The following is a 56788-nucleotide window of genomic DNA, read 5'->3' on the forward strand; positions in this document are numbered from 1 at the left end:
ATAACTCACTGTTACCCCCACCACCCCGTTGTTTGTGCGGGCGCCCCCGCCCACCACCCCCCCACCGAACCCGCCACCGTTCGCCCACACCGCGGGGGGCCGGGACGACGTCCCGGCCCCAGGCGTTGACGACCAGGAGCCCCTGGCATGTGGGTCTCGCACGGGGCTGATCACATGCCGTACCGCGTCGAGGACCAGCTGTTTCTTGCCGCCCCAGCGGCACCGCCGCCCGTCTGCAGGCAGGCATCGTCTGGGTCAACGACTGGGCGATGCTCGGCGAGTACCTCAAGATCAAGTGCGTGATCGTCTCGCTGGCTTGAGTCGGCGGTATCGATGGCTGCACATGTTCAGTGGCACATGTGCATGGCTGAACGCTGTGGAGCTGCACAGTTCCCTCCGGGTCGCGCGTTGCCATGCTGGGAGGTGGTTAAAGCTCTCTCGCATCGAAAGGCAGCAGACCTCATGTCTGGCGCTCGGCTCACGGCCTTGAAGCTCACGGCGGTCGACACGAACACCGCGGAGTGGGAGCGGCTTCCGCTTCCCGAGATCGGCGCGGTCCTCGACCGGCTGCCGCTGGTCGCCGATCCCGACACCGGGATGGAGGTGCTGAAGGTGGTGTACAAGGCCGGGTTCACCAACCCCTGGCACACGCACAACTGCGCCCACGGCATCTACGTCCTCGACGGCACCCTCAGCACCCACCAGGGCGACTACCCGGCCGGGAGCTTCGTCTGGTTCCCGGAGGGCGGCGCCATGACACACGGCGCGACCGAGGACGGCGACTGCACGTTCCTGTTCGTCACCAACAAGCCGTTCGACATCCAGTACGTCGAGAACGTCGAGGGTTCCCATGATCTCGCTTGATGTGTTCAGTGACCTGATCTGCCCCTGGTGCTACATCGGCGGGCGCCGGCTGCAGAAGGCCGTCGACATCGTGGGGGAGCGCACCGGGCAGGAGTTCCGCATCCGGCACCACGCGTTCGAGCTGAACCCGACGATGCCGGTGGCCGGGATGGACCGGTGCATCTACCGGAGTGAGAAGTTCGGCAGCTGGGAGCGGTCGCGGCAGATGGACGCCGGCACCGTGATGGCCGGCCGGGACGAGGGGATCGTCTTCGACTACGACGCGATCGCCAGGACGCCGAACACCCGGGCCGGGCATCGGCTGATCGCCCTCGCCGAGCGGGAGTCGGGGCAGGGTGCGGTGATGGCCGACCGCCTGCTGGTGGCGTACTTCTCGGAGGGCCAGGACGTCGGCGACATCGCCGTACTGGCAAGGCTGGGTGCGGAGTCGGGGCTCGGTGACGATGTGGCCGAGCAGCTGGAGGATCCGGCGCTGGAGGCCGCCGTACGGGAAGACGTGCAGCTTGCGGAGTACTTGGGGTTGAGCGGGGTCCCCTTGCTGATCGTGGGTGACAAGGCGATCAACGGGGCGGTCCCGACCGAGGCCCTCGTCGAGATCCTCGAACGCCACGCCACCGAGGTGCCGGACGGAGCCGCGTGCGAGGGCGGGGTGTGCTCGGCGTGAGCGCGGTGTCGGACATCAAGTCGGTGGGTGTGGTGGGCGGTTCGCTGGGCGGGCTGTTCCAGGCGGTCGCGCTCGCCGAGCTCGGTCTCGAGGTCACGGTCTGGGAGCGGTCCGCGGGCCGCCCCGACGACCGCGGCGCGGGCATCGTGCTCCAGCCGAGCGTCGCCTGGTTCCTGAACACCTTCTGCGGCGTCGACCCGGACAGCGTCAGCGTGCCGGTCACCCACCGGCAGTTCTTCGCCCGGGACGGGCGCAGCCACCAGACGCTCATGCGGCAGCAGATGATCTCCTGGGGGGCCATCTACCAGTCCCTCCGGGACCGCCTCGACAGCGCGTGCTACCACGACGGCCACCCGGTCACCGCCCTCAGGCCCCGCCCCGACGGCGTTGACATCCACGTCGGTGACACTGTCCAGCCCGTCGACCTCGCGATCATCGCGGACGGCTCCGCCTCCCGGCACCGCGGACTCGTCGCGCCCGACGGCGCACCGCGCTACGCCGGGTACGTCGCCTACCGGGGCGTGATCGACGAGACCGAACTCCCGGAGGAGCTGAGCGAGGGCTTCCGTGACCGGTTCAGCTTCTACGACGGTGAACGCACCCAGTTCCTGTGTTACTTCATCCCCGGCGACTTCGGCGCGTCCGCGCCAGGCAGCCGCCGTATGAACTGGGTCTGGTACGTACGCGCCGACGCGGCCGAACTCGACCGCATCACCACCGACCGCGACGGCACCACCCACGGACTGTCCCTGCCTCCGGGGCTGATCGCCCCGCAGGTGCACGCCGAACTCCTGGACCGCGCTGCGGAGTTGCTGCCCGAGCCGGTGCGCCGGCTGGTGGAGCTCACCCGGGAGCCGTTCGCGCAGGCGATCCTCGACGGACGGGTCTCCGGGATGCGCCGGGGCAGGCTGCTGCTGACCGGGGACGCGGCGTTCGTCGTACGGCCGCACACGGCGGCCAGCGCGGAGAAGGCGGCCGCCGACGCCATCACCCTTTTCACCGCCCTGCAGCAACTGCCCTCGCTGGAGGCGGCCTTGGCGGCGTGGGAGAAGAACCGACTGGATGAAGGCGACGCCCTTTACCGGCACGGCGTCGGGCTCGGGCTCCGGCTCGGTCTCAACGGGCCGGTGTCCCCGAGTGCCGCGGTCGGTGGTCGGAATGACTGACCATCCCGGGACCACGTGCCGTGCCGATGGTCACGCGTCGGCCTTCGTCGCGTGCACGGTCGTATTCCGAGGAGCCGTGTCCTCGATCGATGCCTGACCGCGTCGGTTCGCCGTGAGGCGTCCCTGGCCGATGAGGACGCCGAGCAGGACCAGTACGGCGCCTGTGGATGGTTTCACCGAGAACGAGGACGCCCAGGGCGACGCCGGCCACCGGGGTGAGGTAGGCGACGGTGGCGGCGGTGGTCGCGCCGCATGCGCGTCACCCGGTCAGTAAGATGAATCAAATCGATTCATGGCATGTAGTGATGGGGCATTTCGATGGACGTGACTCTGCGGCAGCTCGCTGTGTTCGTGGCGATCGCCGACCACGAAGGGTTCGGTGCGGCGGCCGCCGCTCTCGGCATGAGCCAGTCCTCGGTGTCCCACTCGCTCGCCGCGCTGGAGCGCGCCGTCCAGGGCGAGTTGGTGCGCCGCGCGGCGCCGGTGCGGCCGACCCCCTTGGGTGACGTCCTGCTGCCGCATGCCCGCGCGACCCTCTCCGCCGCCCGCGGATTCACCGCTGCCGCATCCGCGCACACCAGTGCCACGGCCGCCGGATCGATCGGGCTCGCCGTGCCGCCGACGGCCGCTCGTGGGCTGTTGCCCGGCTTGCTGCGGTTGTGGCACGAGCAGCTGCCCCAGGTCGAGATCACCCTCTTCGAGGGCCTCGACGAGGAGATCGCGGAGTGGCTGGAGAGCGGCACGGTCGACGCGGCCATCCTCATCGACCCCGACCCGCTGCCCAGTGGCGCCCTGCACCTGGCGACCGACGCCTACGAAGCCGTCGTGCGCAGCGACCATCCGCTGGCGCGGGAGGAGTCCATCGAGCTGGCGGACCTGCTGGAGGATCCGCTGCTGGCCACCACCTCCGGCTGCGAGACCCAGGTCAAGCACCTGCACGCACTGACCGGCCAGCCCTACCGGCCCACCCAGCGCATCCGCGAGCTCACCACGCTGCTGTGCATGGTGGAGGCCGGCCTCGGCGTCGCCATCGTCCCGTCGTTGGCGGCGAGCATGCTGTCGGACACCCTCACCCTGGTCCCGCTCAGGCCGCGCCTGGAGCGCCGGCTCGTCCTGACCGGCCCGACCGGCCGCCCCTGGCACCCGAACGTCACCGCTGTCCGGGACCTGTCCGAGAAGCATGTGTCCGCCCCGGCGTAGGGCCGCCGACGCTCAGGGGCGGCCGAAGGTGGCAACGGAATCGACGCGCAGTTCGAACAGGATGCGGCGCTCGTCGCGTCCCGGTTCGCGCAGCGGGTACGAGCCCTGACCGCCGCTGTACTTGGTCCACATGCGGTCCAGTTGGGCGGTGACGCGCCCGCCGTCGGCCGGATCGTCCTCGGAGATCTCCCGGACGACCGTGGCCTTGATGCTGAGCCAGTGGTAGGCGTTCTGGGGGTTCATCAGCAGGAACGACGCCTGGGGCGCGGCGCGCAACCACGTCACCTTCTTGCGGTGCGAGGCCAGATTGAGCAGGACCTTGTCGTCCTCGTAGTCGAACCACACCGGAGTGAGATTCGGCCGCCCCCTTGCCCCGGTCACGGCGACGACCGCCGTGACCGGACCGTCGAGCAGTTCTCTGTACACGGGATCGAGATCCTTCAGCCCGCGCACCTTGGCGCGATCACCGATCTCGAACTGGCCCTCCTTCGTCCCGTCCGCAACATCCCGGAACTGCGACACCGTGATCGACATCGCACGGCTCCTTCGCCTCGGCGACAGTGGCAATGCCGACGCTAGGGTCTGCCGGCCCGCGCCGAGGATGGACGGACGCACAGTGGTGGCCCGGGTTGCTGTCCTTCCTCACATGCCGCGGTGATGGCGCCCCACGGGAGAATAGTCATCGAATTCTTGCATCAGATGATGGGTCAGATTGATTTGACTCATCTATTGGGGCTGAACAGGCTGAGCACACATCGCAAGGAAGGGCGCACCATGTCCATCAGCCACCGCCAACTCGGCAACTCGGGCCTGACCGTCTCCACCGTCGGCCTCGGCAGCAGCAACCTCGGCAGGCCGAACACCGCCAGCGCCACCCAGGAGGGCAGCACCGCCGTGGTGCGAGCCGCGCTGGAGGCCGGCATCACCTTCTTCGACGTCGCCGACACCTACGGCACGCCCCCCGGACTGAGTGAGCAGCTGCTCGGCGAGGCGCTGAAGGGCCACCGCGACGACGTCGTGATCGCCACCAAGTTCGGCATGGACGCGGAGGGAGCCAACGGCCGTGACTTCGGCGTCCGCGGCTCGCGCCGGTACATCGTCCGGGCGGTCGAGGAGTCGCTGTGCCGGCTGGGCACCGACCGGATCGACCTGTACCAGTTCCACACCCCCGACCCGGTCACCCCGATCGAGGAGACCCTGGCCGCGCTCGACACCCTGGTGCGGCAGGGCAAGGTGCTCTACCTCGGGCACTCCAACTTCGCCGGATGGCAGATCGCCCAGGCCGAGTACCTCGCCCGCGAGCTCGGCACCGCCCGCTTCGTCGCCTCGCAGAACCACTACAACCTGCTCGACCGCCGCGCCGAACTCGAAGTCCTGCCCGCCGCCACCGCGTTCGGCCTCGGGGTCCTGCCCTACTACCCGCTCGCCAGCGGGCTCCTGACCGGCAAGTACTCCTCCGGCAAGGCCCCCGAGGGCGCCCGCCTGACGCACTTCCGCCAGGACGACTTCGAGAACGCCGACCTGCAACAGCTCGCGGCCTTCGGTGACTTCGCCAAGAAGCGGGGCCTCACCGAGGTCCAGGTCGCCTTCTCCTGGCTCGCCTCCCGCCCCGCCGTAGCCTCGGTCATCGCCGGCGCCACCCGCCCCGAGCAGGTCGCCCAGAACGCGGCGGCCGTCGGACACGAGTTCAGCGCGGAGGACCTCGCCGAGCTCGACGAGATCTTCCCCCCGCTGCCGCCCATCGCACTCTTCTGACAAGGAACGGACACTCCATGGGTCTCGGCGAGGCACAGGTCCTCTCTCACATACCGAACGTGAATCCCGTCCCGGCGAGTGAGCGCGAAGCGCTGCTCCGTGACCCGGCGTTCGGTCGGGTCTTCACCGATCACATGGTGACGATCCGGTTCTCCGAGGGGCGGGGCTGGCATGAGGGGTGGCTGGGTCCCCAGGGTGAACTCCCGCTTCACCCCGGGGCGTTGGTCCTCCACTACGCCCAGGAGATCTTCGAGGGCATGAAGGCGTACCGGCTGCCGGACGACGGCGTCGCGCTCTTCCGCCCCGAGGCCAACGCCCGCCGTTTCCGCAACTCGGCGGTCCGTCTCGACATGCCTCCGCTGCCGGAGGACCTGTTTCTGGAATCGGTACGCTCACTGGTCCGCGCCGACCGGGACTGGATACCGCGGGCCGAAGGCGGGGCGCTGTACCTACGCCCGTTCATGATCGCCACAGAGGCGGCGCTCGGACTGAAGTCCTCGTCCGACTACCTGTACGCGGTCGTGGCCAGCCCTTCCGTGGGATATCTGAAGTCCGACGCCTCGGCGATCACCCTGTGGGCGTCCGAGACCTACTCACGCGCCGCGCCAGGCGGCACCGGCGAGGCCAAGTGCGGCGGCAACTATGCCGCCGGCCTCGCCGCTCACGCGGAAGCGGTCCGGGAGGGCTGCCGGCAGGTGGTCTTCCTCGACGCCGCCGAGCGGCGCTGGGTCGAGGAGGTCGGCAGCATGAACGTCTTCTTCGTCTTCGACGACGGCTCCCTGCTGACGCCCCCGCTCACCGGGACCATCCTGCCGGGCATCACCCGCGACTCCCTGATCACGGTGGCCGCGGACCTGGGGCTGACGGTGCGTGAGGAGCCGTACTCCATCGACCAGTGGTACGCGGATGCCCTGAGCGGACGGCTGCGCGAGGTGTTCGGCTGCGGCACGGCCGCCGTCGTGACCCCGATCGGGAGGGTGCGAGGCCGGTCGTTCGACTTCACGGTCGGCGACGGGCAGGCCGGCCCCGTGGCGGAGCGTCTGAAGGCGGCGCTGACCGACCTCCAGAACGGCCGCAGGCCGGACCCGTACGGCTGGCTCGACAAGGTGCGGTGAAGGAGCTCGCAGATGACACACCCCGCAGTCGGTCCCGCGCCCCGGGCCGAGGAGGAGATCGGGTTCATCGGCCTCGGCGTGATGGGACAGCCGATGGCGCTCAACCTCGCCAAGGCCGGCACCCGCCTCGTGGTGTGGAACCGGTCCCCGGAGCGCACCGAACCGCTGCGAGCGCTCGGTGCGACTGTCGCCGGCACCGTGGAAGAGGTGTTCGGCCGCACCCGCACCGTGATCGTCATGCTCGTCGACGAGCAGGCCACGGACGCGGTGCTGGGACGCGGCACGCCCGCCTTTGCGCGGCTGGTGTCCGGGCATGTCGTCGTATCGACGGGGTCGACTGCGCCCGACTACGCGCGCGGCCTCGCGGCGGACATCGCCGCAGCGGGCGGGCGGTTCGTCGAAGCGCCCGTGTCCGGCTCCAAGAAGCCCGCCGAAGCAGGCCAGTTGGTGGTGCTGCTCGGCGGCGACCCGGACACCGTGGCCGAGGTCCGTCCGCTGCTCGCGCCCATGTGCCGGGAGACCGTGATGTGCGGCCCGGCGGGGCACGGCCTGCTGACGAAACTGGCCGTCAACCTGTACCTCAACACCATGCTCGCGGGCCTGGCGGAAGCCGTGCACTTCGCCGACCGGAACGGCCTCGACCTCACCACCTTCAAGGCCGCCGTCGACGCCGGGCCCATGGCCAGCGACGTCACTCGGGTGAAGCTCCCCATGCTCATCGAACGGGACTTCTCGGTGCAGGCCGCCGCGTCCGACGCCTACGCCAGCTGCATCCTCATCGCCGACGCGGCCCGCAGTCGCTCGGACACGATGGCCAGTGCGGCACCGAGCTCGGGATCGAACGGGGGAGGGGCCAGGGGCATGCGCTTCTCCTCGGCGGTGCGACTGCGACTGCGGAATGCGGCTGTGAGAACACCTTCGGCCGGCTGATCGGGTATGTGGAGCCGCCGGGTAGCGGTATTTCCCCGACGAATGACGGGTATCCGGTTCTGTGGATCTCCTTGACCTCCGCAAACGGATTGGAATTTGCCTCTGAGGCAAATCCGTGTGCATCAGGCCCGGTTCGGTGTGAGGGCTCCGTAACTCTGCTTTGTTCCGGATGACTTGGTTTGGTAACCGAAGGTGGCTGAAGTGGTGGTCACAAGCAGCGGCGAGGCGTCAAGACCTCGGCGCCAGGCATGGAGGATGTCATGCCCGAGATGTATTTCGATGTGCGTTGGCCCGACGGTGCGACCCAGCGCTGCTATTCCCCTTCCACGGTAATCGAGGATTACTTCACGGTGGGCGGAGAGTACGATCTGGCCGAGTTCCTGGAACGCAGCCGGACGGCGCTCGGAATTGCCGGTGAGCGCGTGCGGGAGAAGTTCGGTTTCTTCTGTACCGGTGCCTCCGGCCAGCTGGAGCAGATCGAGGAGACGGCACGCGTGCGCGCGTTCCCGCCCGGCAGCAAGGTCACGGTCGAGGCGCTGCTCGACGCCCACGGGAGGGCGCGATGACCCCGGCACCCCGGCTCGCGGGGACCCACTACACGGTGGCCGTCGTCGGTGGCGGCCAGGCAGGGCTGTCGGTCAGCCACAGACTGCGCGAACGCGGTGTCGGCCATGTGGTCGTCGAGGCGAACCGCGTGGGGCACGAATGGCGGGAGCGCCGCTGGGACTCCTTCTGCCTGGTGACCCCCAACTGGCAGTGCAGGCTCCCGGGGCACCCCTACGTCGGCAGCGACCCGAACGGGTTCATGGTCCGCGACGAGATCGTGCGCTACCTGGAGGGGTACGTCGCCGCCTTCCAGCCCCCGCTGGTGGAAGGGGTGTCCGTGACCCGGCTGCGCCGCTCGCCGAACGGTGTCTTCGAAGTCACCACCACGGCGGGGGAGTTCACCGCCGACCAAGTGGTCGTCGCGACCGGCCCCTATCACACGCCGAAGCTTCCCCGGATGGCCGAACGGCTGCCCACCGCCGTCGCGCAGTTCCACTCCTCGGGCTACCGCAACCCGGACCAACTCCCCGACGGCGCCGTCCTCGTGGTGGGCACCGGACAGTCCGGCTGCCAGATCGCCGAGGACCTTCACCTGGCCGGGCGCCAGGTCCACTTGGCGGTCGGCAGCGCACCACGGGTCGCCCGGTTCTACCGGGGCCGGGACTGCGTGGCCTGGCTCGACGACATGGGCCACTACACCAAGAGCATCGACGGGTTCGACGACGCCGACGCGGTGCGCCTGCGGGTCAACCACTACGTCACCGGTCGGGACGGCGGCCGCGACATCGACCTGCGCGCCTTCGCTCGTGACGGGATGCGCCTGTACGGCCGCCTCACGGACGTCGACGGAGCGGCGCTGGAGTTCGCCGACGACCTGAAGGTGAACCTCGACCACGCCGACGTGGTGGCCGAGGGCATCAAGGACGCGATCGACGCGCACATCGAGGCGAACGGCATCGACGCACCCGAGGAGGCCCGGTACGTGCCGGTCTGGGAGCCGGCCGAGCAGCCGCGCACCCTCGACCTGGCCGAGGCGGGCATCACCTCCGTCGTCTGGTCGACAGGCTTCGCCCGTGACCACCGCTGGATCGAGATCCCCGCCTTCGACGGGCGCGGCTATCCCATGCACTGGCGGGGCATCAGCAGCGTCCCCGGCCTGTACTTCCTGGGCCTGCCCTGGCAGCACTCCTGGGGATCGGGCCGGTTCGAGGCGGTCGGCAGGGACGCCGAGTTCCTCGCCGACCACATCGACGCGGGCCGCCGGATGGCCGACGTGTGCGGAGCCCTGACCGGCGCTCCCACCGCCGTCACGTCCGCGCTCCCCATCGGCTGAGGAACGACAACCCATGGTCTACGACGCGCACCGCCACATCGGCGTACTGCCCGCCTTTCCCTTCTACGGCGGCCCGCCCGTCAACCCCGACACGACCGCCCGCGCCACCATCAAGCAGCTGATCGCCGACCTGGACACCGAGGGCACCGAACGCACCCTGGTCATCCCGAACTACGGGGTCCCGGATCCCGCGGTGGCCTTCTCCTTCAACGAGTTGGCGATCGAGGCCGCGCAGACCGACGACCGGATCCGCGCGGGACTCTGGGTCTCGCCCCGCCCGGAGGACGCACAACGCACCGAGCAGGCACTGGCGTTGGCCGGTGAGCGGGGCGTGAAGGCACTCAAGCTGAGCTTCCTGCTCGGCGGCCGCGCCACCGACCCCGCCTGCCGCCCCCAACTGGACCGTATCTTCGCCACGGCGGCCCGGCACGACCTAGTCGTCCATGTCCACACTTCTCCCGGTGCCGCCTCCGACATCGACGAGGTCGGCCACCTCGTCGACTGGTACGCCGACCAAGTGCCCCTCCACCTGGTGCACTTCGGCGGCGGGATGAGCGGCCACATCAAGCTCGCCGGCTCCCGGTTCTTCGACTGGATCGCCGCCGGCAAGCGGGTCTACACCGATCTCTCCTGGGCCATCGGTTTCCTGCCGTACTGGCTGGCCCGGGAGATCGAGCACCGCGGCCTCGGCCACGACCGGGTGCTCTTCGCCAGCGACCAGCCGTGGGGCGACTTCACCGGCGAGTACGCGCGGATGACCGCTGCCGTCGGCGGTCGCGAACTGGGCGGCCTGGTCTTCCGGGACACCTTCGCCGCGCTCTACGACTGACTACCCCTCTTCCCCGTCAACGCCTCGTACAAGGAGACAGCCATGTCCGAAACCGTCCAGCTCAGCGACGTCGAGCAGAAGTCCCTCGACGAGATCCCGCACCCGTCCCTGCCCGAGGGCTCCAGCATCTACGGCTCCACCAAGGTCTTCCCCGACTACCAGGCCGACGACGGCGAGACCTACTTCACCCTCGTGCACGGCATCGCCCACGAGTCCTCGGTGTCCTTCGTCGCCGTACTCCAGGCCACCCGCGCCCTGCGCAAGGGCTTCGAGACCGCCATCTACTTCTACGGCCCCGGCTCCCTCAACTGCCTGGCCACCCGCGGCTTCCCGACCACCGGGAACTCCGCGTTCCCCGGCGAGCACAACATCAACAACCAGCTCAAGACGTTCATCGCGGAGGGCGGCAAGGTCTTCTGCTGCCGCTTCGGCCTCTCCCTGCACGGCGCCCGCGAGGAGGACCTCATCGAGGGCGTCATCCCCACCCACCCGCTCGACGTCCAGGACGCGTTGATCCACTACGCGCGCAAGGGCGCCATCATCAACTCCACCTACCAGCTGTAAGGGGCCTGCCATGAGCGTTGGCACCGAATCGACAGCCGTGGACGTCCGCATCCTGACCCGTGCCGAACTCGCCCTGCGCGGGGTCGCGTTGGACGCCCCCGTACGGCGTCCCGACGGCGCGGGACCCAGCGACGACGGTCACGTCCTCGTGGGCGGTGCCAACGCGGCCCTGCCCACCAACCCCGAGAGCCCCTACCGTGTGCGCGACGGCCGGGTCTGGCTCGGCGAGGAGGACACCGGCCTCACTCTGACCGCCGTTCGGCGTCCGAGGTTCTACGACCTCACGACCGCCGACGGCGTTCCGTACGAGCACATCGCCCGCCTGCACGGCGCCGACGTCCTCGCCACGACCGTCGTCCAGACGTGCATCCGCTACGCCGCGTCCGACCGCTGCCGCTTCTGCACCATCGAGGAGTCCCTGCGCTCCGGCGCCACGGTGGCCGCCAAGACCCCGGCGCAGCTCGCCGAAGTCGCCGAGGCGGCCGTACGACTCGACGGCGTGAAGCAGATGGTGATGACGACCGGCACCACCACCGGCACCGACCGGGGTGCCCGCAATCTGGTCCGCTCCGTGCGGGCCGTCCTGAAAGCCGTCCCCGGACTGCCGATCCAGGTGCAGTGCGAACCGCCCGGCGACCTCGCCTGGATCCGCGCCCTGCACGACGCCGGAGCGACCGCGATCGGCATCCACGTCGAGTCCCTCGACGACGAGGTGCGCCGGCGCTGGATGCCCAGCAAGTCCACCGTGCCGCTCGCCGAGTACGAGGCCGCCTGGGACGAGGCGGTGCGGGTCTTCGGCCCCAACCGGGTCTCCACCTACCTCCTCGTCGGGCTCGGCGAGGATCCCGACGAACTCATCGCCGGGGCGGGCGGGTTGATCGACCGCGGGGTGTATCCCTTCGTCGTGCCCTTCCGGCCGATGGCGGGCACCCTCGCCGCCCGCGACGGGATCGGCGCCCCGAGCGCGGAGCTGCTGCGCCACGTCACCGAGGGCGTCGCCGCCAAGCTGCGCGCCGCCGGGATGCGCGGCGCCGACCAGAAGGCGGGGTGCGCGGCCTGCGGGGCGTGCAGCGTGCTGCCGACGGCGGGCGGGTGAGGGGCGTGCTCCTCGACGGATCCCCGGCACCGACGGCGACCGAGAGGCCGCAGGACATCCTGGCTCTGCTGGGCGACCGCAGCACCCTCGCACGCGGGACCTCCTACCGTGTCGAAGAAGCGGACGGGCAGGGCGAACTGGCCGCCTACCGGCGGCTGCGCCGGGATGTCTTCGTGCACGAGCAGGGACTCTTCCGCGGTCACGACCTGGACGACCGGGACGATGATCCGCGCACGGTGGTGCTGATCGCCAAGGACACCGCCGGCACGGTCCTCGGCGGGGTCCGGCTGGGACCGGTCGCCGACGGCCCGGACCTCGGCTGGTGGGCGGGCGGCCGACTCGTCGTCGCGCCGAGCGCCCGCGGCCCCTGGGGCATCGGTGCCGCACTGGTGCGGGCCGCGTGCGCTCGGGCGGAAGCGGAGGGCGTCCTGCGCTTCGACGCGACCGTCCAAGTGCGCAACGAGCCCTTGTTCCGACGGCTGGGCTGGCGGTCCGTGCGGCCTACGGAGGTCGCCCACACACCGCACATGCTGATGCGGTGGCCCATCGGGCGCATCGCGGCGCAGGCGACCACGAGGAAGTCCGCCCTCGGCCCGCTGCTCGCCGGGCTCCTCGAACCGGCGGTCCGCGATGCCGCACCGGACCCGGTCGGCGGGGCCCGGGGCAGCGCGGCGCGGGCCGCCCTCGGCGGCTCGGGATTCGTCGGCGACGACGGCGCGCCCGTCCCCGGCACCGACGTGATCGCCGCGTGCGACGCGATCGTGCCCTCCATGGTCGAGCGGGATCCCGACTGGGCGGGCTGGTGCTCGGTGCTGGTCAACGTCAACGACCTGGCCGCGATGGGCGCCGCACCGGTCGGACTGCTCGACGCGCTGGGCGCGAAGGACGCCTCGCACGCCGCCCGGGTCCTCGCCGGACTGGTGCGCGCGGCCGGGGCGTACGGCGTTGCGGTGCTGGGCGGGCACACCCAGCTCGGCGTCCCCGCCGCCCTGTCGGTCACCGCGCTGGGCCGCACCCGACACCCGGTGCCGGGTGGTGGTGGCCGGCCCGGACACGCCGTCCGGCTCACGGCCGACCTGGGCGGCGGCTGGCGGCCGGGTTACCGGGGCCACCAGTGGGACTCGACGACCCACCGTCGTACGGACGAACTGCGCGCCATGACGCGCGCGGTGGCCGCCGCCCGGCCCGCCGCCGCCAAGGACGTGTCGATGGCCGGGATCGCCGGCACCCTCGGCATGCTCGCCGAGGCGAGCGGCTGCCGCGCGGTCCTCGACATGGCGGCCGTACCTCGGCCAGGGGCCGCGACGCCGGGGGACTGGCTCACCTGTTTCCCGGGTTACGCGATGCTCACCGCCGACGAACCGGGTGCCCCGCCCCTGCCGGCCGGACCGGCCACGGGTGCCGTGTGCGGCGAACTGACCACAGGAGAAGGCGTCGGGCTGCGCTGGCCCGACGGAGAGATCACCGAAGCGGTCACCTCCACGGTGACCGGGATGGGAGCCGCATGAGCGCCCTGCGCATGGCCGCGGTGGCCGCCGAGTTCGGCCGCGACCTGGAAGAGGACTTCCGCATCGCCGGACGGCTGATCGAACAGGCCCGGGAACAGGACGTGCGGCTGCTGGCGCTGCCGGAGGCGTGCCTGGGCGGATACCTGCTCAGCCTCGACGACGCCGCGGAACTCGACGAGGGCCCGCCCGCCCTCGCCCTCGACGGCTCGGAGATCCGCCGGCTGGCCGCGCTGGCCGGGGAGATGACGGTCGTCGCCGGCTACTGCGAGGCGGACGCGGACGGTCGCCGTTACAACAGCGTCGTCTGCGTGAACGGCGACGGCGTCCTCGGCAACCACCGCAAGGTGCACCAGCCGCTGAGCGAGGACGCCAGCTACGCCTCCGGGGACCGGTTCCACGCCTTCGACACCCCGGTCGGCCGGATCGGCATGATGATCTGCTACGACAAGGCGTTCCCCGAGTCCGCGCGGGCACTGGCGCTGGACGGCGCGCAGATCGGGGTGTGCGTGTCGGCCTGGCCCGGTGCCCGCACCAACGCGGCCGCCGACCTCGAAAAGGACCGCTGGAAGCGCCGCTTCGATCTCTTCGACCGGGCCCGTGCCCTGGAGAACCAGATCGTCTGGCTCTCCGCCAACCAGGCCGGCACCTTCGGGTCGCTACGCTTCGTCGGCAGTGCCAAGGTCGTCGACCCGGGCGGCGAGATCCTCGCCGACACGGGGGTGGCGGCCGGCGTCGCCGTCGCCGAGCTGGACGTCGTACAGGCTCTGGAGACCGCTCGCCGGTCGATGGGGCACCTGCGCGACCGGCGGCCCGAGACCTATGACCTGTCACCGGGAGCAGTCAGCGTATGAGCACGATCCGGATCGCGGCCGCGGCCGCCCACTTCGGCCGCGACCTGGAGTTCGACCTGGCCCGCATCGCCAAGCTGATCGACGACGCGCGGGCCTCCGGCGCCCGCCTGCTGGTCCTGCCGGACGCGGCGCTCGGCGGCTACCTCGCCGACCTGCGCCACCCCGACCCCGAGGCCCTGCCGCCCGCGCTGAAGCCCGACGACCCGCTGATCCTCCAAGTCGCGCGCCTGGCCGCCGAGATGGTGGTCTGCGTCGGCTACTGCGAGGACGGCGGGGACGAGCGCTACAACGCGGCCGTCTGCGTGTCCGGCGACGGCGTCCTCGGCCGCCATCGCAAGGTCCACCTTCCGGCAGGCGAGGTCGCCGCCTATTCTCCCGGCGACCGGTTCGACGCCTTCGACACCCCGGTGGGCCGGATCGGGATGCTCATCGACTACGACAAGACGTTCCCGGAGTCGGCCCGTTCGCTGGCTTTGGACGGCGCCGAGGTGCTGGCCTGTCTGTCCGCCTGGCCCACCTCCATCACCAACCGCGCCCCGCGGATGGCCCAGGACCGCCAGGCCAAGCTCTTCGACCTCTACGACCAGGCCCGCGCCGCCGAGAACCAGGTCGTCCTGGCCTCCTCCAACCAGACCGGCGCGATGGGCGGCATGCGCTTCCTCGGCCAGGCCAAGGTGGTCGGCCCAGGCGGTGACATCCTCGCCCGCACCTGGTCCAAGGCGGGCCTCGCCGTCGCGGAGGTGGACGTCGCCGAGGAGATCGACCGAGCCCGCCGCGTCCTGCGACACCTCGACGAGCGCCGCCCCGACGCCTACCGGGAGAACCTGTCGTGAAGATCGCCCTGCTCAGCTACTCCACCAAGCCGCGCGGCGGGGTCGTCCACACTCTCGCGCTCGCGGAGGCCCTCGCGGCGCTCGGCGAGGACGTCACGGTGTGGACCCTGGGCCGGGGCGGCGATACGGGCTTCTTCCGCCCCGTCTCGCCGGCGGTACGGCTGCGGATCGTGCCGTTCGTCGACGGTCCCGCCGATGAGACGGTCGGCGAACGGGTGCTGCGCTCCATCGCCACCCTCCGCGACGCCTTCGACCCGACGCCGTACGACATCGTCCACGCCCAGGACTGCATCAGCGCCAACGCCGTCGGTCGCTGCGTCCGCACCGTCCACCACATCGACCACTTCACCACGCCCGAACTGGCCGCCTGCCACGAACGGGCCATCGTCGAGCCGTACGCGCACATCTGCGTGTCGACGGCCGTGGCGGAGGAACTCCGGGCGGTCTGGGGCCTGTCGGCGGAAGTGATCGCCAATGGGGTGGCGTACGACCGCTTCGCGACCACCGACCCGACGGCGAGGGCGAGGTGGCGCTCCCGCCTGGGCCGCTACATCCTCACCGTCGGCGGCATCGAACCCCGCAAGGGCTCCCTGGACCTGCTGGAGGCGTACGCCCTGCTGCGCGCCGAACACCCCGGCATACGGCTGGTGATCGCGGGCGGCGAGACCCTCTTCGACTACCGCGACTACCGCACCCGCTGGGAATCCCGGGCAGCCGAACTCGGCGTCGATCCAGTCGTGTTGGGACAGGTCGCGGACGAGGAACTGCCCTCGCTGGTGGCCGCCGCCGACGCCTTCGCCTTTCCTTCCCTCAAAGAGGGTTTCGGCCTCGCTGCCATGGAGGCCCTGGCCGCGGGCGTCCCCCTGGTCGTACGCGACCTGCCCGTCCTGCGCGAGGTCTTCGGTGCCGCAGCCGACTTCGCCGCCACGCCCGGCCGGCTGGCCACCGCACTCGGCCACGTACTCACGGTCGAGGACCCGGCCAGGCGGGCCGCCGGACGGGAGCTGGCCGCCGCTCACACCTGGGCCGAGGCGGCCCGTCGCCATCTGGCCCTGTACCGCTCTCTGGGCTGACCGGAAACGTTCATGCTCCCGGCAGCGGGCGGAGCGTGAGGATCTGCGAGGCGGGTCCGACCGGGCCGATGAAGGCCGTCGAGCCGGGCCCGTGGAGGAGAGCGGACCCGGCTCGACGGCCTTGCCGGAGTGGTCAGCCGTTGGTGAGGACCACCTTGAGGGCGCCGGTCTCGGCGCTGCGGGTGAAGACGTCGTAGCCCTGCATGGTCTCGGCCAGCGGCAGGCGGTGGCTGATGAGCCGGGTGGCGTCGAGGGCGCCGGTGGCGATGGAGTTCATCAGCTGGGGGATGGCCAGGCCCGAGGGGATGCCGGTGGTGATGGTGACCTGCTTGGCCCAGAGCTTCTCCAGGTGGAGGGTGGCCGGGCCCTCGTGGACGCCGATGTTGGCGATACGGCCGCCGGAGCGGACCAGGTCGGCGGCGAGTTCGAAGGCGTCGGGGAAGCCGACGGCCTCGATGGTGACGTCGGCGCCGTAGCCGTCGGTCAGCTTCCCGACCAGGTCGTGGACCTCGTCCTCGCCGACCGCGTGGGTGGCGCCCAGTTCGAGGGCCATCTCGCGGCGGGCGGGGGTGCGTTCGACGACCACGATGTTGCGCGGGGAGAACAGCTTCGCGGTGACGGTCGCGGACAGGCCGACCGGTCCGGCGCCGGCGATGACGACGGTGTCGCCGGGACGCACCTGGCCGTTGAGGACGCCGACCTCGTAGCCGGTGGCGAGGATGTCGGTGAGGAAGAGGACCTGCTCGTCGGTGAGCGCGTCGGGGATCTTGTAGACGGAGTTGCGGGCGAAGGGGATGCGGGCGTACTCGGCCTGGACGCCGTCGATGGTGTTGCCGAGGGCCCAGCCGCCGTTGACGCACTGGCCGTACATGCCGGTGGTGCAGAACCGGCAGTAGCCGCAGGCGCTGACGCAGACGGCGAGGATTCGGTCGCCCGGCTGGACGTTCGTCACCGACGAGCCGACCTCCTCGACGACGCCGGTGGCCTCGTGGCCGAGGACGGTGCCCGGCTTCACCGTCGGGACGCCGCCCTTGATGATGTGCGAGTCGGTGCCGCAGATCGTGGTGTGGGTGACGCGCATGAGGAGGTCGGTGTTCTCGGTCAGCGTCGGCATCGGGTGATCCCGGTACTCGATCTTCCCCGGTCCGTCGTAGACGAGTGCCTTCATGTCCAACTCCTTTGTCGAAGGGCGGTGCGGCGGTACCGGGCGTCAGATGCCGGGCCCGTAGAGGCCGAATCGCAGGTCGGGGTCGCCCGGGGTCCAGGTGCCTGCCACCTGCGAGCGGTGTCCCATCTGTGCGACGCGGTCGATCAGTTGGTTGCCCAGGTGGAGCTGGGCCGGTTCCCAGCGCTTGAGGGCGGTGGGGATGTCGCCGCCGGCCGCACTCAGGTGCTCGTGGAGCGCCCAGGCGTCGTCGGCGGCCTTGGCCGTGCCGGCGGCGGCATGCGGGCGGGCGGCGAAGGCGGCGTCACCGATGATCGCCACCCTGCCCTCGGCCATCGCGGGGATGCGGGTGTCGAACACGACCTGGAGATACGGCTGTCGGGTGCGTACGACCGTCTCGGCCGCGGCCGGGGCCAGCAACTCATCGGCCGTCGCCCGCATTTCGTCCACGAAGCGTTGCTGCACCTGACCGGGGTGGACGGACACCGGGCACTCGAAGCCCCGTAGATCCGTGGTGAGTTCGTCGAGCGCGGGGCCGGCCGGGACGTTGCGGTACCAGACGTAGTTGAGGAGCCGCTGCCCCTGCGCGATGCCCCCGTCCATGCCGGGGATCGGGTACAGGACGATGTGGCTGTCCCGGGCCACGCTGTAGGTGAGTGCCTCGCACAGCAGGTCGCGGGTCTGCTCGCTCACCTCGTTCTCGGGAACGGTGCCGCGCCAGCCGACGTAGCCGGAGTAGGTGCGCCGCAGGTCAGGGAAGAGCCGTTTGCGGGCGGTGGAGGTGATGCCGTCGGCGAAGACCACCAGGTCGGCGGTCTCGGTCCGGCCGGAGACGAACCGCAGGGTCACGCTGTCGGCGTCCTGGTCGAAGCCCGCGCAGAACTCGCCGAGGTGGTATCGGTCCGTGCCGAAGTCGTCGAGCAGGGCGCGGTAGATCGTCGACCAGGACGAGTAGCGCCACTCGGCCGGGTCCTCGTGCAGCACCTCGTTGCCGGCGCCCAGGTAGCGCACCTGGCGCGTCACCGTGCTGAGCTCCTCGATGCGGCGGGCGCTGCGCTCGCCGAACCACTTCATGGTGACGGGCTGGAGCACGATCCCGCCGCCGCGGTTCTCCAGAAGTGTCGGAGTGCGCTCGTGGATGTCGACGGTGAAGCCCAACTCGCGCAGCAGCAGCGCGCTCGTCAGCCCTCCGATGGATCCGCCGACCACTGCGGCGCGCAGGCCCTTGTAGCTGTCCACCGTGGATTCCTCTCGCCCAGGGGGTGGTGGACGCCATCGTGGCTCCGGGCGTGACCGCCGTCGGATGTGCGGATTCACAGCGATTCGTCACTACCATGGGGCGTAGCACAGTCCGGGTTGTCCAAGGAGGCACCGATGCCGTCGTCCCCGACCTCCGCCGCGCCGGATCTCCTGCGCTGGATGAGCGCCATCGACGAACTCGCCATCGCCGTGAACCAGCAACGGGACCTGCCCGGACTGCTCCGCCAGATCGCCCGCACCGCCGGCGAGCTGCTCGGCTACGAGAGCGCGGCCGTGCTGCTGGTCGACGACGACCGCACGGCCCTGCGGATCGAGGGCTCGTGGGGCCTGAGCGAGAGCTATCTGCGGCTGGTCAACGAGGAGTCCCCGCTGCTGCTGGCCCCCTCGGACGCCTTCGTCGGCAGCCCCTCCCGGCGCGCCTTCGTCGACGGTGAACCGGTGATCGTCGAGGACATCTCGCACGACCCCTCCTACGGCCCGTGGGCCAAGGCCGCCGAGGAACACGGCCACCACTCGATGGCCGCCGTCCCGCTGCGCAACCAGGGCGAGACCGTCGGCACCATGAACGTCTACGGCAGTGACCCGCGCCGCCTCGGCCCCGGCGGCCTGGAGCTGCTCCAGGTCCTCGCCAGCCACGCCGGCATCGCCCTGGAGACCGGAGCACAGCTGGAGCGCGACCGCCGCCGGGTACGGGAACTCAGCGCGCTGAACGAGCTGCTTCGGCAGCACGCGGCCATCCACGACCGGTTCGTCGGAGTCGCCCGGCGAGGCAGCGGCGTCACCGACATCGCGACCGAGCTGGCCGAGATCACGGACCGGGCCGTCGCCGTCCAGGACGTCTCCGGCCAGATCCTGGCCGCGGTGCCCCGTGCCGGGGTGTCCGTCCGGCCGCCCGACTGGCTTTCACAGCCCAGGCAGCCCGGGGGCGGCGACACGCTGCTCGATCGTCTCGCGCACGCCTCCCCGGTGCCGGCCTCCGAGTCCTTCCCCGGCCTGCTGGCGGCTCCGGTCCGCGTCGGTGAGGAGATGCTGGGTGTGCTCTGGCTGGCGGGGGAGGGCGACGACGATCTCCACCTCCGTGCCGTCGAGCAGGCCGCCGTGGTCCTCGGCCTGGAGATGCTGCGCCGCCGAGCCGTCACCGACGCCCAGTGGCAGCTCAGGGGCGACCTGGTCGCGGAACTGGCGGGCGGACCCCTTGCCGACCCCGAGGCGGTGATCGCCCGCGCCGACCGGCTCGGCAGCGACCTGCGGCTGCCCCAGCGCGTCCTGGCCGTCCAGAGCGTCCTGGCTGTCCACGGGGATGGGGCCGTCCGGAGCGACCGGGCTGGCGAGGCGGACACCGCCCAGCTCCTGCGCCTGGTCCAGTCCCTCGTCCTCGCCCGGCCCCGGCCCAGACCCCTGCTCGCCCTGCGCGACGGCGCCATCGTGGTCGTCGCCCCGGCGGCCGACCCGCGGGGCGTCGAGGAGTTCGCCCGGCATATCCGCACCGTCGCCGGCCAGGCCATGGAGGGAGACGTGCGTGTCGCCGTCAGTGAGACATCCCCGACGCCCGACCAGCTGCCCGGCGCCTTCCGCCTGGCCCTCGGTCTGCTACGGCTCATCCCGTACGCCCCCGACGAGGACATCCTCACGGTCACCACGGCCGGCATGATCGGCATGCTCCTCGCGGACGTCGACCCGCAGCGGATGGGCGTCCTCGCCGAGCGCTGGATCGGCCCCCTGCGCGACTACGACCGCCGCCGCGCCACCGACCTGGTCACCACCCTGCGCACCTACCTCGACCACGACCTCAACACCCACGCCACCGCCGAGGCGCTCTACATCCACCCCAACACCGTCGGCCTGCGCGTCAAACGCATCGAGAGCCTGCTCGGCGTCTCCCTCACCAGCGTCGGCGATCTGACCACCCTGCGCGCGGCGCTCGCCATCGATGACATCACCCGCACCATCTGACCTGTCCGTACGAACAGCATCGACGGTGAACACTGTCCGGCAGCACAGGACACCCGCGGTCGAGAGCCCCTGAACATGTCCTCACCCAGCAACGACGCGGGGAGGACCCATGCACGACCCACAGCAAGCCGCCGACACAGCGGTGGCCACTCCGGTCTCCGAACCCTCCGAACCTTCCGAACTCTCCGAACCGGAACCCGCACCGAGTGCCGCCGTCCCTTCCGCCGGCGCGACCCTGCTGATCGTGGCAGCGCTGTCGCTGGCGACCTGGTGGCTCCTCATCGACCCCCGATGGGCGGTCCTGGACGTCTACGGCAACCCGGCGAACGCGGTGATCTTCTGGACCCTCTTCGCCATCGTGTGCCTGGCCATCAACCTGGAACTCAAGGGCTTAGACCGCCTGCCCCAGCCGCTGCGCGGGCTCGCCTTCGCCACCGCCACCATCGGTGCCGGCATCGGGATCACCGCCCTGCTCGCTCTGGCCTGGGGCGAGGTCGACCCGAGCTTCGCCCCTGAACGGGCGGGCGGAGTTGGCTACTTCACCGGGGCCGTCTTCGTCCTGTTCGTCTTCGTGACGAACGTGCCGTTCGCGACCGTCTTCGAGCACCGCCCCTGGAAGACGCTGGGCCTCGCCCAACCCTGGTCCGGTCTGTCCGAGATCGCCGTCTCGACGGTCGCGAGCCTCGTGCTGTACGCCGTCTTCGCCCTGCCGGTACTGGCGAGTTGGAGCAACGTGAAGGACGCTCCGCTCAGCGTCGACGCTCGCGGTCGTCACGTTCACCGTGTACTACCGCGTCCTCGCCCCGCACGTCCTCCACGAACCGGCGCTCGCCCCCCCCGGCATCGCCGGCAACGCGCTCGGCTTCATGGACCTGGCCATCGTCTGGCTCCTCCTCTTCGTCGTCGGCGGAGAGTCCTGGCCGTTGGCACGCACTCGCCGCACACCCTGAGAACCCGACCCACCACACATCCTGAAACCTGAGGAAGCGCACCCATGGGCGACACCCACCCCGACCCCCGGATCCGCGTCGTGCACCACGACCAGCTCGACGGCAACACCCCCCAGACCCCCGGCCTCATCCGCGAGGTCGCCTTCGACGGCCGCAACCCCGGAGCGGCCCACCTGTCCGCCTTCCGCAGCACCGTACGGCCCGGCGCGGCCACCGGCGCCCACCACCACGGCGACCAGGAGACCGTGCTCTACGTCATCAGCGGCACCGCCCGCTACCGCTGGGGCGACAGACTGGAGAACGTCGCGGAAGCCGGCCCCGGCGACTTCGTGTTCATCCCGGCCCACGTGGTCCACCAGGAGATCAACGCCTCCCCGGAGTTCGAGACGGTCTGGGCCGTAGTGCGCTCCGGAGTAGACCCGATCGTCGTGAACCTCCCCGAACTCGACGCATACGCCGAGCCCGCAGCCGTGGACTACACCCACCCCTGACCGCCGGCAGGTATCCGTCTATGACGCACCATGTGGAGTGTGTCGCGATCCTCGATTCTCCCCTCACGCTCCCCGGCGCCGCTCATGCTCCCCGGATTCTCCCCAGGGAATGGCCCCGAGCGGGGACGGCCTGGCGTAGCCCTGTTCAAGCCGCTGTGACAGGACATCGAATCGATCAACGAGACCGTCAAGGGACAGCTTGACCTCGATCGGCACCGAGGGCGCGCACCCTGAGGTGTCATGGCCCGCGTCATGCAACGCATCCTCGCGCTGGCCGCCGCGATCTGGCACGACGCCGCCGCCGGACAGACCGCCCTGCGCTCACTGATCGCCTACGATCGCCGACCCATTGGACTGGACCACCCAGGCCGTTGACTACTGGCTCGCGGGCGCGCTCCCCCCGGAAGGGTGCACGACCTTCCCCGGAGTGAGCCGAGTTTTGCAACGGCTGGCCGGCCGGGAGCGGATCACGAGGACGCCTGGTGGATCTCATCGTCCGGCAGGGGCGGACCGACCCAAGTGGCGACAGCCGCAAGCAGAGCGCCGTAGACCCAGGTTTCCTTCGCCCCACCTGTTCCGTGACACGACGATGGCGGTGTACGGCAGAATGACGCCCATCGATGTGCCATGGCGCAGCCGTGACCGCAAGTGCCCTGTTTCACGCGGTCCTTGGGCGTGCGAGGAGAGGAAGACGTGAGCGAGAACCAGAGCGCCACCGCCGCAGTGCAGCGACTCGACACCGGGACGGCGCACAACGCTCGCGTGTGGAACTACTGGCAGGGCGGCAAGGACAACTACGAGGTCGACCAGCAGGTAGGCGATCACGTTGCCGGAATGATCCCCGTCATCCGCGACATCGCGCGCGCCGACCGGGAGTTCCTTGGCCGCGCCGTGCGCTGTCTGGCGGAGGAGCACGGCATCCGTCAGTTCCTCGACATCGGCACCGGCCTGCCGGCCTTGGAGAACACCCACGAGATCGCCCAGCGGATCGCCCCCGAGTCGCGGATCGTGTACGTCGACAATGACCCCATCGTGCTTGCGCACGCCCGTGCCCTGCTGACCAGTGCCCCGGAAGGCGCCACCGACTACATCGACGCCGATGCGCACGACCCGGACACCATTCTGCGCATCGCCGGACGGACACTCGACTTCACCAAGCCCACCGCACTCATGCTGCTCGGCATCCTCAACTTCGTCCTTGACGGTGACGAGGCGCGGGCCATCGCACGTCGGCTCGTGGAGGCGCTGGCCCCCGGCAGCTTCCTCATACTGACCCATCCCACCACGGAACCCGAACTCGGCGGCGACCTCCAGCTCGAGGCGATGGAGTTCTGGAACGCCAACGCCAAACCGCCGGTCACCGCCCGCAGCAGCGAGGAGGTGGCCCAGTACTTCGACGGGCTCACGCTCCTGGAGCCCGGGCTCGTGTCCTGCTCGCTGTGGCGGCCGGAGCCCGGCGAAGAGCCCATGGCGGTACCCCAGCTGGGAGCCGTGGCGCTGAAGCCGTGATCTCTCCTGGCGCCGGTCAACGCCGGCGCCGTTGAGGTGCGAAGGCACCCGGATACGTCTGGCGACGGCGTACGACCTGGAGCCCTGCTGCCGAACGACTCCGGCCCCCGGTGACGAAATGTCGCCGGGGGCCGGATGTTGGTAGCGGGGGCGGGATTTGAACCACGCGACCTCTGGGTTATGAGCCCAGCGAGCTACCGAGCTGCTCCACCCCGCGTCGGTGTCCTTACCGTACGGCATCCGCGCGGCGCCGACAGGGAATTAATTCCGCCCAGTCGAAAACCTCATCAAGTTCGAGGCTGTGTTCGATCATGGACGATGGACGCCAAGCTCAGGGTGAGGAAATGGAGCAGGTGCTTGGAAGGCGCCTGCTCCGTCGAGCGCACGCTGCCCGATCCGTTCGCTGCTGAACGGCAGTGGCGTGCCGACCTCTGGTGGCGGCGCCGTCTGGCCGGCGGACGAGAAGCCGGATGAGGGGCCCGGCCCGAGCTGCGTCGGCGGTTCCGCAAGGACACCGTGTTCATGGTGGGCGGCACCTTGGTGCCCACCATGAACAGCCCTCAGGCGTCGAGGGACTTCGCGGCCTCACGGATCACGTCGAGGACGAAGTCGGGATGCGAGAGCATGGGAACGTGGCTGCTGTCCACGGGGCGGATCCTGGCGCCCATGCGCTCGGCGGCGGACCTCTCCAGGTCGGGGTGCACGGTGCGGTCGTTGTTCGCGACGATGTACCAGCTTGGCTTCGTCCGCCAGGCGGTGCCGGGAACCTGCTGGTTGAACAGGTCGGCCACCGGCACACCGCCCGTCGCCAGGACGAGCTTCTGCTCCGCTTCCGGGAGGTCGCCGCAGAAGTGCGGGAGGCCCGAGGCCTTGAGCCACACGCGGCCGTCAGCGACGTCGATGTGCTCGAAGATGGGTGTGCGGGGGAATTTGTCCTGCTGTTCCTGCGACGTCTCGTCCTCGTCCGGGGCGAGCGCGGCGATGTACACCAGAGCGCCGACGCGGTCGTGGGTGCCCGCTTTGGTGATCAGGGTCCCACCGTAGGAGTGACCCACCAGCACGATCGGGCCGGGGACGTGGTTGAGCGTGAAGTTGACGCACGCGACGTCGCTTTCGAGCGAGTCGAGGCCGTGCTGTGAGGCGAAGACCTCGTGTCCTTCAGCCTGGAGTGTGGGGATGAGCTTGTTGAAGCACGACCCGTCCGCCCAGAGTCCGTGGGCGAAGACGATGCTGGGCTTGCCCGCCATGGCAGGTCCTCCTACACAGAGATCAAATATGGAACATTGCGACATTTTGCACATGTAGTGTCTGTTCCTGCTCGGTGATCAGGTCCGTTTCGGTGAGGCAGCCGGCTCTGCGAGGCCGCCGCGGTACTCGACGTGGTGCAGGCTGCGGCGGGTGAGGCCTTGGTTCCGGATCCTGGGGCCTGACAGGGCACAACCGTCGGGCCCGGTCTCCGGTCCAACGTCACGGCGGCGGGGAACGGACCCCGCCGTACCCCCGCCGTACCCCCGCGACTCCGTCCCTACCGGCTGTGCCGAGACCTCAGGAGCCACGAAGTGCGCAGTACGCGTGCCACCACGAGAACGTCCAGAACCTTCCGCGGCCGAGCGAACCTGCTGTCCGGGCCGGCCGCGGCGACCGTACTACTGACCATCGGCGCCACGATCACCGCGACGGCCGCTCCGGCGCCCGCCGCTCCCGCGGCCGCGCAGGCGGCCCATGACGACTTCAACGGCGACGGCTACCCCGATGCCGTGATCTCCGCCCCCGGCGGCACCGTCAGCGCCCAGAAGGGCGCCGGCTACGTCGCCGTGCTCTACGGGTCCGCGAGCGGCCTGTCCACCTCCCGCCGGGCCACGTTCAGCCTGAGCACTCCCGGCATACCGGGGCTCGCCCAGACCGGCGACGGCTTCGGACGGACCACCACGTCCGGAGACCTGGACGGCGACGGCTACGCCGACCTCGTCGTCGGCATGCCCGGCAGGGACGTCGGGACCACCACCGACGCGGGGGCGGCGGTCGTACTGTGGGGCTCCGCGAACGGACTGAAGGCCTCCGGCGCTCTCCTGCTGCAGGACGGCGCACCGACGGCACGCGGACACTTCGGACTGGGCCTGGCCACCGGCCGCTTCCACGGCTCCCGCACCGAACTCGCCCTCCTGAGCGGCAAGGCCCTGCAGACGTACGACTTCGAGGCAGGCGCCACCGGCGCGCACACCGTCCAGGCCACCCCCATGGACTGGAAGTGGGCCGAGGACTTCACCCCCACCGGCCTCACCGCCGGTGACTACGACAGGAGCGGCTCCGACGACGTGGTGCTGCTCGGCACCTTCACCGTCTACGAAACGGTGAACCCCGTCGAGACGTTCGGTGCGGCCAGCTACCTCCCCGGCGGCCCCGACGGGCTGACGTACGGCCGCGGACTGCGCGGCGGTCCGGTGGGCGCCTCCGGCGACATCAACAACGACGGCTACACCGACGTGGTCTTCGGTTCCCCGGCCGACAGCGACGACCTCAACGAAGTCCTGGTCGACGGCGGCACCGTCGACGTCTTCCTCGGCGGGCCCGGCGGCCTGGGCGGTCCGGACGCCGACCAGCACTTCGACCAGACGACCATCGGCGCCTCCGGCGACGACAAGACCGGCGACCGGTTCGGCGGTGCCGTCACGGTGGCGGACGTGAACGGCGACGGCTACGCCGACGCCGCGATCGGCGCACCGGCGAACGACATCAACAGCCTCACCGACCCGGGCACGGCGTGGGTGGTGCGCGGTACCGCCCGGGGACTCACCCCGCGGGGCCTGGTCAGCTACAGCCAGAGCACGCCGTCCGTTCCCGGGGACAACGAGGACGGCGACCGGTTCGGCGGCGCCCTTCGGCTCATCGACGCCGACAAGGACGGCAAGGCCGAGCTGATCGCCTCCGCGCCCGGCGAGGACACCGACGACGGCGCAGCCTGGGTCTTCCCCGATACGAGCAACGGCCCCGCCGGGAGCGGATCCTGGTCCTTCGACGGCGGTAGCCTGAGCGCCCCCGTACCCGACGCGCGCTTCGGCGAGACCCTGGCCCCGTAGCGGCAGCGGTAGCAGTCGCCCGGTTCGGAACGTACTCGGGCCGACGTCCTTGTGCTGAGGTGGCCTCCCGCGCGTCCCGGTGCCGGGAGACCACCGCCTCTGTCCGGAGGCCGGCGCCGGTCACCGGTGCCCTTCTTATTGCGTGACACATCACGTAAGCTCTGGGTTCGGGGGTGGCCGGAGGGGACGGTCCGGAGCGGTCCGGGGTGCCGGAGATCCGAGTCCGGCCGGCATGCGACACCTTCGCCCACTTGTCATGTATCCGACTGAACGATTCCCGGGAGCGTCCGTCATGACCGAACCCTTCACTCGCCGCAGCATGCTGCTCGCGACGGGAGCCGCGGCCCTGGCGGTCCCGGCCGGGGCCGCGCAGGCCGTCGCGGCGAGCTCCGCCGGTCCTGGCCGGCAGCCGGCCGACCTCGTCGGTGACCTGGGTGTGCCGCCGTCCGACGACATCGTCCCGTTCAGGGTGCACGTCCCGCAGAGTGCCATCGACGATCTCCGCACCCGGCTCGCCGCCACCCGCCTGCCGGACCGGGAGACCGCAGCCGGCTGGGCACAGGGCGCTCCGCTGTCCAGGGTCCGGGACCTGGTGCGGTACTGGCACGACCACTACGACTGGCGGCGGCTGGAGCGTCGGCTGAACGGTCTCCCGCAGTTCCGCACCACCATCGACGGCCTCCCCTTCCACTTCATCCATGTGCGCTCGCGCCACCCCGGGGCCCTCCCCGTCGTGCTCACCCACGGCTGGCCGGGCTCGATCCTGGAGTTCCTCGACGTCATCGGCCCGCTCACCGACCCCGTCGCCTACGGCGGCAGCGCCTCGGACGCCTTCGACGTCGTGATCCCGGCGCTGCCGGGCTTCGGCTTCTCCGGGAAGCCGACGGAGACGGGCTGGGGGCTGCCGAGGATCGCCAGGGCGTGGAACACCCTCATGACGCGGCTGGGATATGCGCGGTACGTCGCGCAGGGCGGGGACTGGGGCGCCGGCGTCACCACCTGGATGGCCGAGCAGCGGCCGGCCGGCCTCGCCGCCGTCCACCTCAACCTTCCGGTGCTGTTCGCCCCGCCGCCCCTGGCGGGCGACCCGACCCCCGCCGAACAGGAAGCGCTGGACCAGCTCAGTGCCTTCTCCACCTACGGCTCCACCTACGGCTCCGCCTACGCGCTCGTGCAGGAGACCCGGCCGCAGACGATCGGGTACGGCCTGGCCGACTCGCCCGCCGGGCAGGCGGCATGGATCTACGAGAAGCTCGGCCAGTGGTCCGACAGCGACCTCGACCCCGACCGGCTGTTCGGCCGTGACCGGATCCTGGACAACATCAGCCTCTACTGGCACACCGACACGGCCGCATCCTCGGCCCGGCTGTACGCCGAGAGCTTCAGCACCGACTTCCGCACTCTCGGGCTGGACGTGCCCGTCGGGGTCAGCGTGTTCCCCAAGGAGACCTACCGGGCGCCCCGGGTATGGGCCGAGCGCACGTACAGCCGGCTGTTCTACTGGAACGACGACATACCCAGGGGTGGCCATTTCGCGGCCTTCGAGCAGCCGGACCTCTTCGTGACCGAACTGCGCGACTGCTTCCGCGCCATCCGGTAGCGGAGGCGTCCGGGGAGGGGCCGGTCAGTCTTCCGCAGGGTGCCAGTCGGCGGGCGGCGGCAGCGTGCCCTGCTCGATGACGTTGGCGTACACGCTCTCCAGGGCCTCGGTGAGCGGCCCCAGGAGGCTGCTCGGCAACCCCTCGAAGAACAGGCGCCGGACGAGGTCGACATGTCCGGGCGCCGCCTCCCGGAGAGCGCGCCGCCCGCTGTCGGTGAGGGCCACCTCGGTGACCCGCCGGTCGGCGGCCGAGGGGCCGCACGTCACCAGTTCCCTGGTGCTCATCCGTCGCACATGGTGGGACAACCGGCTGCGCTCCCAGCCGATGTGGGCCGCGAGCCTGGTGATCGACATCCGCCCTCCGTCGGCCACGCTCAGCGCCGTCACCACGTCGTAGTCGGGCAGCGACATGCCGCTGTCCGCGACGAGCTGGCGGTTCATCTCGTACGACATCCGCAACTGGAGCCGGATATAGGCCAGCCATGCCCGCTGCTGGTCACCGTCGAGCCATCCGCCCTCGGGGAGGGTCTCCCCCTTGCTGTTGCGTGACATGTCACCTAAGCTCTCTGTCGGCCGCTGTCGCGTGCCGTATCGACCCGACACCATCTCGCGGAGGCCGTCATCATGCCGTACGCATCGGTGCTCACCGGTTATGGGGCGCCCGAGGTGCTCACCTGGACTCCTGTCGCCCTGCCCGAGCCGGGACCCGGTCAGATCAGGATCCGGGTGCACGCGGCCGGCGTCGGCCCCACCGACCTCAAGATCCGCCGCGGAGACCTGCGGCAGGCGTTCCCGCTGCCGCCGTCCGCGGTCCTCGGCTTCGAGGCCGCGGGCACGGTCGACGCCCTCGGGCCCGCCGTCACCGGAGTGGCGGCGGGCGACGAGGTCGCGGCCCTGCTGCCCGCCCTCGGCGGATACGGCGAGTACGCCCTCGCCTCCTCCTGGACGGCCAAGCCGGCCAACGTCGGCTGGGCCGACGCCGCGGCACTGCCGGCCTCGGCGGAAGCCGCCCTCGGCGTCCTGCGACAGCTGGGACTGACCGCGGGGGAGACCTTGCTCGTCCTCGGCGGAGCGGGCTCGGTCGGTCTCGTCGCCATTCAGCTGGCGCTGTCCCAAGGGGCCACGGTGATCGGTGCCACCGGTGGGCGCGACGAGGAGTTCGTCCGGGAACTCGGCGCGATCCCCGTCCGCTACGGGCCCGGCCTCGTCGCACGGGTGCGTGACATCGCGGACGTCGGCAAGGTGGACGCCGTCCTCGACGCCGGGGGGAAGGGCGGGCTCGGCGACGCCGTCGCACTCGCCGGCGGGCCCGCGAGGGTGATCACCCTCGCGGACGAACACGCGGCCGACTTCGGCGTCGCCTTTTCCGCGCCGACACCGGACCGGGCCCCGGACGCCCTCGACCGGACCATGCCGCTCCTGGCATCCGGCGAACTCCGGCTCCGCGCCCAACGGTTGCTGCCCCTGTCGGACGCGGCGCACGCACATGCCCTGCTGGAATCCCGGCAGGTGCACGAGAAGATCATTCTCACGGAGTGACAGACGCCGTCGAGTCGGCGATCCGGGGCACGTTCGAGGGCCGCCGCGGTCGCCGGCGGGCACCGGCGAGGCGGCTCACTCGGATTCGGTGGGAGGGCGTGAGTCGGCCCGCGAAGCGAACGAACGGGCCGAGCACCGACTCTGTCTCATGGTGTGGCGGTGCGGGGGACGTTGTAGCCCTCGACCCGCAGACGCGGCCGGGTGAGCGGCGGAGCGGTCGGGTGGGTCGCGGTGATGGTCCGTGACTCTCCGGGGAGCAGCCACAGGTAGTTGTCGCTGTAGAGCGTCGGCAGCACGCGGTCTCCGGAGCGGGCGTCGAGGAGGGAGACCCGGAGCATGGCCGCGACGGCCGGGCCCCGGTTGGTCACCCGGGCGGTCGTCGTGCGGCCGTCGGTGCGGGCGGGGCCGACGGAGATCCGGGTCCGCTCCATCCGGTCCAGGGCCTGCATGGCCTCGGGGGAGCGGTAGCGCCAGTACGTGTTCTCCGAGAGCAGCGTGCCCCGCGCGTCCGTGAGGCGCAGCCGCAGCAGGTGGAAGTCGGGCAGGCCGTCCTGGACGGGCGCGGTGAACGCGGTGCTGGTGGCGGACGGCGCGATGTCGACGCTCGCCCGCCGCTCGGGGGCGACCTGGCGGCCGGTGAGGTCGTACCAGCGGGCGGTCACGGTGGCGCCGCCGACCGGCCGCGGGGTGTGGTTCACGGCGATCACCCGGCCGTCGACGGGATCGGCCTGCACATGGACGGGCTCGGCGGCCTTCCGGGCGCCGTAGTAGGCGCCGTTGACGTCGAAGTCGTAGTCGTAGGTCTGCCAGACCGTGCTGTACCAGGCGGGGTGCGACATCCACAGCATCAGCCCGCTCGCGTCGTGCCAGAGCCGGGCGTTCCAGGCCTCGAACATGGCCCGGATGTTCTCGTAGTTGACGAACTGCGCCTTGCGGCAGAAGTCGTCCAGGTCCGTCGCCGCGCCGAGGCGGGACTCGATGGCGGCCCGGTAGTTCTGCGGTGCCTGATTCCCCTTGGTGCTCCAGTCGTGGAGGTACCAGGCACCGCCGACGGGCCACTCGGGCTCGTCGCCGACCAGGCGGCGCATCGTCTCGGCGGTCGGCACCACCGGCATGCCGATCTCCGTGTGGAAGCCGAAGACCCCGCCGCCGTAGGTCGAGGGAGAGGAGTAACGCCCGGGCTCGACCCAGCCGTACGGGCCGCCGCCGGAGACGATCCCGCCCGCGGAGTTGTTCTGGTACAGGACTCCGGGTGCCTCCTCGCGGACCGCGGCGCGCATGCCGTCGTCCACCGGGCCGGGCGGGTTGCCCTCGTTGGCGCCGCACCACACGACGACGCTCGGGTGGATCCGGTAACGCCGGACGGTGTCCCGGGCGAGGTCGAGGAAGGCCTGGTGGTCCGGCGGGTCCATGGCCCAGGCGTTGGGGAAGTCGTTCCATACGAGCAGCCCGTGCTCGTCGCAACTGGCGTAGAACTCCTCGCGGTTGCTGCTGCCCACCCAGTTGCGGACCATCGTGAAGTTCATGTCGCGGTGCATCCGTACGGCCGTGTCCATGCGCTCGGCCCGCATCCTGCGCAGCAGTTCGTCCCAGCCCCAGTTGCCGCCGCGGCAGAACACCCGGACGCCGTTGACGCTGATCTTCAGCGGCACCGTGGAGTTGTCGACGGACCGCACGTCGGTCCAGTCGGAGCCGTCGTCGGAGACCTGGACGGTGTACGTCCGCGCGTAGGCCGTCTCCCAGGTGATGACGACGCGGTCGAACGACACCGTGCTGCCCAGGTCGACCTGGATCCACTGGCCGTCCTCGTAGGCGGAGGACCAGCGGGTGCCCGGGTCGCCGTCGGTGGCGTTGCCCGGTCCGTTCCACGGGCCGTCGACGGAGGACGCGGTGGCCGCCTTGTGCAGGGCGAGATCGGTGTCCGGCGCCGAACTGTCCAGCACCGCCAGGCTCCACATCGACGCGCCCCAGCCCGTCGCGCGCGTCCCGCACAGGACGCGGAGGTAGCGCGCCTGCCGCCGGGTGAGGTCCACGGTCTGCGCGACCGCGTTGCCGCCCGGCGGGAAGGTGAGCGGTACCTCGTACTCGTAGCCGAACTGGCGTATCCCGAAGCGGGCCGTGCGCCGGTCGCTCTCCTCGCCCGCGACGGAGGCGGTGAGGGTCAGGCGGTGCAGGGTCGGCTCGCCGTAGCCGTTGGGCCACCACAACTCGGGCTTACGGAGACGCAGTTGAGGATGGTCGGCGGGGGTGAAGGTGACGTCTACGGTCTCGCCCGCGGGGACGGTGGCCGTCTGCGACACCCGTACGTCCCCGAAGGCGGCGGTGACGGTGACGCGTGCGGACCCGGTGCCGGCGTTGCGCACCGGGGCCACGACCGTCAGCTCGGCCGTACCCGTGTCGGGCAGGTCGGGCAGGCTGGTGTCCACCCGGGGATCGCCGAGGACCGCCGGACCGGTCGAGCGCAGCCGGACGTGGTTCCAGATGCCGGCCGCCCGGTCCCGGACCGCCGGCATCCAGTCCCAGCCCGAAGCAGCCAGGTACGTCGGCGAGTTGCGGTTCATCATGTTCGCGCCGGCGTCCACGAAGGCCAGCCCGGCCGGGCCCTTGTCGCCGGGGCTGCCCGGGAAGGGCATCGGGGTGATCCGGACGGCGAGGGCCTGCGCCGGGCCGTCGGCGAGCAGCTTCGTCACGTCGAAGGCGGCGCGGGCGAAGGGGAAGGTCACGTCACCCACCCGGCCGCCGTTGAGCCAGACCTCGGCCCGGTGGTTGATCCCGTCGAACTCCAGCCAGACCCGGCGTCCGGCGCCGGTGCGCAGACCCTTGGGGAGGCAGAACTCGCGCCGGTACCACCAGGAGTGCCGCGAAAGCGCCTCCGGTACCCGGAGGTTGTGCAGGCCGGACACGGGGTCGGGGAGCTTGCCCTGGTCCACGAGCGAGGTCAGTACGGTGCCGGGCACCGTGGCCGGCAGCCAACGACTCGTGTCCACCGATGACTTGGACAGCGCGGGACCGTCGCCGTCCGCCCAGTCGTCCAGGGTCAGGTCCCAGCCGGACTCCAGCGGGACCGTGCCGTCCGCCGCGATGCGCAGGGGTTCGGGGTGGCGGGGACGCGTGCCCCAGTCCGTCCAGCCGGTGGCGCCCGGGCGCGGGGCCTCGCACGTGCCGTGCACCTGGAAGCCGTTGAGGCCCAGCGGGTTGGCGTTGGAGCGCTTGGACACCGTCATACGCACCCAGCGCGCGTCCACCGGCTCGGACAGGGTGATCTCCACGACCCCGCCGGTGCCGGAGTCGGTGCGGTGCACCACGGTCCAGGTCTCGCCGTCGCCCGAGGTCTCGATGACGAAGCCGACCGCGCAGCTCGACAGGATCTCCTGTCCCGTCGTGTCGTTGCGCGGGCTGCCGCTCGGCGAGTCGGTGAACGGCGGGTCGTCCACGGTCGCCTCGAAGACGAGCCGCAGCGACTCGACCCGGCACCGGGCCTGCAGGTCGACGCGGATCCACTGCGGGTCGCCGGCGGCGGCGCGCCATCCGGAGCCCCGGACGCCGACCGTGCCGAGACCGTCCACGGCGAACTCCGCGGGTGTTGCCGCGTAGTCCGTGGAGGACACCGAGACCGGCCGGTAGGCGGCGAGTTCGCCAGTGGAAGAGCCCCGCGGCGGCTGTCCGGATCCGGCCGTGGCGGCGGTGGCGAACGGGCCCATGCCGAGCCCGAATCCGGCCAGCAGGGTGGTTCCGGCGGAGAGAACGGCACGGCGGGACGGCGGAGTTGACTGATCCGACATGGACGAGGGCTCCGATCAGGGGAGTTCGAGCCGGGCAACGGAGTGATGACAACGTTGCCATCGCTCATGACAACGTTGCCGAACACTGCCCTCGGGAGGTGGGGCTGTCAAGACTCTGTGCACACCTCCGCTCTGCTTCTATTAAATTAGTAATTATTCTTGACACGGTTTCGGCCGCGGGCCACAGTCTTCGCCGTGACGTCGTAGGCCCGCTCCGGCAGAGCGGCCCGCGTCCCGTTCTCCTGCTTCCCGACCCCTGGGAGACGTACGTGACCTCGCACCCGCCCGCACCGAGACCTCCGCACCACCGGTTCACCCGGCCCGCCCTGGCGGCCGCCGTCGCGGTGGTCCTGGCCGCCACCGTGACCCCCGACGCCGTCGCGCAGACTGCCGTCGACCAAGGCGCACCCGTCGGCTACGACAGCGGCCTCGCACCGACGCCCTACATGGGCTGGAACACCTACTACGGGCTCGGCGCGCCCACCGAGAAGGAGGTGCGCGCCGTCGCCGACAAGCTGGTCAGCAGTGGTCTGCGGGACGCCGGCTACGACATCGTGTGGCTGGACGGCGGCTGGCAGGCCGACAACCCCCGGGACGCCCAGGGCCGGTTGACGGCCAACCCGGACCGTTTCCCGTCCGGTATCCCGGCCCTCGTCTCCTACCTGCACAAGCGCGGACTCCGGGCCGGCATCTACACCGATGGCGGTACCTACGACGGCGGCAAGAGCTGCGGTCTCGGCAGCCGTGGGTACTACGACCAGGACGCACGGCAGTTCGCGAGCTGGAAGATCGACGCGATCAAGGTCGACTTCCTCTGCGGGATCGGCGCGAAGCTCGATCCGGGGCCCGCCTACAAGGAGTTCAGCGACGCGGTCGCCAAATCCGGCCGGAAGATGCTGCTGAACCTCTGCAACCCGCTCACCGACGACTGGGGCCTGCCGCACACCCCCGAGCAGGACGCCCACAACACCTACGTCTACGCCCCGGCGATCGCCGACTCCTGGCGCACCGGCACCGACATCGCCTGGGGCACCCCGAGCCCCGGCGAGTGGCCCAACATCCTGCGCAACATGGACGCCAACGCCTGGCACCCCGAGGCGCAGGGCCCCGGCCACTACAACGACCCCGACTACCTCATCCCCATGCGGAAGACGGCCGACGGGACGTACGAGCTCACCCAGGAGGAGTCCACCACCCAGTTCGTGATGTGGGCCGAGATGGGCTCGCCGCTGATGCTGGGATCCGACCCGCGCACCCTGTCCGACTCGATGCTCGGCACCCTCCGCAACCCGGAGATCATCGCCGTCGACCAGGACCCCCTCGCCGTCCAGGGGGTACGGGTCGCGACCGACTCGGTCGGTGACGTCTACAGCAAGGTCCTCCAGGGTCAGGGCCGGCGCGCGGTCGTGCTGCTCAACCGCTCCGACCAACCCGCCCAGCGCACCGTCCAGTTCGCCGACACCGGCCTCGGCGGCCCGGTGCGGGTCCGTGACCTGCGGGCGCGTGCCGACCGGGGCACGCACACCGGGTCGTACACCGTCGAGGTCCCCGCGCACGGCACCGCGTTCCTCAAGCTCACCGGCGCCGACGCGCTGCCGGGGACGGACCTGGGCGTGACGGCCACGGCGAGCCCCGCCGTCGTCAGCGGCGGCACCACGTTCTTCCGGGGGCCGCACGGCTCGCTCGTCGAGAAGGCCGGCGGGAACACGAAGGACCTCGGCGGTCCCGCGCAGGGCAGGATCCTCGGGCAGCCCGCCGCCTACGCCTCCGCCGGCGGCCGGATCGACGTCTTCGTACGCGGCGCCGACTCGCGTGCCTACCGACGGGTCTACGCCGACGGCCGCTGGGGCCGATGGCAGTCCCTGGGCGGCGAGTTGACCGACGCGCCGTCCGTCGCCTTCACCGATCCCGCGCACTGGACGCTGTTCGCACGCGGCGCCGACGGCACGGTCGTGCAGCGCGGTCCGGCGACCGGCTGGTCCTCGCTCGGCGAACCCGGGGACAAGCAGGTCTACGGCCGTCCGTCCGCCGCCGTCGACACCCAGGGCCGCGTCCATGTCGCCGTACGCACCGCCGCGGACGACGTGTGGACCCGGACCCGGGACACGTCGGGGGAGTGGTCCGACTGGACGTCCCTCGGCGGGACCGTCAGCGGCAGCCCGACGCTGGTCGCCGTCGGCGACACGGTGCTGCTGTACGTGCGGGCCGCCGACTACACCCTCTGGCAGCAGCGGTACGCCGACGGCGCCTGGCAGGGCTGGAGCAAGCGGCAGGAGTTCCCGAGCGCCGCGTTCGACGGAGCGCTCGGCGCGGTCGCCGGCCCGGACGGGGCCGTGGACGCGGTGTTCCGCGGAGTCGACGGCCACGTGTACCGGACCCGATTCAAGTGAACGAGGAAGCAAACATGGCCAACCCCCAGACCAGCAGACGGCGGTTCCTCGCCGGACTCGGTGCCGCCGGGACCGCGGCACTGCTCAGCGGCTGTGTCACCGACACCTCCTCCGGCAAGGGCTCCTCGAAGGGCGCGGTGACGCTCCAGTCCAACCTGTCCGCCCCGCAGGCCAAGACCGCGATGGAGGACCTGGTCGCGGCGTACGGCAAGAAGGGGTCCGGCACGGCGAGCCTCAACACCATCGCCGCCGAGACCTTCCGCACCCAGCTGCCGACCTACCTCACCTCCGCCAACCCGCCGGACGTGTACACCTGGTACCCCGGCTCGGTCGCGGACGCCTACGCCAAGAAGAACCTGCTGCTCGACCTCGACGAGGTGTGGAGCTCCTCGCCCGACCTGAAGCGCTACACCAAGGCGCTGCACACGCTCTGCACCGCGAGCTCCGGCAAGAAGGTCTTCGTGCCCAACACCTACTACTGGTGGGGCATGTTCTACCGGAAGTCCCACTTCGCCAAGTGGGGCGTGAGCGAGCCCAAGAGCTGGGACGAGTTCCTCGACCTGTGCGACAAGCTCAAGTCCAAGGGCGTCGCCCCGATCGGGCTCGGCGCCGGCGGCAACACCCCCTGGGTGGCCTCGGCCTGGTTCGACTACCTCGACATCCGGATCAACGGCGCCCAGTACCACCGTGAACTCCTCGCCGGGAAGCACCGGTTCGACGACCCCGAGGTGCGCAAGGTCTTCGACCGCTGGCAGGAGGTCCTGCCGTACTTCGACCCGAACGGCACCGCCCTCGCCTTCCAGGACGCCACCACCGCCCTGCTGGGCGGCAAGACCGGCATGATGCTCATCGGCACCTTCTTCGCCGACTCGGCACCCAAGAGCGCCCTGGACGACATCGACTTCTTCCGGTTCCCCGTCATCGACTCCAAGATCCCGCTCGCCGAGGAGGCGCCCGTCGACGGCTACTTCGCCAGCGCCCGCACCGGCCGCCGCGACCAGGTCCTCGACCTGATGAAGTACCTCGCCACCGCCGAGGCCCAGGAGATCTACATCAAGGGCTCCTCCGGCACCGTCCTGCCCTGCAACCCGGACGCCAAGGACGCCGGCACCACGCTGGTCAAGAAGGGCCGCGCGCACGTCGCGGAGGCCGCCGAGATCACCCAGTTCTTCAACCGGGACTCCAGCGACGCCCTCCAGCCCACCGCGGACACCGCCCTGACCAAGTTCCTGGCCAAGCCGAAGCAGATCGGCAGCATCCTGACCGACTGGCAGCGCGATGCCCAGAAGATCTGGAACGCCTGACGTGGCTGTGCTCACCGCTCCCGACCGGACGTCCCCGGCCCGCCTGCCCGTGAGCGGCAGGCGGGCCCGGGGCCCCCGGCGCACCCCGCCGCTGGTCCTCGCCTTCGTGCTGGTCCCGCTGCTGGCCGAGGCCCTGTGGGTGTTCTGGCCCGCGCTGCAGGGCTTCTACCTCGCCCTCACCAAGTGGGACGGCGTCTCCCCGCCTCGGTTCGTCGGCCTGGACAACTTCCGGGAGATGGCCCACGACGACGTCTTCCGCAGCGCGCTCGGCCACACCGTGCTGTGGCTGGTCCTGTTCGGCGGCCTGTCCGCCGTGCTGGGGCTGGCCGCCGCGCTGCTGCTCCAGCAGGAACGCCGCGGCGTCGGCTTCTACCGGGCCGCCCTGTTCCTGCCGGTCGTCTTCTCGCTGGTCGCCACCGCCCTCGTCTGGCAGGCGATCTACCAGCCCGAGGGCGTCCTCAACCGGGTACTGGAAGGCATAGGGCTCGGCAGCCTCCAGCACGCCTGGCTCGCCGACCAGGACACCGCCCTGTACGCGGTGATCGTGCCCGCGCTGTGGCGTCAGATCGGCTACGTCATGGTCCTGTACCTGGCCGGCCTCAAGGGCATCGACCCGGCGCTCCACGAGGCCGCCAAGGTCGACGGCGCGAGCGCCTGGCAGCGGTTCCGGCACGTCACGCTGCCCCAACTGCGCAGCGTCAACGCGGTCGTCCTGTCGGTCATCGTCATCGACTCGCTGCGCTCCTTCGACGTCGTCTGGTCGCTCACCCGCGGCGGCCCCTACCACTCGTCCGAGCTGCTGAGCACCTACATGTACTCGACCGCCTTCCAGTCCCTGCGCCTCGGCTACGGCTCAGCCCTGGCCGTCGTCATCTTCGTCCTCGCCTTCGGGGTCATCGCCTCCTACCTCGTGCGCGCCTTCCGGGAGGCCGACTGATGTCCGCCGACGCCACGGCCGGCTCCACGGCCAACTCCACGGCACTGCGCCGCAGAAGAGCGGCCACCGCCGGATTCCACCTCGGCGCGGGCGCCCTTGCCGTCCTGTGGCTGCTGCCCATCGCCCTGGTCCTGGTGACCAGCCTGCGCTCCTTCGACGACATCGCCGCCCACGGACTGGGCAGTTGGCCGCGCTCCTTCACCCTGGCCAACTTCGGCCAGGCCTGGACCGACGGCGGCCAGCAGCAGGCCCTGATCAACAGCCTGATCGTCACCGTCCCCTGCGTCCTGGTGACGCTGGCCCTCGCCGCGATGGCCGCGTTCGCCCTCAGCCGCTACGAACTCCCCTTCCGCCGCTCCCTGTTGCTGCTCATGCTCGGCGGCAACCTGCTCCCGCCGCAGATCCTGCTCATCCCGGTGTCCAAGCTCAGCGAGGTGATGGGCGTCTACGACACCCTGCCCGCGCTGATCGGCGTGCAGATCGGCTTCGGCGTCGGTTTCTACGTCTTCGTCCTGCACGGGTTCATGCGGTCGATCCCGGTGGAGATCCAGCAGGCGGCGGTCGTCGACGGCGCCGGGCCCTGGCAGATCTTCTGGCGGATCATCCTCCCGCTGACCCGCCCCGCCCTGGCAGCCCTGAGCGCCCTGTCCTTCACCTGGATCTTCAACGACCTGCTCTGGGCGATCACCGTTCTGCGCAGCGACACCAAGATGCCGATCACCGCCGCCCTCATCGGACTCCAGGGCCAGTACGTGTCGGAGTGGAACGTGATCGCCGCCGGGTCGGTCATCGCCGCAGCGCCCACGGTCGCCGTCTTCCTGCGCTTCCAGCGGCACTTCGTGGCGGGCCTCAACCTGGGAGCCGTCAAGTGACGTACCCGCGCTGGACCTTGCGGACGGAGCACACCAGCTACACCGTCCGCCTTTCCCCGGACGGGCCGTGGGCCGAGCTCGACGCCTGGGGCCCGCTCGGCGTCGAGGACGGGCCGTCCGCCCTGGACTGGTCCCACCGCACCCACTTCATCACGCCCGCCGACGCGGCTCCCGCCGAGTATCTGCCGTACGGGCTGCGGCCGTTCACCGGCGCCGAGCTGGTGGTGGGAGGGCCGGGCGGAGACCGGGGCGTGTGGTGGGAGTTCGACGGCGCCGAGGAGACGGACGGAGGACTGCGGCTCGCCTTCACCGACGAGCTGGCCGGCCTGCGCACGGTCCTCTGCTACGAGACCGTCCCCGGCACCGACGTGATCCTCCGCTGGACCGAGTTCACCGCCACGGCCGAACTCCGCCTGGAACGGCTCGACTCGGCGGCCGTGAACATCCCGGTCGCCGGTGCGGCCCGGCTGACCTGTCTCGCCGGGCAGTGGTCGCAGGAGTTCCAGCGCACCCGACTCGACCTCACCAGGGGCACGTTCACCATCGGCAGCCTGCAGGGCGCGCCCGGACACGCGTACGCGCCCTGGCTCGCCGTGCAGGACACGGAGGCCCCGCAGGCCGCGTACGGTGTGGCCCTCGCATGGCCGGGCAACTGGCACATCACGGCGGAGGCCGAGCCCGGCGGGACCGTCCGGGTCCGGGCCGGCCGGGTCCCGCACGAGGGTGCCGTGCGCATGGCCCCCGGGGAGACCCTCGTGACTCCCCGGCTCGCCTGTGCCTTCAGCCCGGACGGACTCGACGGCCTGTCCCGGGTCTGGCACCGCTACGAGCGCCGCCTCTCCGGCGACCGGCTGCACCGCACCCGCAAGGTGCTCTACAACTCCTGGGAGGCCACCGGCTTCGACGTCGACGCGGCCGGGCAGCTGGAGCTGGCCAAGGCGGCCGCGGACATCGGGGCCGAGCTCTTCGTCGTGGACGACGGCTGGTTCACCGGCCGCGCCGACGACACCGGGGGACTGGGCGACTGGTACCCGGACCCGGCGGCGTTCCCGCAGGGCTTCGACCGGTTCGTGGCGGACGTCCGCGCCCTGGGCCTGGACTTCGGCCTGTGGGTGGAGCCCGAGGCGGTCAGCCCCGGCAGCCGGCTGTACGCCGAACACCCCGAGTGGGTCTACCGCGTCGACGGCCGCCCGGCCCGCCTCGTCCGCAACCAGCTCCTGCTCGACCTGGGCCGGACCGACGTCCAGGACTTCGTCATCGGCACCCTCGACCGGCTGCTCGGCGCCTACGGCATCGGCTACCTGAAGTGGGACATGAACCGCCCGCCCACCGAACGCGGCCGCCCCGGCGCCGGTCCCGCCGACCCGGTCGACCTGGACGCCGAGCACGTCGCCGGATACCTGCGGGTCCTCGACCACCTGCGCGCCGCCCACCCCGGCGTCACCGTGGAGGGCTGCGCCGGCGGCGGCGGACGGATCGAGCACGCCACCCTCGCCCGCACCGACGTCGTCTGGCCCAGCGACAACACCGCGCCGATGGACCGGCTGCGCATCCAGCACGGCTTCCTGCACGCCCACGCGCCGCACGTCATGAGCTCCTGGGTCACCGACGCCCCCGGCATCTTCGACCCGCGCCCGCGCAGCCTCGCCTTCCGCTTCGTGAACGCCATGTGCGGCGTCCTCGGGATCGGCGCCGACCTGCGCGCCTGGACCCCGGAGCAACGGGCCGAGGCCGCCCGCTGGATCGCCCGGTACAAGGAGGTACAGGACGTCGTCCACCACGGCGAGGCCCGGCTCCTCGGCACACCGGACGACCCCACCTGCGGCGTCCAGTACGACGCCGGTGACCGGACCGTCGTCGCCGCGCTCTCCACCGGCCGCCTCGACGGGGCACCGCTGCTGCCCGGCCGCCGCGCCCGGCTTCGACTGCGGGGCCTGGACCCGGGCGCGCGCTACCGCGACACGGCGACGGGGACGTCGTACGGCGGAGCCCATCTGCTGCACCACGGCCTGCCGTTCGCGTGGAGCGCCGACCACGACGCCGACCTGGTGGTGCTGAGACGCCTGTAGGACGCATATGTTGCCAGCAGCTCACCCTCTAAGGAGCCCGATGGACCAGTCCGTACCACGGTACGGTGCCCGCTTCACCGGCCGTACCGCCGTGGTGACCGGCGCCGCCTCCGGCATCGGAGCCGCCACCGCCGCACGCCTCGCCGGGGAGGGCGCCGCGGTCGTGCTCGCCGACATCGCGGACGAACGCGGCCAGGCCGTGGTGGACGGGATCGAGAAGGACGGCGGCCGGGCCCGGTACGTGCACGCCGACGTCGCCGCCGAGGACGCCTGGGCGCGGATCGTGACCGCCGCCCATGCCTTCGGACCGGTCGACGTGCTCGTCAGCAACGCCTACACCGTCGACGTCGCACCGGCCCACGAGATGACCCTGCCGTCCTGGCAGCGGCAGCTCGACGTCAACCTCACCGGCGCCTTCCTCGGCGTCAGGGCCGTCCTGCCCGACCTGCGCGCGCGGCGCGGCGCCGTGGTGCTCACCTCGTCGGTGCACGCCCACGCCGGCATCCCCGGCCACCCCGCCTACGCCGCGGCCAAGGGCGGCCTGCTGTCCCTGTGCGGGCAGCTCGCCGTCGAGTACGGGCCCGAGGTGCGCGTCAACGCGGTACTCCCCGGGCCCGTCCTGACCGGGGCCTGGAACAGGGTGCCGCCCGAGGAACGGGAACGCAGCATCGCCCAAACGGCCGCCCGCCGCTTCGGCACCCCCGAGGAGGTGGCCGCCGCGATCGCGTTCCTCTGCGCCGACGAGGCCTCCTACATCACCGGGTCCAGTCTCGTCGTGGACGGCGGCTGGAGCGTGGTGAAGGCCTCCGCATGATGCCCTTGGACCGGAACCGGAACGTGGAACAGAAAGGCTGTACGACATGACGCCCTACGCCCGCCGCGGTGTGCACGGCCAGACCGTGGAGGCGCTGGCGCGCCGCATCCTGGGCGGCGAGATCCCGGAAGGGGCCACGCTCGACCTGGTGGCGCTGCAGAGCGAACTCGACGTCAGCCTCACCGCCCTGCGCGAGTCCCTCAAGGTGCTCGCCGCCAAGGGCATGGTCGACGCCCGCCAGAAGCGCGGCACGTTCGTACGGGCCCGCGCGGACTGGAACCTGCTCGACGCCGACGTGCTGCGCTGGCAGTTCGAGGGCGGCGGGGCGACCGGCGCGGAGTGGTCGCTGCTGCGCAACCTCGCCGAGGTCCGCGCCATCATCGAACCGGCCGCCGTCCGGCTCGCCGCCGAGCGCCGCACCGAGGCCGACCTCCTGCTGCTGGAGACGGCCGTGGAGGCGATGGGCCGGGAGGAGGCCGACCCCGGCCACGCCGTCGACGCCGACCTCGCCTTCCACCGCGCCCTGCTCGCCGCCACCCACAACGAACTGCTCGAACGCATGGAGATGGTGATCGAGTCGGGGCTCGCCCACCGGGACCGGATCGTGCACAGCTCCCCGCACAGCGAGGACCCCGTCCCCGCCCACCGCGCCGTCCTGGACGCCGTGCGCGACCGCGACCCACAGGCGGCCGAGACCGCCATGCGGGCCCTGCTCGACCAGGCGGGCCGCGACCTGGCCCGGCTCGACGGCCCCGAGGACAGCCCCGAGGCCGGCATTGGGACGGACGGCTCCGGGACCGACGGCTCCGGGACCGACGGCTCCGGGACCGACGACACGAAAGGCAGCGGCGGCCAGTGAAGATCGACCGGATAGAGACCTTCCTCGTCCCGCCGCGCTGGCTGTTCTGCCGCGTCGAGACCGACGACGGAGTGGTCGGCTGGGGCGAGCCCGTCGTCGAGGGGCGCGCCGAGGTCGTCCGCACCGCCGTCGACGTCCTCGCCGAATACCTGCTGGGGCAGGACCCGTTGCGCATCCAGGACCACTGGCAGGTGCTCACCAAGGGCGGCTTCTACCGGGGCGGCCCGGTGCTGTCGAGCGCCGTCGCGGGCCTCGACCAGGCCCTGTGGGACATCGCCGGGAAGACCTACGGCGCGCCCGTGCACGCCCTGCTGGGCGGTCCGGTGCGCGACCGGGTGCGGGTCTACGCCTGGGTCGGCGGCGACGAACCCGCCCAGCTGACCGAGCAGGTAGCGGCCCAGGTGGAGGCGGGCTTCACCGCGGTGAAGATGAACGCCGCCGGCGCCACCTCGCCGCTGGCCACGGCGGCGGAGACGGCGGCCGTCGTCGCCCGGGTGAGCGCCGCCCGGGACGTCCTCGGCCCGGACCGGGACGTCGCCGTCGACTTCCACGGCCGCTTCACCGCCGCGAGCGCCCGCCGCGTCCTCGCCGAACTCGCCCCGCTGCACCCGCTGTTCGTGGAGGAACCGGTCGTCCCCGAGCAGGGCCACCTGCTGCCCGGCCTGGTCTCGTCGAGCCCGGTGCCGCTGGCCACCGGCGAACGCCTGTACTCGCGCGCCGAGTTCCTGCCCGTCCTCGCCGCGGGCATCGCGGTCGCCCAGCCGGACCTCTCCCACGCCGGCGGCATATCCGAGGTCCACCGCATCGCCTCGCTCGCCGAGACCTACGGCGCCCAGCTCGCCCCGCACTGCCCGCTCGGCCCCATCGCCCTCGCGGCCGGCCTCCAAGTCGCCTTCGCCACCCCCAACTTCCTCATCCAGGAACAGAGCCGCGGCATCCACTACAACAAGGACGCCGACCTCCTCTCCTACCTCGTCGACACCGAACCCTTCCGCTTCGTGGACGGGCACGCCCACCGCGGCGACGCCCCCGGGCTCGGCATCACCCTGGACGAGGCGGCCGTCCGCGCCGCCGACCGCGTCGGGCACCGGTGGCGCAACCCGGTGTGGCGGCACGCCGACGGCTCCTTCGCGGAGTGGTGACCGTGCCGCTCGACGTCGTCACCGACCTGGCGCACGGCGGCCGTTGGACCTCGCTGCGCCACGGCGGCCGCGAATGGCTGTGGCGGCGCGACAGCCCCGCACGCCATGACGTGGCACCGGGCGACGCGTTCGTGGACGCGGGAGGACTGGAGGAGTGCGTCCCCACCGTCCGCGGCACCCCCGACCACGGGGACGCCTGGTCCCGGCCCTGGACACGCGACGGGGACGGGGACGGGGACGGGGAGACCGTCCGCTGCGACCGCTTCACCCTGACGCGCAAGCTGCGCGGTACGGCCGACGGTGTGGAGGCCGACTATGTGCTGGCGGCCGACGCCGGCTTCCGTTTCCTCTGGGCCGCCCACGCGCTCCTTGACCTCTCCGAGGAGGCCGTCCTGCGCGCCCACGAGGGCGCGCCCACCCGGGTGTTCCCGGAGGCCGCGCCCCTGCTGAACCGGCCCTGGCCGGACGGCGCCCCCTGGGTGACGGGACCCTGGCCCACGCCCCTGGGACTGCGGCTCGACCGGTTCGGACCGGACGACGGCACGGCGGTCGGAGCCGTCGTGGACGGCGGCCGGTGCTGTGTGCACGACGGGCCGGACCGGCTCGCCTTCGCCGTCGAGGCGGAGGACCAGCCGCTCTCCGTCGCCCTGTGGCGCAACCTCGACGGTTTCCCCGCCGGCCGGCCCTACCGCAGTACGGGCGTCGAGCCGATGCTCGGCCGCGTCTTCGACCTCGCCGACGCGGGCCCGGACGACGCCGCCCGCGTCCCCGCCGCGGGCGAGGTCCGCTGGCGGCTCACCGTGACCGCCGACTGCCGCTGCCCCTGAGACACAAGGCCCCTCAGACACAAGGCCCCTCAGACACAAGGCCCCTGAGACACAAGGAAGGAGCCCGCTCGTGGATCTGCGAGCCGCCCTCGCCGCCCGTCGCCTGCTCGCCATCGTGCGCGGCGGCGACCCGGACGCCGCCCTGCACACCGTGCTGACCCTGGCCGAGGAGGGCATCGAACTGATCGAGGTGTCGCTGAGCGGTACGGACGCGCTCACCGTCCTCACCCGGGCCCGCAAGGAGTTGGGCCCCGACCGTCCGCTGGGCGCCGGCACGGTGCTGACCGCCGCCGACGCGCACGCCGCCCACCGTGCGGGCGCCACGTTCGCCGTCACCCCCGGTCTCGGCGCCGGCGCCGACACCGCCCGGCAGCTCGGCATGCCGGTCCTCGCGGGCGTGCTGACCCCCACCGACGTGATCGCGGCGCAGGCCCGTGGCGCGTCCGCCCTGAAGCTCTTCCCGGCCGCCGAGGCCGGGGGAGCCGCCTACCTGAAGGCGCTGCGCGGACCGTTCCCCGACGCCGCGTTCGTCCCGGTCGGGGGCGTCGACGTGCCGGCCGCCCGGGCCTACCTGGCCGCCGGGGCCACCGCCGTCGGCATCGGCTCCCCCCTCGTCGGGGACGCGGCCGACGGCGGCAGCATCACCGCCCTGCGCGAGCGGGCCCGCGCGTTCCGGGCCGCCGTACCGGAGGAGGGACCGGCATGACGGCTCCCTGGCGCCCGGCCCCGGGACCCGTCGTCTGCCTCGGCGAGACCATGGCCGCCCTGGCCCCCGATCCGCCCCGGCCGCTGGCGGACGCCGAGCAACTGCGGCTGTCCGTCGCGGGAGCGGAGTCCAACGTGGCCATGTACCTCGCGGACCACGGCGTTCCGGCCCGCTGGCTCTCGGCCGTCGGCGACGATCCGCTCGGCGGCCGGGTGCGCGCCGCGGTCGCCGCCGCCGGGGTCGACGTGACGCATGTGCGCACCGACCCGCACCGGCCCACGGGCCTCCTCCTCAAGAACCCGGGCCCCGCCGGAACCCGCGTCCACTACTACCGCACCGGCTCGGCGGCCTCGGCCCTCGGCCCCGGCCTGCTCGACGGCGAACCCCTGCGCTCGGCCGCCGTCCTGCACCTCACCGGCATCACCCCCGCCCTCTCCGCGTCCTGCCGCGCCCTGGTGACCCGGGCCCTCGACACGCCCGCCGCCGAACGGCCGTACGCCGTCAGCTTCGACGTCAACCACCGGGCCGCGCTGTGGCCGGACGGCACCGCGCCGGCGGTGCTGCGCACCCTCGCCGACCGGGCTGACATCGTTTTCGTGGGCCTCGACGAGGCCCAGGAGCTGTGGGGCGCCGACCTGACCGTCACCGGCCTGCGGGACCTGCTGCCCGGGCCGCGGATCCTCGTCGTCAAGGACGGCGCCCGGGCCGCGACCGCCGTGACCGCGAACGGCGCGTGCACGGTGCCCGCGCTGCGGACGGCAGTGGTGGAACCGGTCGGCGCGGGCGACGCGTTCGCGGCGGGCTTCCTGGCCGGGCTGCTGCGCGCGGAGACACTGCCCCGCGCCCTCCGGCTGGGCCATCTCACCGCCGTCTCCGCCCTCAAGGTGACGGGAGATCACGGCCCTCTGCCCGAGCCGCCGGACATCGCCCGGCTCCTCGAACTCACCGACCGGGACTGGCGACGAGAAGGCTCCGAGGCGGTCCGAAGCCGGTCGATCAAGGCGATAGCCGGTTGACAAGGGCGATGGAATAATCGCCGGACTGTCCCTGGACCGTCGCTGGACTCATCGGCGCGACCGGTGAGGCATGGGACGCCTCGCCGATCGCGCCACGTCGGCTGCCCGCCGGGCCGAGGAGAGATGCGGCTGGTCGTGCTGCGAGGACGGGGTCCGGTCGTGGACTCCGTGCGGTGTGCGGTCCTGGCCGGCAGGGCGTTTCTGAAGTGTGGGGTGCCTGACAGACCGTGGGGGGGCATTCATGGGTTCGCATCGCCACTCGTCCGACCCCACCGTTTTCACTACCGACCGCCGCACGCAGCCGTGCGGCGCCGATGGGAGCGTGCGATCACCTTGACCACCGACATCCGGCGGGCGCTGGTCGTCCGCGGCGGTTGGGACGGGCATCAGCCCGTGACGATCAGCGACGGCTTCGTCCCCTTCCTCAAGGAGAACGGGTTCGTCGTCGAGACCTCCGAGGACCTCGCGGTGTACGAGGACACGGAACGCCTGGCCGCCACCGACCTGGTCGTGCAGTGCTGGACCATGGGCACCGTCACCCGGGAGCAGAGCGACAACCTCGCCGCCGCGGTACGCGCCGGCACCGGCCTGGCCGGCTGGCACGGCGGCATCGTCGACAGCTTCCACGACCACGGCTACCACCTGCTGACCGGCGGCACGTTCGTGATGCACCCGCCGGGCTTCCACGACCACACCGTGCACCTGCTGCCCGAGCGGGCCGACCACCCCGTCATCGCGGGCCTGGACGACTTCGCCGTGCACACCGAGCAGTACTGGCTGCTGACCGACCCCCACATCGACGTCCTCGCGACCACCACCTTCCCCGCCGACGAACTCCGGGACCGGCCCGCGGTGATGCCCGCCGTGTGGACCAGGACCTGGGGCGCGGGGCGGGTCTTCGTCTCGACCATCGGGCACAAGCCCGACGACTTCGACGTGCCCGAGGTGCGCACGCTGACCGAAAGGGGGCTGCTGTGGGCGAGCCGCTGAAGCCTTTGGGCATCGGCGTCGTCGGCGCCGGGAAGATCAGCGGCGCCTACCTCTCGACCCTGGAAGGGCTCGCGTCCGTACGGCTCACCGCCGTCACCGACCTCGACCCCGCCCGCGCGCGGAGCGTCGCCGAACGGACCGGGGCGGCCGAGGCGCCGGACGTCGCCGCGCTCGTGGCCCGGGACGGCGTGGACGCCGTACTCAACCTCACCGTTCCCGCCGCCCACGCGGAGGTCGCCCTCACCGCGCTCGCCGCGGGCAAGCACGTGTACGGGGAGAAGCCGCTCGCGGCGAACCGCAAGGAGGCCGACGCCGTACTGGCGGCGGCGCGGGAGGCCGGGCTGCGGGTCGGCTGCGCGCCCGACACCGTCCTCGGCACCGGAACGCAGACCGCGCGCAAGGCGGTCGACGACGGTCTGATCGGCCGGCCGGTCGCGGCCACCGCCTTCATGACCACCGCCGGACACGAGAGGTGGCACCCGGACCCGGAGTTCTACTACCGGCCGGGCGGCGGCCCGCTGCTCGACATGGGCCCCTACTACCTCTCCGCCCTGGTCCACCTGCTGGGCCCGGTGGTCCGGGTGACCGGCGCCTCCTCCCGGCCGCGGGCCGAGCGGACCATCGGCAGCGGCCCGCGCGCGGGGACCGTCTTCCCGGTGGAGGTGGACACCCACGTCACCGGTGTCCTGGAGCACGCCGGCGGAGTGCTGTCCACCCTGCTCATGAGCTTCGACGTGCACGCCGCCCGGCTGCCGCGCATCGAAGTGCACGGCACCGAGGCCTCGTTGTCCGTGCCCGACCCGAACGGCTTCGACGGCGCCGTCGAACTCCACCGCGGCGACGGCTGGCAGACCCTGCCCGTCTCCGCCGGCTACCGGGACACGGGCCGCGGCATCGGCCTCGCCGATCTCGCCGAGGCCCTGGCGCAGGGGCGCCCGCACCGCGCGTCGGCCGAACTCGCCGCCCACGTCCTGGACGTCATGCTCACCCTCATGGACGCGGCGGACCAGGGCCGCGCACTCCCGGTGACCAGCACCTGCGAGCGCCCCGCTCCGCTCCGCTGACCGTGGAGATCTGGTCCACCCCGGACGAACCCGTCCCGGTGGCCGAGGGGCCGGCCGCCCCGACCCGCCCCATCGCCCCGGGCGCCCCGTGGGGCACGCCCTGGGGAACCAGCTGCTTCAAGGTCACCGGCACCGCCCCCGCCCCCGCCGAGTGGGCCGGCCGGGCTGTCGAGGCCGTCCGCATCGGCGGCCTTCAGTCCTCCGCCACCCGGATGATGGTCCTGCCGTGCGTGCGCTTCTCCGGGGTGAACGCGGCAATCGCCTCGGCGAGGGGCCGGACCGCGCCGACGACGGGCCTGAGCCGTCCGTCCCGCAGCCGTGCGGCGAGGTCGGTGAGGCGTGCGCGGTCGGGTTCGACGACGAAGAAGACCGCCCGCCCGTCCGCGGGGTGGACGGTGACGGGATGGGCGATGGTGACCAGCGTGCCGCCGGCGCGGACCAGCGCCGTGGAGCGGTCGAGGATCTCGCCGCCGATCACGTCGAACACCACGTCGACCTCGCCGATGTCCTCCAGCCGTTCGGCCTGGAGGTCCACGAAGGTGTCCACGCCCAGGTCACGGGCGAGGTCGCGGTCGGCCGCCCGGCCGGTGCCGATCACCCGCGCGCCCGCCGCACGGGCCAGCTGCACGGCGATGGAGCCGACGCCGCCCGCGGCACCGTGGATCAGCACGGTCTGCCCGGTGGTCAGGCGCGCGTGGTCGAAGAGGCCCTGCCAGGCGGTGAGCCCCGAGATCGGCAGGGCGGCGGCCGTGACATGGTCGACGTCGGCCGGGAGCGGGGCGAGGTTGCGGGCCTCGACGGCGGTGTACTCGGCGAGCGTGCCGTCGCGGGTCCAGTCGGCGAGCCCGAACACCCGCTGGCCGACGGTCAGTCCGGTGGTGCCGTAGCCCAGCTCGGTGACCACGCCGGACAGCTCGTGGCCGGGCACGCTCGGGGTGCGGTCGCGACCTGCCCGGTCGGTCCAGGTGGCGGGCCAGGTCAGTTCGCCGGGCGTGAATCCGGCGGCGTGCACGCGCACGATCACGTCGTTCTCCGCGGCGTGCGGGTGCGGCAGCTCGGTGAGGGCGAGACCGCCGACTCCGGCGTCGCGGTCCTTGACGGTGATGGCTTGCATGTGAGGTACCTCTGGAAGGGTGGGGGAGTCGCGGCGACGGACCGGCCCCGCCCGGCGGCGGCCGCCCCGTCGTGACCCATCTCAGCGCCCCGCGGCGAGCCCTGCCACCGCGGACGGCGGCGGGCGAGGGGAGCGGCGGGCGCTGCCCTGGTCACGCCTTCGACCGTATGCCGGAACCGGCCCGGGTGTCTGGGCCACCTCCGGTCCTGTGGCATGGGCCACTCGGCCCGCGCCCTGGGCGCCCGCGCGTGCCCGCGGTCCCTCCCCCTCCCCTCACGCCCGCCTGCCCGTAAGCCGCAGACCCGCCCGCGATCGCCACCGTCCACGACTGCGACCTGCTGGAGCGGCGTGTACCCGCAAGGACCGTCCGCGGCCGCGGAGCCGTGCCCTCGACATTCCGCCAACTGAATGCGTCGGAGGAGCGGACGCGGGGTGCCGCCGGCCGGGGCGGGGAGAGCCATGTTGACCAGCACGACGGGGAGCACGGCGAGCGCCGGGCAGCCCACCGTCCGGCGCGGCACCGACCTGCCGCGCCTCGGCGACTTCAACGAGTCCGTGATCCTCGACGCCGTCCGCCGCCACCCCACCGGCCTGAGCCGGGTGGAACTCGCCCAGGCCACCTGGCTGTCCGCGCAGACCGTCTCGAACATCACCCGGACCGGAGCGGCCACCGACAGCCGCAACCTGCTCTTCTTCCACCTCGGCACCGGCTCCGGCACGGGCCTGGTGGTGGAGGACACCGTGCTGAGCGGGGTCTCCGGGAACGCGGGCGAGGCCGGTGGCCTCGGCGCCGAGTACACGGTGACCAACCCGGCCGACGCCCAGCGCGGTCTGGTGCGGCTCGCGATCCGGATCGGCCGGGGCGTGTGCGTGGCGGCCATCCTGCTGGACGTCGACACCATCGTGTTCGGCGGACCGACCTGGAAGCTGCTCGCCGACCGGCTGCTGTCCGTCATCGAACCCATGGTCGCCCGCTCCCCCGTTCGTGAAGTCCACCCGCCCGACGACGGTCGTCTCCACCACCCTCGGCGAGAACGTCGCCGCCGTGGGCGCCGCCTCCCTCGTCCTCGACCAGGCGCTCTCCGCCCAGCCCCGGTCGCTGCTGCTGGGCTGAGCCCCGAGTCGGCCCCCATCCGGTCGACCGCGTGTTCGCTCCGTAGTCGTCGACGAAAAAACACGTGGACTGAGCGACCGTCGTCGCGGGACACTTCCCTTTCCTGACCTGCCGATTCCAGGCCGTCGCGGACCATGCGGCGGCCGACTCGGCATGCCGTACGACGACTACACAGGGTTGAGATGACATCCTCAGTCGATTTACCTGCGACCGGACCCCGGCAGGGCGCGGTCCTGCTCGCGCTGCGCTACTACGGACGGGAGCTGGCCCGGCTCAAGTGGCTCACACTGCCCGGAATGCTGCTGCCGGCGCTCGGCAACATCGGAATCAACTACCTGGCACCGCTGGTGGTGGCCAGGCTCGTCGGCCGGATCGCGGACGGCCACGGCCTGAGCCTCCGCGCCACACTGCCGTACGTACTCGGCTTCGGCGGTGTCCTGCTGCTGGCGGAGGCCCTGTGGCGGATCGGTCTGCACTGTCTGAACCGCCTGGACGCCCTCGGCATCGAGCAGTTGTACGTCATCGGCATGGACGAACTGTTCGCCAAGGACGCCGCGTTCTTCCACGACAACTTCGCCGGGTCGCTCACCAAGCGGGTGCTGAGCTTCGCCAACCGCTTCGAGGAGTTCGCGGACACGCTGACCTTCAACATCGTCGGCAGCTTCGTGCCGCTCGCGTTCGGGTCGGTGGTGCTGTGGCGCTATGAACCGCTCCTGGTCGTCGGGTTGCTGACGATGATCGCGATCACCGGCGTGTGCGTGGTGCCGCTGATCCGGCACCGGCAGCGGCTGGTCGCCCAGCGCGAGGACGCCATCGCCCGGGTGTCCGGGCATGTCGCCGACAGCCTGATGAACATGGACACGGTCCGGGCGTTCGCCGCGGAGGAGCGGGAGGCCGCCGAACACCGGTTGCGGGTGGCCGAGTCACGGCGGCGCCAGCTGCGCTCGTGGGACTACGGCAACCTGCGCATCGACACCTTCGTCGCGCCGATGTCCGTGGCGACCAACGCGCTGGGCCTGCTGCTCGCGGTCGCCCTGGCCGGTGGCGGGCACAGTGTGGAGGCGGTCGTGGTCGCCTTCACGTACTACTCCAACGCGACCCGGATCATGTTCGAGTTCAACCAGATCTACCGGCGCATGGAGAGCTCCATGACGGAGGCGGCCCAGTTCACCGAACTGCTGCTCGAACCGCCGACCGTGGTCGACCCGGAGGCTCCGGAACCGCTCGCGCCGCGGGCCGCCGGCGTCCGCTTCGAGAAGGTCTCCTTCGCCCACGCGGGTGCCAAACCGCTGTTCGAAGGGCTTGAGTTGGACGTGCCCGGCGGGTCGAAGTTCGGGTTCGTCGGCCGGTCGGGCGGCGGCAAGACGACGCTCACCCGGCTGCTGCTGCGGATGACCGACATCGACGCCGGCCGGATCATGATCGGCGGCCAGGACATCAGCCGGTTGCGCCAGGCCGACCTGCGCAGTCAGATCGCCTACGTCCCGCAGGACCCGGCGATGTTCCACCGCACCCTGCGGGACAACATCGCCTTCGCCCGGCCGGACGCCACCGACGCCGAGATCCGGCTGGCGGCGGAGGCCGCGCACGTCACGGAGTTCGCCGACGCGCTGCCGGACGGGTTCGACACGATGGTGGGGGAGCGCGGCGTCAAGCTCTCCGGCGGCCAGCGCCAGCGGGTCGCCCTGGCCCGGGCGATCCTGCGGGACGCCCCGATCCTGCTCCTGGACGAGGCGACCAGCGCGCTGGACTCCGAGAGCGAGATCCTGGTCCAGGAGGCGCTGTGGCGGCTCATGGAGGGCAGGACGGCGCTGGTGGTGGCGCACCGGCTGAGCACGGTCGCCTCCATGGACCGGCTCGTGGTCCTCGACCGCGGCCGGATCGTCGAGCAGGGCACGCACCACGAACTGCTCGCCGCGGAGGGCGCCTACGCCAAGCTGTGGCAGCACCAGTCGGGCGGGTTCCTGGACGAGGGGCCGGCGGCGCGGGCCGAAGTCCATTAGGCGCCCCGCTGGGGGCCGGGGTGCTGTCGTCGGTTGGCTGCGGCGCCGTCGTGGCTGGTCGCGCAGTTCCCCGCGCCCCTTCGGGGGCGCGCTGTCGGACCGTGGCCTACCTTGCTCGGTCGGTTTGGAAGGTGCCGGTCGGACGCGGGCGGGTGGTAGACAGGTGATCATGAGTCACCTGTCTGCCCCCGCCCGCCCGGACGGTCCGCGATGACCGCCGGGATCGACACCCCCGACCGCCGGGGCCGTACCGGTCTGGACCGCGTCGGCCTGGACCTGACCGGCAACCCGCGTGTGAAGGTTCGGGAGGTGAGGCTCCTGTCCAGCAACTGGTACGTCGAGCGGGCCACCACCTTCGACCTCCAGCACGCCGACGGCACCTGGCACACCGAGGAACGCGAGACCCACGACCGCGGCAACGGCGCCACCCTCCTCCTCTACGACGCCGAGCGCGAAACCGTCCTGCTCACCCGCCAGTTCCGGTTCCCGGTGTACGTGAACGGCCACCCCGACGGGATGCTGGTCGAGACCCCGGCGGGCCTCCTGGACGACGAGGCCGAGCACCCGGAGCACGCGGTCCGCCGGGAGGTCGTCGAGGAGACCGGCCACACCGTCGGCGAGGTCGAGCACGTCTTCGACGTCTACATGAGCCCGGGTTCGGTCACGGAGCGGATCTCCTTCTACGCGGCCGCCTACGGCCCCTCGACCCGCACCCACGAGGGCGGTGGCCTGGACGAGGAGGGCGAGGACATCGAGATCCTCGAACTCCCCTTCCGGCGCGCCCTGGAGATGATCCGGACGGGCGAGATCGCCGACGCCAAGACGATCATGCTGCTGCAGTGGGCGGCCCTGGACGGGCCGTTCGCCGGGCGCCCTTGACTTCGTGCGCACTTCAAGCCGAAGACTCACCACCGGGCACCCGGATCCCCGGGTGCCCGGACGGAGGAGACGGCATGAAGTACCGCACCATCGGCACCGACCCGGGCACCCGCCGAGAGGTGAGCGTCCTCGCGCTCGGCGCCATGCTCTTCGGGTCCCGCACCGACGAGCAGACCTCCTTCGCCGTCCTCGACCGCTATGTCGAGGCCGGCGGGAACTTCATCGACACGTCCGACAACTACGCCTTCTGGGAGGACGGGAGCCAGGGCGGCCAGAGCGAGGAACTGCTCGGCCGCTGGCGGCGCAGCCGCGGGATCGGCGACGAGGTCGTCATCGCCACCAAGCTGGGCGCCCGCCCCCTCGCCCCCGGGACCGGCTACACCGACAACCCCGAGGGCCTGTCCGCGAAGGTGATCCGGGAGTCGGCCGAGCACAGCCGTGAACGCCTCGGCGTCGAGAAGCTGGATCTGTTGTACGCCCACATAGAGGACCCCGCCGTCCCGCTCCGCGAGACCGTCGAGGGGTTCGCCGCGCTCGTCGCGGAGGGCACCGTCGGCCTGCTCGGCGCCAGCAACCACGCCGTCTGGCGGCTGGAACGCGCCCGCGCCCTCGCCGCCGCGGCCGGCCTGCCCGGCTACGAGGTGCTCCAGTACCACCACAGCTACCTGCGCCCGCGCACCGACATCCCCGACGACCTGTTCCCGGACGGCAGTCTCGGCTCCGCCGACGCCCAGCTGCACAGCTACCTGCGCGCAGAGCCGGACCTCACCCTGGTCGCCTACTCACCGCTGCTCAAGGGCGCGTACACCCAGCCCGGCAAGGCGCTGACCGCCGACCTCGACCACCCCGGCACCCCGCCCCGCCTCGCCGCGCTGAACGAGGTGGCCCGGGAGACCGGGGCGACCCTGAACCAGGTGGTGCTGGCCTGGCTGCTGGGCGGGCCGCTGCCGGTCGTCCCGCTGGCCGGGGTGTCGTCCGTGGCCCAGCTGGAGGAGAACCTCGCCGCCGTGGACCTGGAGCTGACGCCCGGCCAGCGGGCCCGCCTGGACGCGGCTCACTGACCGCGCGGCTCCCGTACGACGGCGACCTCGCCCGGTGCCACGGTGACCGTACCGTCGGCGGGCTTGCCGGACAGCAGCTCCACCGAGCCGGGCGCGACCGGTACTTCGGCGCCCTCGCCGGTGTGGTCGATCACGAACACGTAGTCCGCGTCCGCACCGCGCCGCACGGCGACCTCCACGCCCGCCGGGGCGGTGCGGCCCGCGGCCACGCCCGCCTCGGCGCGGATCCGGCCGAGCAGCCCCGCCAGGGTGTCGGGGTCCGGGAGCGTCGCCACGTACCAGGCGGTGCCCGCGCCGTATCCGTGCCGGGTCACCGCGGGAACCCCGGCCAGCGGCCCGTCGGCGTACGACGTCACCGCCGCCGCGCCCGCGAGCCGCACCCGCTCGGACCAGAGCGAGCCGGTGCCGCCCTCGCTCAGCGGCACCCGCTCCTCGGGCAGCAGCGGGAACAGCTCGTCCGTGGACACGCCCAGCAGCTCCCGGAAGGCGCCCGGGTAACCGCCCAGCCGCACATGGCAGTTCTCGTCCACCGCGCCGCTGTGGAAGCCGACGGCGAGGGTGCCGCCGGCCTCCGCGAAGGCGGTCAGGTTCGCCGTGCCCGTGTCGTCCACCAGGTAGAGGCTCGGGGCGAGCACCACCTTGTACGCCGACAGGTCAGCGTCAGGGCGGACGAAGTCCACCGCCACCCCGGCCCGCCACAGCGGCTCGTACCAGGCGCGGACGACGTCCAGGTAGCGCAGCTCCTCGCTGGGCTGCGAGGGCAGCTCGACGGCCCAGCGGGCGTCCCAGTCCCAGACGACGGCCACCTCGGCCGTGCCGGTGCTGCCGCGTACCTCGGCGAGTGCCCGGAGATCCGCGCCCAGCCGGACCACGTCCCGCCAGATCTGGCTGTCGGTCCCCGCGTGCGGCAGCATCGCCGAGTGCCACTGCTCGGCACCCGCCTTCGCCGCCCGCCACTGGAAGTAGCAGATGCCGTCCGCGCCGTGCGCCACATGCGCCAGCGCGTTGCGGCGCAATTCGCCCGCCGTCTTCGCCCGGTTGACGGACTGCCAGTTCACCGCGCCCGTCGAGTGCTCCATCAGCAGCCACGGCCCGCCCGCGAGGGACCGCATCAGGTCGCCGCTCAGCGCGATGTCGATCTGCGACTCCGGGTCGGTGGAGCGCAGGTAGTGGTCGTTGGCCACCACGTCCAGCTCCGGTGCCCAGCGCCAGTAGTCGAGGGCGTCGAAGTTGAACATCACCATGAAGTTGGTGGTGGCGGGGATGGCCGGGTCCGCCTCCCGGAGAACGTCCCGCTCCGCCTTGTACAGCGACAGGAGTTCGTCCGAGCAGAACCGCCGCCAGTCCAGTTGGTGCGTCGGATTGGGGACGGCGCCGGTCGCGCGGGGCGGCAGGACCTCGTCCCAGTCGTAGTACCACTGGCTCCAGAAGGTGGTGCCCCAGGCGTCGTTGAGGGCGGCCAGGTCGTCGCCGTACCGGGCCCGCAGCCAGCGGCGGAAGGACTCCGCGCTGGTGTCGCAGTAGCAGGCCGCGTTGTGGCAGCCGTACTCGTTGTGGACGTGCCACATCTTCACGGCCGGGTGGCTCGCGTACCGCTCCGCGATCGCGCCCGCGATCCTGAGCGCGGCCGCGCGATAGGCGGGGCTGCTAGGGCAGAACGTCTGCCGGCTGCCGTAGGACAGGGTGCGGCCGTCGTGGTCCACCGGGAGCGCCTCGGGGTGGGCGCGGAAGAACCAGGCCGGCGGGGCGGCCGTCGGGGTGGCGAGGTCGGCGGCGATGCCGTTCTCGTGGAGGAGGTCGAGGATCCTGTCCATGCGGGAGAAGTCGTAGACGCCCTCGGAGGGCTCCATCAGCGCCCACGAGAAGATGCCCACGCTGACCATGTTCACGCCCGCCTCGCGCATCAGGCGGACATCCTCGGCCCACACCTCCTCGGGCCACTGCTCGGGGTTGTAGTCGCCGCCGTAGGCGATG

General features: G+C 71.8%; 50 protein-coding genes, 1 tRNA gene and 1 pseudogene (1 of these 52 cut by a window edge). 42 read left to right on the forward strand and 10 right to left on the reverse strand.

Annotated elements, in window-relative coordinates; genetic code table 11:
* The first annotated feature begins 486 nt into the window (after window positions 1–486).
* The 3 genes from ACFWPQ_RS44960 to ACFWPQ_RS44970 are packed head-to-tail and all read left to right on the forward strand — an operon-like array spanning window position 487 to window position 2694.
* Window positions 487–864: a cupin domain-containing protein gene (locus ACFWPQ_RS44960; RefSeq protein WP_384048918.1), complete on the forward strand. Its 378-nt coding sequence runs from the start codon at window positions 487–489 to the stop codon at window positions 862–864.
* Window positions 851–1528, forward strand: coding sequence for a DsbA family protein (locus ACFWPQ_RS44965; protein WP_384048921.1), 678 nt, complete (start codon window positions 851–853; stop codon window positions 1526–1528). Before ACFWPQ_RS44960 ends, ACFWPQ_RS44965 begins: the two co-directional genes overlap by 14 nt.
* Window positions 1525–2694, forward strand: coding sequence for a hypothetical protein (locus ACFWPQ_RS44970; protein WP_384048924.1), 1170 nt, complete (start codon window positions 1525–1527; stop codon window positions 2692–2694). The genes ACFWPQ_RS44965 and ACFWPQ_RS44970 overlap by 4 nt, the downstream gene beginning before the upstream one ends.
* Window positions 2695–2724: 30 nt before the next feature.
* On the opposite strand, the gene ACFWPQ_RS44975 is transcribed toward ACFWPQ_RS44970, so the two are convergent.
* On the reverse strand, window positions 2725–2871 hold the full coding sequence (locus tag ACFWPQ_RS44975; protein WP_384048927.1) for a hypothetical protein: 147 nt from the start codon (window positions 2869–2871) through the stop codon (window positions 2725–2727).
* 141 nt (window positions 2872–3012) lie between these two features.
* Here ACFWPQ_RS44975 and ACFWPQ_RS44980 point away from each other — a divergent pair, with 141 nt between their 5' ends.
* On the forward strand, window positions 3013–3894 hold the full coding sequence (locus tag ACFWPQ_RS44980; protein ID WP_384048930.1) for a LysR family transcriptional regulator: 882 nt from the start codon (window positions 3013–3015) through the stop codon (window positions 3892–3894).
* A 12-nt stretch (window positions 3895–3906) separates the two neighbouring features.
* Here ACFWPQ_RS44980 and ACFWPQ_RS44985 read toward each other — a convergent pair whose 3' ends face one another.
* A complete protein-coding gene (locus ACFWPQ_RS44985; RefSeq protein ID WP_384048933.1) occupies window positions 3907–4428 on the reverse strand; it encodes a pyridoxamine 5'-phosphate oxidase family protein in 522 nt (173 codons plus the stop codon).
* A 240-nt stretch (window positions 4429–4668) separates the two neighbouring features.
* On the opposite strand from ACFWPQ_RS44985, the gene ACFWPQ_RS44990 reads away from it, so the two are divergent.
* The 12 genes from ACFWPQ_RS44990 (at window position 4669) to ACFWPQ_RS45045 (ending at window position 16327) form a co-directional block, all read left to right on the forward strand.
* Window positions 4669–5649, forward strand: a complete 981-nt coding sequence (locus ACFWPQ_RS44990) for an aldo/keto reductase (RefSeq protein ID WP_384048936.1) — start codon at window positions 4669–4671, stop codon at window positions 5647–5649.
* 17 nt (window positions 5650–5666) lie between these two features.
* Entirely contained in the window at window positions 5667–6764 is a 1098-nt protein-coding gene (locus tag ACFWPQ_RS44995) for a branched-chain amino acid aminotransferase (protein WP_384048939.1), read from the forward strand.
* Between the two features lie 12 nt (window positions 6765–6776).
* Window positions 6777–7694, forward strand: coding sequence for an NAD(P)-dependent oxidoreductase (locus tag ACFWPQ_RS45000; RefSeq protein ID WP_384048942.1), 918 nt, complete (start codon window positions 6777–6779; stop codon window positions 7692–7694).
* A gap of 260 nt (window positions 7695–7954) precedes the next feature.
* The gene (locus tag ACFWPQ_RS45005) at window positions 7955–8260 is read left to right on the forward strand and encodes an MSMEG_0570 family nitrogen starvation response protein (protein WP_384048945.1); all 306 of its coding nucleotides are present in this window, start codon (window positions 7955–7957) and stop codon (window positions 8258–8260) included.
* Window positions 8257–9573, forward strand: a complete 1317-nt coding sequence (locus tag ACFWPQ_RS45010) for an MSMEG_0569 family flavin-dependent oxidoreductase (RefSeq protein ID WP_384048948.1) — start codon at window positions 8257–8259, stop codon at window positions 9571–9573. The genes ACFWPQ_RS45005 and ACFWPQ_RS45010 overlap by 4 nt, the downstream gene beginning before the upstream one ends.
* A gap of 13 nt (window positions 9574–9586) precedes the next feature.
* The gene (locus ACFWPQ_RS45015; RefSeq protein WP_384048952.1) at window positions 9587–10402 is read left to right on the forward strand and encodes an amidohydrolase family protein; all 816 of its coding nucleotides are present in this window, start codon (window positions 9587–9589) and stop codon (window positions 10400–10402) included.
* A 42-nt stretch (window positions 10403–10444) separates the two neighbouring features.
* Entirely contained in the window at window positions 10445–10966 is a 522-nt protein-coding gene (locus ACFWPQ_RS45020) for an MSMEG_0572/Sll0783 family nitrogen starvation response protein (RefSeq protein WP_384048955.1), read from the forward strand.
* A gap of 10 nt (window positions 10967–10976) precedes the next feature.
* Window positions 10977–12062: an MSMEG_0568 family radical SAM protein gene (locus ACFWPQ_RS45025; RefSeq protein ID WP_384048958.1), complete on the forward strand. Its 1086-nt coding sequence runs from the start codon at window positions 10977–10979 to the stop codon at window positions 12060–12062.
* Window positions 12063–12067: 5 nt separating this feature from the next.
* Complete coding sequence (locus tag ACFWPQ_RS45030; RefSeq protein ID WP_384048961.1) at window positions 12068–13570, forward strand: MSMEG_0567/sll0787 family protein; 1503 nt, start codon at window positions 12068–12070, stop codon at window positions 13568–13570.
* Window positions 13567–14421 carry a carbon-nitrogen hydrolase family protein gene (locus ACFWPQ_RS45035; protein WP_384048964.1) on the forward strand — a complete coding sequence of 285 codons (855 nt, stop codon included), beginning with the start codon at window positions 13567–13569 and terminating at the stop codon, window positions 14419–14421. Before ACFWPQ_RS45030 ends, ACFWPQ_RS45035 begins: the two co-directional genes overlap by 4 nt.
* Complete coding sequence (locus tag ACFWPQ_RS45040; protein ID WP_384048967.1) at window positions 14418–15254, forward strand: carbon-nitrogen hydrolase family protein; 837 nt, start codon at window positions 14418–14420, stop codon at window positions 15252–15254. Before ACFWPQ_RS45035 ends, ACFWPQ_RS45040 begins: the two co-directional genes overlap by 4 nt.
* Entirely contained in the window at window positions 15251–16327 is a 1077-nt protein-coding gene (locus ACFWPQ_RS45045) for an MSMEG_0565 family glycosyltransferase (protein WP_384048969.1), read from the forward strand. The genes ACFWPQ_RS45040 and ACFWPQ_RS45045 overlap by 4 nt, the downstream gene beginning before the upstream one ends.
* Before the next feature lie 133 nt (window positions 16328–16460).
* Here the strand turns inward: ACFWPQ_RS45045 and ACFWPQ_RS45050 are convergent, their stop codons facing one another.
* Complete coding sequence (locus ACFWPQ_RS45050; protein WP_384048972.1) at window positions 16461–17495, reverse strand: alcohol dehydrogenase catalytic domain-containing protein; 1035 nt, start codon at window positions 17493–17495, stop codon at window positions 16461–16463.
* 42 nt (window positions 17496–17537) lie between these two features.
* The gene (locus ACFWPQ_RS45055; RefSeq protein WP_384048975.1) at window positions 17538–18731 is read right to left on the reverse strand and encodes an FAD-dependent monooxygenase; all 1194 of its coding nucleotides are present in this window, start codon (window positions 18729–18731) and stop codon (window positions 17538–17540) included.
* Window positions 18732–18866: 135 nt separating this feature from the next.
* On the opposite strand from ACFWPQ_RS45055, the gene ACFWPQ_RS45060 reads away from it, so the two are divergent.
* The 5 genes from ACFWPQ_RS45060 to ACFWPQ_RS45080 all read left to right on the forward strand — a co-directional run bounded on the left by ACFWPQ_RS45060 (window position 18867) and on the right by ACFWPQ_RS45080 (window position 23655).
* Window positions 18867–20705 (forward strand): helix-turn-helix domain-containing protein, encoded by a 1839-nt coding sequence (locus ACFWPQ_RS45060; RefSeq protein WP_384048978.1) that lies wholly within the window; start codon window positions 18867–18869, stop codon window positions 20703–20705.
* A gap of 109 nt (window positions 20706–20814) precedes the next feature.
* Window positions 20815–21687: a hypothetical protein gene (locus tag ACFWPQ_RS45065; protein ID WP_384048981.1), complete on the forward strand. Its 873-nt coding sequence runs from the start codon at window positions 20815–20817 to the stop codon at window positions 21685–21687.
* Window positions 21688–21699: 12 nt separating this feature from the next.
* Window positions 21700–22146, forward strand: coding sequence for a cupin domain-containing protein (locus ACFWPQ_RS45070; protein ID WP_384048984.1), 447 nt, complete (start codon window positions 21700–21702; stop codon window positions 22144–22146).
* 240 nt (window positions 22147–22386) lie between these two features.
* Window positions 22387–22521 carry a hypothetical protein gene (locus ACFWPQ_RS45075; RefSeq protein WP_384048987.1) on the forward strand — a complete coding sequence of 45 codons (135 nt, stop codon included), beginning with the start codon at window positions 22387–22389 and terminating at the stop codon, window positions 22519–22521.
* Window positions 22522–22839: 318 nt separating this feature from the next.
* Window positions 22840–23655, forward strand: a complete 816-nt coding sequence (locus ACFWPQ_RS45080; protein WP_384048989.1) for an SAM-dependent methyltransferase — start codon at window positions 22840–22842, stop codon at window positions 23653–23655.
* Window positions 23656–23794: 139 nt separating this feature from the next.
* On the opposite strand, the gene ACFWPQ_RS45085 is transcribed toward ACFWPQ_RS45080, so the two are convergent.
* Both ACFWPQ_RS45085 and ACFWPQ_RS45090 read right to left on the reverse strand, forming a co-directional pair.
* Window positions 23795–23872 (reverse strand) — tRNA-Met (locus tag ACFWPQ_RS45085).
* A gap of 343 nt (window positions 23873–24215) precedes the next feature.
* Entirely contained in the window at window positions 24216–24902 is a 687-nt protein-coding gene (locus ACFWPQ_RS45090) for an alpha/beta hydrolase (RefSeq protein ID WP_384048992.1), read from the reverse strand.
* 312 nt (window positions 24903–25214) lie between these two features.
* Between ACFWPQ_RS45090 and ACFWPQ_RS45095 the strand changes: the two genes are divergently transcribed.
* Window positions 25215–26732 (forward strand): FG-GAP repeat protein, encoded by a 1518-nt coding sequence (locus ACFWPQ_RS45095; protein WP_384048994.1) that lies wholly within the window; start codon window positions 25215–25217, stop codon window positions 26730–26732.
* Between the two features lie 292 nt (window positions 26733–27024).
* Window positions 27025–28332: an epoxide hydrolase family protein gene (locus ACFWPQ_RS45100; RefSeq protein ID WP_384048997.1), complete on the forward strand. Its 1308-nt coding sequence runs from the start codon at window positions 27025–27027 to the stop codon at window positions 28330–28332.
* 24 nt (window positions 28333–28356) lie between these two features.
* Here ACFWPQ_RS45100 and ACFWPQ_RS45105 read toward each other — a convergent pair whose 3' ends face one another.
* Window positions 28357–28884, reverse strand: a complete 528-nt coding sequence (locus ACFWPQ_RS45105; protein ID WP_384049000.1) for a MarR family winged helix-turn-helix transcriptional regulator — start codon at window positions 28882–28884, stop codon at window positions 28357–28359.
* Window positions 28885–28956: 72 nt separating this feature from the next.
* Here ACFWPQ_RS45105 and ACFWPQ_RS45110 point away from each other — a divergent pair, with 72 nt between their 5' ends.
* Window positions 28957–29871 (forward strand): NADP-dependent oxidoreductase, encoded by a 915-nt coding sequence (locus tag ACFWPQ_RS45110; protein ID WP_384049004.1) that lies wholly within the window; start codon window positions 28957–28959, stop codon window positions 29869–29871.
* 146 nt (window positions 29872–30017) lie between these two features.
* On the opposite strand, the gene ACFWPQ_RS45115 is transcribed toward ACFWPQ_RS45110, so the two are convergent.
* A complete protein-coding gene (locus ACFWPQ_RS45115; RefSeq protein WP_384049007.1) occupies window positions 30018–33653 on the reverse strand; it encodes a discoidin domain-containing protein in 3636 nt (1211 codons plus the stop codon).
* Window positions 33654–33922: 269 nt separating this feature from the next.
* Here ACFWPQ_RS45115 and ACFWPQ_RS45120 point away from each other — a divergent pair, with 269 nt between their 5' ends.
* From ACFWPQ_RS45120 to ACFWPQ_RS45185, 14 genes and pseudogenes are all read left to right on the forward strand, one after another.
* On the forward strand, window positions 33923–36043 hold the full coding sequence (locus ACFWPQ_RS45120) for a glycoside hydrolase family 27 protein (RefSeq protein ID WP_384049010.1): 2121 nt from the start codon (window positions 33923–33925) through the stop codon (window positions 36041–36043).
* 14 nt (window positions 36044–36057) lie between these two features.
* Window positions 36058–37347 (forward strand): ABC transporter substrate-binding protein, encoded by a 1290-nt coding sequence (locus tag ACFWPQ_RS45125; protein ID WP_384049013.1) that lies wholly within the window; start codon window positions 36058–36060, stop codon window positions 37345–37347.
* 1 nt (window position 37348) lies between these two features.
* Window positions 37349–38284 carry a carbohydrate ABC transporter permease gene (locus ACFWPQ_RS45130; protein ID WP_384049016.1) on the forward strand — a complete coding sequence of 312 codons (936 nt, stop codon included), beginning with the start codon at window positions 37349–37351 and terminating at the stop codon, window positions 38282–38284.
* Entirely contained in the window at window positions 38284–39156 is an 873-nt protein-coding gene (locus ACFWPQ_RS45135) for a carbohydrate ABC transporter permease (RefSeq protein WP_384049019.1), read from the forward strand. Before ACFWPQ_RS45130 ends, ACFWPQ_RS45135 begins: the two co-directional genes overlap by 1 nt.
* On the forward strand, window positions 39153–41225 hold the full coding sequence (locus ACFWPQ_RS45140; RefSeq protein ID WP_384049022.1) for an alpha-galactosidase: 2073 nt from the start codon (window positions 39153–39155) through the stop codon (window positions 41223–41225). Before ACFWPQ_RS45135 ends, ACFWPQ_RS45140 begins: the two co-directional genes overlap by 4 nt.
* Before the next feature lie 40 nt (window positions 41226–41265).
* Entirely contained in the window at window positions 41266–42039 is a 774-nt protein-coding gene (locus tag ACFWPQ_RS45145) for an SDR family NAD(P)-dependent oxidoreductase (RefSeq protein WP_384049024.1), read from the forward strand.
* A gap of 46 nt (window positions 42040–42085) precedes the next feature.
* Window positions 42086–42898 carry a FadR/GntR family transcriptional regulator gene (locus ACFWPQ_RS45150; protein WP_384049027.1) on the forward strand — a complete coding sequence of 271 codons (813 nt, stop codon included), beginning with the start codon at window positions 42086–42088 and terminating at the stop codon, window positions 42896–42898.
* Window positions 42895–44040 carry a galactonate dehydratase gene (dgoD, locus tag ACFWPQ_RS45155; protein ID WP_384049030.1) on the forward strand — a complete coding sequence of 382 codons (1146 nt, stop codon included), beginning with the start codon at window positions 42895–42897 and terminating at the stop codon, window positions 44038–44040. Before ACFWPQ_RS45150 ends, dgoD begins: the two co-directional genes overlap by 4 nt.
* Window positions 44037–44867, forward strand: a complete 831-nt coding sequence (locus ACFWPQ_RS45160) for a hypothetical protein (RefSeq protein WP_384049033.1) — start codon at window positions 44037–44039, stop codon at window positions 44865–44867. The genes dgoD and ACFWPQ_RS45160 overlap by 4 nt, the downstream gene beginning before the upstream one ends.
* A gap of 70 nt (window positions 44868–44937) precedes the next feature.
* Entirely contained in the window at window positions 44938–45573 is a 636-nt protein-coding gene (locus tag ACFWPQ_RS45165) for a bifunctional 4-hydroxy-2-oxoglutarate aldolase/2-dehydro-3-deoxy-phosphogluconate aldolase (protein WP_384049036.1), read from the forward strand.
* Window positions 45570–46589 carry a sugar kinase gene (locus ACFWPQ_RS45170; protein WP_384049039.1) on the forward strand — a complete coding sequence of 340 codons (1020 nt, stop codon included), beginning with the start codon at window positions 45570–45572 and terminating at the stop codon, window positions 46587–46589. The genes ACFWPQ_RS45165 and ACFWPQ_RS45170 overlap by 4 nt, the downstream gene beginning before the upstream one ends.
* A gap of 333 nt (window positions 46590–46922) precedes the next feature.
* A complete protein-coding gene (locus tag ACFWPQ_RS45175; protein ID WP_384049042.1) occupies window positions 46923–47579 on the forward strand; it encodes a ThuA domain-containing protein in 657 nt (218 codons plus the stop codon).
* On the forward strand, window positions 47564–48643 hold the full coding sequence (locus ACFWPQ_RS45180) for a Gfo/Idh/MocA family protein (RefSeq protein ID WP_384049045.1): 1080 nt from the start codon (window positions 47564–47566) through the stop codon (window positions 48641–48643). The genes ACFWPQ_RS45175 and ACFWPQ_RS45180 overlap by 16 nt, the downstream gene beginning before the upstream one ends.
* Window positions 48616–48822 (forward strand): annotated as a pseudogene (locus ACFWPQ_RS45185) (hypothetical protein); the annotation flags it as partial. The gene ACFWPQ_RS45180 and the pseudogene ACFWPQ_RS45185, both read left to right, overlap by 28 nt.
* 14 nt (window positions 48823–48836) lie before the next feature.
* Here the strand turns inward: ACFWPQ_RS45185 and ACFWPQ_RS45190 are convergent.
* Complete coding sequence (locus ACFWPQ_RS45190; RefSeq protein ID WP_384049048.1) at window positions 48837–49757, reverse strand: NADP-dependent oxidoreductase; 921 nt, start codon at window positions 49755–49757, stop codon at window positions 48837–48839.
* Window positions 49758–50216: 459 nt separating this feature from the next.
* Here ACFWPQ_RS45190 and ACFWPQ_RS45195 point away from each other — a divergent pair, with 459 nt between their 5' ends.
* From ACFWPQ_RS45195 to ACFWPQ_RS45210, 4 genes are all read left to right on the forward strand, one after another.
* A complete protein-coding gene (locus tag ACFWPQ_RS45195) occupies window positions 50217–50978 on the forward strand; it encodes an ROK family protein (protein ID WP_384049051.1) in 762 nt (253 codons plus the stop codon).
* 75 nt (window positions 50979–51053) lie between these two features.
* Window positions 51054–52874: an ABC transporter ATP-binding protein gene (locus ACFWPQ_RS45200; RefSeq protein ID WP_384049053.1), complete on the forward strand. Its 1821-nt coding sequence runs from the start codon at window positions 51054–51056 to the stop codon at window positions 52872–52874.
* Between the two features lie 210 nt (window positions 52875–53084).
* Entirely contained in the window at window positions 53085–53753 is a 669-nt protein-coding gene (locus ACFWPQ_RS45205; RefSeq protein WP_361290798.1) for an NUDIX domain-containing protein, read from the forward strand.
* 74 nt (window positions 53754–53827) lie between these two features.
* The gene (locus ACFWPQ_RS45210; protein ID WP_384049056.1) at window positions 53828–54814 is read left to right on the forward strand and encodes an aldo/keto reductase; all 987 of its coding nucleotides are present in this window, start codon (window positions 53828–53830) and stop codon (window positions 54812–54814) included.
* Here the strand turns inward: ACFWPQ_RS45210 and ACFWPQ_RS45215 are convergent.
* Window positions 54808–56788: the 3' portion of a beta-galactosidase gene (locus ACFWPQ_RS45215; RefSeq protein ID WP_384049059.1), read on the reverse strand. Its footprint extends 29 nt past the window's final position; 1981 of the gene's 2010 nt are visible here — the last part of the coding sequence; the start codon falls outside the window, past its right edge — the gene reads right to left on this strand; its stop codon occupies window positions 54808–54810. The two genes, ACFWPQ_RS45210 and ACFWPQ_RS45215, sit on opposite strands and share 7 nt — an antisense overlap.

Origin of the sequence: Streptomyces sp. NPDC058464, assembly GCF_042721035.1 — a bacterium.
In the GTDB taxonomy this organism is placed as follows: Bacteria; Actinomycetota; Actinomycetes; order Streptomycetales; family Streptomycetaceae; genus Streptomyces.

Excerpts from the sequence above, each read along its gene's own strand:
- ACFWPQ_RS45010 (WP_384048948.1), top strand. The coding sequence starts at position 8,257 with ATGACCCCGGCACCCCGGCTCGCGGGGACCCACTACACGGTGGCCGTC.
- ACFWPQ_RS45195 (WP_384049051.1), top strand. The coding sequence starts at position 50,217 with ATGTTGACCAGCACGACGGGGAGCACGGCGAGCGCCGGGCAGCCCACC.
- ACFWPQ_RS45125 (WP_384049013.1), top strand. The coding sequence starts at position 36,058 with ATGGCCAACCCCCAGACCAGCAGACGGCGGTTCCTCGCCGGACTCGGT.
- ACFWPQ_RS44965 (WP_384048921.1), top strand. The coding sequence starts at position 851 with ATGATCTCGCTTGATGTGTTCAGTGACCTGATCTGCCCCTGGTGCTAC.
- ACFWPQ_RS45115 (WP_384049007.1), bottom strand. The coding sequence starts at position 33,653 with ATGTCGGATCAGTCAACTCCGCCGTCCCGCCGTGCCGTTCTCTCCGCC.
- ACFWPQ_RS44990 (WP_384048936.1), top strand. The coding sequence starts at position 4,669 with ATGTCCATCAGCCACCGCCAACTCGGCAACTCGGGCCTGACCGTCTCC.
- ACFWPQ_RS45025 (WP_384048958.1), top strand. The coding sequence starts at position 10,977 with ATGAGCGTTGGCACCGAATCGACAGCCGTGGACGTCCGCATCCTGACC.
- ACFWPQ_RS45110 (WP_384049004.1), top strand. The coding sequence starts at position 28,957 with ATGCCGTACGCATCGGTGCTCACCGGTTATGGGGCGCCCGAGGTGCTC.
- ACFWPQ_RS45145 (WP_384049024.1), top strand. The coding sequence starts at position 41,266 with ATGGACCAGTCCGTACCACGGTACGGTGCCCGCTTCACCGGCCGTACC.
- ACFWPQ_RS45105 (WP_384049000.1), bottom strand. The coding sequence starts at position 28,884 with ATGTCACGCAACAGCAAGGGGGAGACCCTCCCCGAGGGCGGATGGCTC.
- ACFWPQ_RS45020 (WP_384048955.1), top strand. The coding sequence starts at position 10,445 with ATGTCCGAAACCGTCCAGCTCAGCGACGTCGAGCAGAAGTCCCTCGAC.
- ACFWPQ_RS44995 (WP_384048939.1), top strand. The coding sequence starts at position 5,667 with ATGGGTCTCGGCGAGGCACAGGTCCTCTCTCACATACCGAACGTGAAT.
- ACFWPQ_RS45150 (WP_384049027.1), top strand. The coding sequence starts at position 42,086 with ATGACGCCCTACGCCCGCCGCGGTGTGCACGGCCAGACCGTGGAGGCG.
- ACFWPQ_RS45050 (WP_384048972.1), bottom strand. The coding sequence starts at position 17,495 with ATGAAGGCACTCGTCTACGACGGACCGGGGAAGATCGAGTACCGGGAT.
- ACFWPQ_RS44980 (WP_384048930.1), top strand. The coding sequence starts at position 3,013 with ATGGACGTGACTCTGCGGCAGCTCGCTGTGTTCGTGGCGATCGCCGAC.
- ACFWPQ_RS45060 (WP_384048978.1), top strand. The coding sequence starts at position 18,867 with ATGCCGTCGTCCCCGACCTCCGCCGCGCCGGATCTCCTGCGCTGGATG.
- ACFWPQ_RS45210 (WP_384049056.1), top strand. The coding sequence starts at position 53,828 with ATGAAGTACCGCACCATCGGCACCGACCCGGGCACCCGCCGAGAGGTG.
- ACFWPQ_RS44985 (WP_384048933.1), bottom strand. The coding sequence starts at position 4,428 with ATGTCGATCACGGTGTCGCAGTTCCGGGATGTTGCGGACGGGACGAAG.
- ACFWPQ_RS45075 (WP_384048987.1), top strand. The coding sequence starts at position 22,387 with ATGGCCCGCGTCATGCAACGCATCCTCGCGCTGGCCGCCGCGATCTGG.
- ACFWPQ_RS45205 (WP_361290798.1), top strand. The coding sequence starts at position 53,085 with ATGACCGCCGGGATCGACACCCCCGACCGCCGGGGCCGTACCGGTCTG.
- ACFWPQ_RS45005 (WP_384048945.1), top strand. The coding sequence starts at position 7,955 with ATGCCCGAGATGTATTTCGATGTGCGTTGGCCCGACGGTGCGACCCAG.
- ACFWPQ_RS45070 (WP_384048984.1), top strand. The coding sequence starts at position 21,700 with ATGGGCGACACCCACCCCGACCCCCGGATCCGCGTCGTGCACCACGAC.
- ACFWPQ_RS45035 (WP_384048964.1), top strand. The coding sequence starts at position 13,567 with ATGAGCGCCCTGCGCATGGCCGCGGTGGCCGCCGAGTTCGGCCGCGAC.
- ACFWPQ_RS45015 (WP_384048952.1), top strand. The coding sequence starts at position 9,587 with ATGGTCTACGACGCGCACCGCCACATCGGCGTACTGCCCGCCTTTCCC.
- ACFWPQ_RS45200 (WP_384049053.1), top strand. The coding sequence starts at position 51,054 with ATGACATCCTCAGTCGATTTACCTGCGACCGGACCCCGGCAGGGCGCG.
- ACFWPQ_RS45040 (WP_384048967.1), top strand. The coding sequence starts at position 14,418 with ATGAGCACGATCCGGATCGCGGCCGCGGCCGCCCACTTCGGCCGCGAC.
- ACFWPQ_RS45190 (WP_384049048.1), bottom strand. The coding sequence starts at position 49,757 with ATGCAAGCCATCACCGTCAAGGACCGCGACGCCGGAGTCGGCGGTCTC.
- ACFWPQ_RS45090 (WP_384048992.1), bottom strand. The coding sequence starts at position 24,902 with ATGGCGGGCAAGCCCAGCATCGTCTTCGCCCACGGACTCTGGGCGGAC.
- ACFWPQ_RS45135 (WP_384049019.1), top strand. The coding sequence starts at position 38,284 with ATGTCCGCCGACGCCACGGCCGGCTCCACGGCCAACTCCACGGCACTG.
- ACFWPQ_RS45100 (WP_384048997.1), top strand. The coding sequence starts at position 27,025 with ATGACCGAACCCTTCACTCGCCGCAGCATGCTGCTCGCGACGGGAGCC.
- ACFWPQ_RS45170 (WP_384049039.1), top strand. The coding sequence starts at position 45,570 with ATGACGGCTCCCTGGCGCCCGGCCCCGGGACCCGTCGTCTGCCTCGGC.
- ACFWPQ_RS45065 (WP_384048981.1), top strand. The coding sequence starts at position 20,815 with ATGCACGACCCACAGCAAGCCGCCGACACAGCGGTGGCCACTCCGGTC.
- ACFWPQ_RS45000 (WP_384048942.1), top strand. The coding sequence starts at position 6,777 with ATGACACACCCCGCAGTCGGTCCCGCGCCCCGGGCCGAGGAGGAGATC.